General features: G+C 44.1%; 49 protein-coding genes and 1 riboswitch (2 of these 50 running past the window's edge). Of the genes, 20 read left to right on the forward strand and 29 right to left on the reverse strand.

Annotation, left to right across the window (positions count from 1 at the left end):
* On the forward strand, positions 1 to 451 hold the 3' portion of the coding sequence (locus CWC29_RS14080) for an amidohydrolase family protein (protein WP_138523683.1). Its footprint begins 383 nt before the window's first position; 451 of the gene's 834 nt are visible here — the last part of the coding sequence; its start codon lies beyond the left edge, outside the window; it ends in the stop codon at positions 449 to 451.
* Here the strand turns inward: CWC29_RS14080 and CWC29_RS14085 are convergent.
* The 5 genes from CWC29_RS14085 to CWC29_RS14105 all read right to left on the reverse strand — a co-directional run bounded on the left by CWC29_RS14085 (position 446) and on the right by CWC29_RS14105 (position 4,685).
* Entirely contained in the window at positions 446 to 1,216 is a 771-nt protein-coding gene (locus CWC29_RS14085) for a YggN family protein (protein WP_128727664.1), read from the reverse strand. The genes CWC29_RS14080 and CWC29_RS14085 overlap by 6 nt on opposite strands.
* Before the next feature lie 179 nt (positions 1,217 to 1,395).
* A complete protein-coding gene (locus tag CWC29_RS14090) occupies positions 1,396 to 1,899 on the reverse strand; it encodes an Lcl C-terminal domain-containing protein (RefSeq protein ID WP_128727663.1) in 504 nt (167 codons plus the stop codon).
* 10 nt (positions 1,900 to 1,909) lie between these two features.
* On the reverse strand, positions 1,910 to 3,595 hold the full coding sequence (locus CWC29_RS14095) for an Lcl C-terminal domain-containing protein (protein WP_128727662.1): 1,686 nt from the start codon (positions 3,593 to 3,595) through the stop codon (positions 1,910 to 1,912).
* Between the two features lie 15 nt (positions 3,596 to 3,610).
* Positions 3,611 to 3,943, reverse strand: a complete 333-nt coding sequence (locus CWC29_RS14100; RefSeq protein WP_102057579.1) for a hypothetical protein — start codon at positions 3,941 to 3,943, stop codon at positions 3,611 to 3,613.
* Between the two features lie 22 nt (positions 3,944 to 3,965).
* Positions 3,966 to 4,685: a DUF2982 domain-containing protein gene (locus CWC29_RS14105; RefSeq protein ID WP_408004175.1), complete on the reverse strand. Its 720-nt coding sequence runs from the start codon at positions 4,683 to 4,685 to the stop codon at positions 3,966 to 3,968.
* A 213-nt stretch (positions 4,686 to 4,898) separates the two neighbouring features.
* Here CWC29_RS14105 and CWC29_RS14110 point away from each other — a divergent pair, with 213 nt between their 5' ends.
* The 3 genes from CWC29_RS14110 to msrA are packed head-to-tail and all read left to right on the forward strand — an operon-like array spanning position 4,899 to position 9,589.
* Positions 4,899 to 5,951, forward strand: coding sequence for an efflux RND transporter periplasmic adaptor subunit (locus tag CWC29_RS14110; RefSeq protein ID WP_128727660.1), 1,053 nt, complete (start codon positions 4,899 to 4,901; stop codon positions 5,949 to 5,951).
* Between the two features lie 6 nt (positions 5,952 to 5,957).
* Complete coding sequence (locus CWC29_RS14115; protein ID WP_128727659.1) at positions 5,958 to 9,056, forward strand: efflux RND transporter permease subunit; 3,099 nt, start codon at positions 5,958 to 5,960, stop codon at positions 9,054 to 9,056.
* Positions 9,056 to 9,589 (forward strand): peptide-methionine (S)-S-oxide reductase MsrA, encoded by a 534-nt coding sequence (gene msrA, locus CWC29_RS14120; RefSeq protein ID WP_128727658.1) that lies wholly within the window; start codon positions 9,056 to 9,058, stop codon positions 9,587 to 9,589. Before CWC29_RS14115 ends, msrA begins: the two co-directional genes overlap by 1 nt.
* A 386-nt stretch (positions 9,590 to 9,975) precedes the next feature.
* On the opposite strand, the gene CWC29_RS14125 is transcribed toward msrA, so the two are convergent.
* Both CWC29_RS14125 and CWC29_RS14130 read right to left on the reverse strand, forming a co-directional pair.
* On the reverse strand, positions 9,976 to 11,838 hold the full coding sequence (locus CWC29_RS14125; RefSeq protein WP_128727657.1) for a TonB-dependent receptor domain-containing protein: 1,863 nt from the start codon (positions 11,836 to 11,838) through the stop codon (positions 9,976 to 9,978).
* A 35-nt stretch (positions 11,839 to 11,873) separates the two neighbouring features.
* Positions 11,874 to 12,122, reverse strand: a riboswitch (cobalamin riboswitch).
* A gap of 86 nt (positions 12,123 to 12,208) precedes the next feature.
* A complete protein-coding gene (locus CWC29_RS14130; protein ID WP_102057584.1) occupies positions 12,209 to 12,691 on the reverse strand; it encodes a YajQ family cyclic di-GMP-binding protein in 483 nt (160 codons plus the stop codon).
* Positions 12,692 to 12,921: 230 nt separating this feature from the next.
* Here CWC29_RS14130 and CWC29_RS14135 point away from each other — a divergent pair, with 230 nt between their 5' ends.
* Both CWC29_RS14135 and CWC29_RS14140 read left to right on the forward strand, forming a co-directional pair.
* A complete protein-coding gene (locus CWC29_RS14135) occupies positions 12,922 to 13,194 on the forward strand; it encodes a VanZ family protein (RefSeq protein ID WP_128727656.1) in 273 nt (90 codons plus the stop codon).
* Positions 13,187 to 14,089 carry a ketopantoate reductase family protein gene (locus CWC29_RS14140; protein WP_138523685.1) on the forward strand — a complete coding sequence of 301 codons (903 nt, stop codon included), beginning with the start codon at positions 13,187 to 13,189 and terminating at the stop codon, positions 14,087 to 14,089. The genes CWC29_RS14135 and CWC29_RS14140 overlap by 8 nt, the downstream gene beginning before the upstream one ends.
* Positions 14,090 to 14,750: 661 nt before the next feature.
* Here CWC29_RS14140 and thiI read toward each other — a convergent pair.
* Together thiI and CWC29_RS14150 are read right to left on the reverse strand one after the other, a co-directional pair.
* Positions 14,751 to 16,208 (reverse strand): tRNA uracil 4-sulfurtransferase ThiI, encoded by a 1,458-nt coding sequence (thiI, locus tag CWC29_RS14145; RefSeq protein ID WP_010374240.1) that lies wholly within the window; start codon positions 16,206 to 16,208, stop codon positions 14,751 to 14,753.
* Positions 16,209 to 16,426: 218 nt separating this feature from the next.
* A complete protein-coding gene (locus CWC29_RS14150; protein WP_128727654.1) occupies positions 16,427 to 17,083 on the reverse strand; it encodes a TetR/AcrR family transcriptional regulator in 657 nt (218 codons plus the stop codon).
* Between the two features lie 185 nt (positions 17,084 to 17,268).
* Here CWC29_RS14150 and coaD point away from each other — a divergent pair, with 185 nt between their 5' ends.
* Together coaD and CWC29_RS14160 are read left to right on the forward strand one after the other, a co-directional pair.
* Entirely contained in the window at positions 17,269 to 17,751 is a 483-nt protein-coding gene (gene coaD / locus CWC29_RS14155; RefSeq protein ID WP_128727653.1) for a pantetheine-phosphate adenylyltransferase, read from the forward strand.
* The gene (locus CWC29_RS14160; RefSeq protein WP_128727652.1) at positions 17,748 to 19,106 is read left to right on the forward strand and encodes a capsule assembly Wzi family protein; all 1,359 of its coding nucleotides are present in this window, start codon (positions 17,748 to 17,750) and stop codon (positions 19,104 to 19,106) included. The genes coaD and CWC29_RS14160 overlap by 4 nt, the downstream gene beginning before the upstream one ends.
* Positions 19,107 to 19,298: 192 nt before the next feature.
* On the opposite strand, the gene CWC29_RS14170 is transcribed toward CWC29_RS14160, so the two are convergent.
* From CWC29_RS14170 to argC, 6 genes are all read right to left on the reverse strand, one after another.
* Positions 19,299 to 19,754: a hypothetical protein gene (locus CWC29_RS14170; protein WP_235956580.1), complete on the reverse strand. Its 456-nt coding sequence runs from the start codon at positions 19,752 to 19,754 to the stop codon at positions 19,299 to 19,301.
* 400 nt (positions 19,755 to 20,154) lie between these two features.
* Positions 20,155 to 22,020, reverse strand: a complete 1,866-nt coding sequence (gene argH / locus CWC29_RS14175) for an argininosuccinate lyase (RefSeq protein WP_128727650.1) — start codon at positions 22,018 to 22,020, stop codon at positions 20,155 to 20,157.
* 14 nt (positions 22,021 to 22,034) lie between these two features.
* Positions 22,035 to 23,246, reverse strand: a complete 1,212-nt coding sequence (locus CWC29_RS14180) for an argininosuccinate synthase (RefSeq protein ID WP_128727649.1) — start codon at positions 23,244 to 23,246, stop codon at positions 22,035 to 22,037.
* An 11-nt stretch (positions 23,247 to 23,257) separates the two neighbouring features.
* Positions 23,258 to 24,178: an ornithine carbamoyltransferase gene (locus CWC29_RS14185; RefSeq protein ID WP_128727648.1), complete on the reverse strand. Its 921-nt coding sequence runs from the start codon at positions 24,176 to 24,178 to the stop codon at positions 23,258 to 23,260.
* A 9-nt stretch (positions 24,179 to 24,187) separates the two neighbouring features.
* Positions 24,188 to 24,967, reverse strand: coding sequence for an acetylglutamate kinase (argB, locus tag CWC29_RS14190; RefSeq protein WP_128727647.1), 780 nt, complete (start codon positions 24,965 to 24,967; stop codon positions 24,188 to 24,190).
* Positions 24,964 to 25,974, reverse strand: a complete 1,011-nt coding sequence (gene argC, locus CWC29_RS14195; protein WP_193554577.1) for an N-acetyl-gamma-glutamyl-phosphate reductase — start codon at positions 25,972 to 25,974, stop codon at positions 24,964 to 24,966. The genes argB and argC overlap by 4 nt, the downstream gene beginning before the upstream one ends.
* A 177-nt stretch (positions 25,975 to 26,151) precedes the next feature.
* On the opposite strand from argC, the gene argE reads away from it, so the two are divergent.
* Entirely contained in the window at positions 26,152 to 27,300 is a 1,149-nt protein-coding gene (argE, locus tag CWC29_RS14200) for an acetylornithine deacetylase (protein WP_128727645.1), read from the forward strand.
* Between the two features lie 56 nt (positions 27,301 to 27,356).
* Here argE and CWC29_RS14205 read toward each other — a convergent pair whose 3' ends face one another.
* Entirely contained in the window at positions 27,357 to 29,780 is a 2,424-nt protein-coding gene (locus CWC29_RS14205; RefSeq protein WP_128727644.1) for a zinc-dependent metalloprotease, read from the reverse strand.
* Positions 29,781 to 29,934: 154 nt separating this feature from the next.
* Here CWC29_RS14205 and CWC29_RS14210 point away from each other — a divergent pair, with 154 nt between their 5' ends.
* Positions 29,935 to 30,903: a class 1 fructose-bisphosphatase gene (locus CWC29_RS14210; RefSeq protein ID WP_095728022.1), complete on the forward strand. Its 969-nt coding sequence runs from the start codon at positions 29,935 to 29,937 to the stop codon at positions 30,901 to 30,903.
* 67 nt (positions 30,904 to 30,970) lie between these two features.
* On the opposite strand, the gene CWC29_RS14215 is transcribed toward CWC29_RS14210, so the two are convergent.
* The 7 genes from CWC29_RS14215 to CWC29_RS14245 all read right to left on the reverse strand — a co-directional run bounded on the left by CWC29_RS14215 (position 30,971) and on the right by CWC29_RS14245 (position 37,846).
* Positions 30,971 to 31,810, reverse strand: coding sequence for a sulfurtransferase (locus CWC29_RS14215; RefSeq protein ID WP_138524109.1), 840 nt, complete (start codon positions 31,808 to 31,810; stop codon positions 30,971 to 30,973).
* A gap of 4 nt (positions 31,811 to 31,814) precedes the next feature.
* Positions 31,815 to 32,216, reverse strand: coding sequence for an adenylyltransferase/cytidyltransferase family protein (locus CWC29_RS14220; RefSeq protein ID WP_138524111.1), 402 nt, complete (start codon positions 32,214 to 32,216; stop codon positions 31,815 to 31,817).
* A gap of 213 nt (positions 32,217 to 32,429) precedes the next feature.
* Positions 32,430 to 32,849, reverse strand: coding sequence for a group I truncated hemoglobin (locus CWC29_RS14225; RefSeq protein ID WP_128727641.1), 420 nt, complete (start codon positions 32,847 to 32,849; stop codon positions 32,430 to 32,432).
* Positions 32,850 to 33,677, reverse strand: a complete 828-nt coding sequence (locus tag CWC29_RS14230; RefSeq protein ID WP_138524113.1) for a DUF3034 family protein — start codon at positions 33,675 to 33,677, stop codon at positions 32,850 to 32,852.
* Positions 33,664 to 36,000: a putative bifunctional diguanylate cyclase/phosphodiesterase gene (locus tag CWC29_RS14235; RefSeq protein WP_138524115.1), complete on the reverse strand. Its 2,337-nt coding sequence runs from the start codon at positions 35,998 to 36,000 to the stop codon at positions 33,664 to 33,666. Before CWC29_RS14235 ends, CWC29_RS14230 begins: the two co-directional genes overlap by 14 nt.
* The gene (locus CWC29_RS14240; protein WP_138524117.1) at positions 35,997 to 36,629 is read right to left on the reverse strand and encodes a methylamine utilization protein; all 633 of its coding nucleotides are present in this window, start codon (positions 36,627 to 36,629) and stop codon (positions 35,997 to 35,999) included. The genes CWC29_RS14235 and CWC29_RS14240 overlap by 4 nt, the downstream gene beginning before the upstream one ends.
* Before the next feature lie 116 nt (positions 36,630 to 36,745).
* Positions 36,746 to 37,846: a phosphoribosylaminoimidazolesuccinocarboxamide synthase gene (locus CWC29_RS14245; protein ID WP_017218410.1), complete on the reverse strand. Its 1,101-nt coding sequence runs from the start codon at positions 37,844 to 37,846 to the stop codon at positions 36,746 to 36,748.
* 188 nt (positions 37,847 to 38,034) lie between these two features.
* On the opposite strand from CWC29_RS14245, the gene CWC29_RS14250 reads away from it, so the two are divergent.
* The 3 genes from CWC29_RS14250 to CWC29_RS14260 all read left to right on the forward strand — a co-directional run bounded on the left by CWC29_RS14250 (position 38,035) and on the right by CWC29_RS14260 (position 40,647).
* Positions 38,035 to 38,727, forward strand: a complete 693-nt coding sequence (locus CWC29_RS14250) for an ABC transporter ATP-binding protein (RefSeq protein ID WP_128727637.1) — start codon at positions 38,035 to 38,037, stop codon at positions 38,725 to 38,727.
* The gene (locus CWC29_RS14255; protein ID WP_167815433.1) at positions 38,721 to 40,130 is read left to right on the forward strand and encodes an ABC transporter permease; all 1,410 of its coding nucleotides are present in this window, start codon (positions 38,721 to 38,723) and stop codon (positions 40,128 to 40,130) included. The genes CWC29_RS14250 and CWC29_RS14255 overlap by 7 nt, the downstream gene beginning before the upstream one ends.
* 64 nt (positions 40,131 to 40,194) lie before the next feature.
* Positions 40,195 to 40,647 carry a DUF3299 domain-containing protein gene (locus CWC29_RS14260; protein ID WP_408004177.1) on the forward strand — a complete coding sequence of 151 codons (453 nt, stop codon included), beginning with the start codon at positions 40,195 to 40,197 and terminating at the stop codon, positions 40,645 to 40,647.
* A gap of 290 nt (positions 40,648 to 40,937) precedes the next feature.
* On the opposite strand, the gene CWC29_RS14265 is transcribed toward CWC29_RS14260, so the two are convergent.
* The 5 genes from CWC29_RS14265 to asnA all read right to left on the reverse strand — a co-directional run bounded on the left by CWC29_RS14265 (position 40,938) and on the right by asnA (position 46,600).
* Positions 40,938 to 41,330, reverse strand: a complete 393-nt coding sequence (locus tag CWC29_RS14265; protein WP_128727634.1) for a RidA family protein — start codon at positions 41,328 to 41,330, stop codon at positions 40,938 to 40,940.
* A 10-nt stretch (positions 41,331 to 41,340) separates the two neighbouring features.
* Positions 41,341 to 43,443 carry a bifunctional GTP diphosphokinase/guanosine-3',5'-bis pyrophosphate 3'-pyrophosphohydrolase gene (spoT, locus tag CWC29_RS14270; protein ID WP_128727633.1) on the reverse strand — a complete coding sequence of 701 codons (2,103 nt, stop codon included), beginning with the start codon at positions 43,441 to 43,443 and terminating at the stop codon, positions 41,341 to 41,343.
* A 248-nt stretch (positions 43,444 to 43,691) separates the two neighbouring features.
* On the reverse strand, positions 43,692 to 43,967 hold the full coding sequence (gene rpoZ / locus CWC29_RS14275; protein ID WP_010374289.1) for a DNA-directed RNA polymerase subunit omega: 276 nt from the start codon (positions 43,965 to 43,967) through the stop codon (positions 43,692 to 43,694).
* An 87-nt stretch (positions 43,968 to 44,054) separates the two neighbouring features.
* Positions 44,055 to 44,678 carry a guanylate kinase gene (gene gmk / locus CWC29_RS14280; protein ID WP_128727632.1) on the reverse strand — a complete coding sequence of 208 codons (624 nt, stop codon included), beginning with the start codon at positions 44,676 to 44,678 and terminating at the stop codon, positions 44,055 to 44,057.
* Positions 44,679 to 45,604: 926 nt separating this feature from the next.
* A complete protein-coding gene (gene asnA / locus CWC29_RS14285; protein WP_128727631.1) occupies positions 45,605 to 46,600 on the reverse strand; it encodes an aspartate--ammonia ligase in 996 nt (331 codons plus the stop codon).
* A gap of 161 nt (positions 46,601 to 46,761) precedes the next feature.
* On the opposite strand from asnA, the gene asnC reads away from it, so the two are divergent.
* From asnC to recG, 3 genes are read left to right on the forward strand one after another with little or no spacing between them, the layout of a single operon-like run.
* Positions 46,762 to 47,220 carry a transcriptional regulator AsnC gene (gene asnC, locus CWC29_RS14290; protein WP_010374296.1) on the forward strand — a complete coding sequence of 153 codons (459 nt, stop codon included), beginning with the start codon at positions 46,762 to 46,764 and terminating at the stop codon, positions 47,218 to 47,220.
* Between the two features lie 50 nt (positions 47,221 to 47,270).
* The gene (gene trmH / locus CWC29_RS14295) at positions 47,271 to 47,966 is read left to right on the forward strand and encodes a tRNA (guanosine(18)-2'-O)-methyltransferase TrmH (protein ID WP_128727630.1); all 696 of its coding nucleotides are present in this window, start codon (positions 47,271 to 47,273) and stop codon (positions 47,964 to 47,966) included.
* A gap of 31 nt (positions 47,967 to 47,997) precedes the next feature.
* Entirely contained in the window at positions 47,998 to 50,085 is a 2,088-nt protein-coding gene (recG, locus tag CWC29_RS14300) for an ATP-dependent DNA helicase RecG (protein ID WP_128727629.1), read from the forward strand.
* 358 nt (positions 50,086 to 50,443) lie between these two features.
* On the opposite strand, the gene CWC29_RS14305 is transcribed toward recG, so the two are convergent.
* Positions 50,444 to 52,588, reverse strand: a complete 2,145-nt coding sequence (locus CWC29_RS14305; protein ID WP_138524733.1) for a S8 family peptidase — start codon at positions 52,586 to 52,588, stop codon at positions 50,444 to 50,446.
* A 544-nt stretch (positions 52,589 to 53,132) separates the two neighbouring features.
* On the opposite strand from CWC29_RS14305, the gene CWC29_RS14310 reads away from it, so the two are divergent.
* The 4 genes from CWC29_RS14310 to CWC29_RS14325 form a co-directional block, all read left to right on the forward strand.
* Entirely contained in the window at positions 53,133 to 54,320 is a 1,188-nt protein-coding gene (locus tag CWC29_RS14310) for a BaiN/RdsA family NAD(P)/FAD-dependent oxidoreductase (protein WP_138524732.1), read from the forward strand.
* Between the two features lie 134 nt (positions 54,321 to 54,454).
* On the forward strand, positions 54,455 to 55,279 hold the full coding sequence (locus tag CWC29_RS14315) for a TnsA endonuclease N-terminal domain-containing protein (protein WP_138524730.1): 825 nt from the start codon (positions 54,455 to 54,457) through the stop codon (positions 55,277 to 55,279).
* Positions 55,269 to 57,383 carry a DDE-type integrase/transposase/recombinase gene (locus CWC29_RS14320; RefSeq protein ID WP_138524729.1) on the forward strand — a complete coding sequence of 705 codons (2,115 nt, stop codon included), beginning with the start codon at positions 55,269 to 55,271 and terminating at the stop codon, positions 57,381 to 57,383. Before CWC29_RS14315 ends, CWC29_RS14320 begins: the two co-directional genes overlap by 11 nt.
* On the forward strand, positions 57,384 to 57,671 hold the 5' end (the start) of the coding sequence (locus tag CWC29_RS14325; protein ID WP_138524728.1) for an ATP-binding protein. 1,146 nt of this gene lie beyond the right edge of the window; 288 of the gene's 1,434 nt are visible here — the first part of the coding sequence; it begins with the start codon at positions 57,384 to 57,386; its stop codon lies off the right edge, out of view. It begins immediately after the preceding gene.

Genomic DNA, 57,671 nt, shown 5'->3' on the forward strand with positions numbered 1-57,671 from the left:
ACCTTTCGTGCACGAAAATCTCACCTATCTTGCCGAGCATGGACTACATTTTGAGGCGCAATTAGAATTTAAGCAAAGCGAAAAAGTCGACCTTTTATTACGACTTGCCGAGCAAGAAGCTGACCTTAAAATCGTATTTAACCATGCGGGGTTTATTGACGCCACCAGCCCTTGTACAGATATATTAAGGCGCATTGGAGCGCTTAACAACGTCATGATCAAGTGCTCTGGCCTCGAAATGTTAGCAAGCCCACTAACGCTCTCTGAGTGGCTTACTCACTTAATAACACATGCTGGAGAAGAGAGCCTAATGCTGGGTTCAAATTATCCAGTTTCTCTTATGCAAAAAAGCTATTGGCAAATATGGCAGGGTTTTTTAGACGTGATAGGTATATCGTCAACTTGGCATAAGCTCAGCCGAGACAATGCAAAAAGTTGTTATGGATTATGAGCGGATCTGGACAAGATCGTAAGCAACTAGCTCAGGTACTATGCGCTGCAGTTTTTCTTCCGTTTGATCTAAGGTGTTTAAGCACTCGCAATATTCCGCCGCTTTCTCTTCTAATTGATGGGCTTTTTTCTGCAGGGATTTATCTATCTCTTTCGAAATAATCTCCATCCGTTGTCCCATATCGTTAATACGGTCTTCGATATTCCCTTCGCGAGATTTAAACGCATCCCCTAAAGAGACTAAAATGGAGCCCAACGAACCATGAACAGCAGAGTGAATTTTTTGGCTGATCTCTTTAGTAAAAAAATCATCAATTTTAGAAAGTGACTGTGGTGCGATAAAAAAGAAATCATCTCCACGCTTAAACTTATCCATCAACGCACGTTCAACGTATTGCAACTGCGTTTTGAGCACTTCAGGTTCTTTGTCAGACATCCCCTCAACCACTTGCTCAATCGCACTCAACCCAAGGTTTACGCCATCGGTCGCCAGATTAACCAGCTCAGGAACGGTATCCCGTATTCCTATAGAATACTCGCGCACAACTTCCTCCCCTTCCTGATCTAACTCAATCCAGCGGCCTAAAATAAAAAGCTGACTATCATTGTTGATTTGAATTCGGGTTTGACCATCATCAACGATACGAATTTCGTTATCCGTAATGATGAGGCCGTGACCAAGTTCAACATCGCACTTATTTTTAGCGTGTACAGGAGACGTCAATACAGCACAAAACAAGGCTATCGCGCTGAGTAATCGATTCATATGGCCTCCTATATGCAGAATGTAAGACGGGAAAAAGGGATGCTTCAGGAGAGTACCAAAAGATCAAACAATCCCAAAGCCATTTTAGACAGATGAAAGTAACAAGCTATGTCTGGCTGGTAATATTAGAGATCCATACGCATGAAGATCAAAAGCAGTAGCAATACTACTAATAAGGTCTATTGGTAGTACCTCACTAACCTGACAAAAGCATCCGCAGTTTTAATGGTTGGATTATTTTTACCATCAGCAAACTGATACACCCAAGCGAACTGAGGTTGCCCTGCTTGGGTTGTTGCAGACCAGTAATTATTACTTTTGGTCGTTGGAAATATCGTTATATTTATCGCTGGAGTGACGCATTCATGGTACACAATACTAGCAAGCTCTTTAACGTTAGGCACTTGCCAGTCGGTAAACCCTGCAAACTGGTCTTCGTTGGCAACCACTAATGCCTGCCGCCAAGTCAGTTGCTGAGCGTTGTCTTCACAGCTTTGAGAAGTAGCGTTATAACTTTGCCCAAAGTTGCAGCGCTGCCACATTAATCCAGTTTGGCTATCAAGCACTGTGCCATTGCTATTTACCGTATAGCGACTGGTATTGGAGCCTGTACCGACGCAAGTTTGCGCTTGGCAGACAGCAGCGAGTGACGAGGTAAATAATGTAATTGCAATGATCTTCATACGACGCTCCCTAGGGGTTTCTTACTAACCTAACAAATGCGCTGCTAGACTTTTCTACGGCAAAATCATTGCCAGTATCCATGTCAATAACATAAGCCCTTCTAAGCGTGCCGCCAGTCCCATCTAAGCTTGACTGCAAAGTCCAGAAATAACGATGGCCAAGTGTGGCTGCACTAGGTAAATTAGGGAAAAACGCTTCATCTATCACCGCAGTGCCTGTACTGCCGTAATCTAATAGCCCAAGTAGTTCCATATAAGTTGGTAAGCGCCAATTGTTACCGCCACAGTAACTTTGCTCTCCAACTGCGGGGTTGTTCACCTCATCAATCAAAGCTTGAATACCACAGTGATTATCCTGTGGGCAGATCGTATTTGCTGCGGCCTGAACACTCCCCTCAGCAACCGTTCCATCTACCTCAACATACCAGGTATAACTATTTTGTGCATTGCGAGAAGAAGTATTTGGTAATGTACCTGCACTTGCTTCTTTCACTTCCCAAATAAGCCCTGTGACGTTATCACGAACACAAGCAAAGTCAGTGGCGTCATCAGGCAACTCATCTGCAAAGCGATTTAGTTTGGTGAAGTCAAACCCAGCTCGACCACTGCCCTCTTTCGCCACCTGAGTGGCAAAATAATCACGTCCACGCTGCGCATCTTGAGCCGTAAACTGCGTCATGCTACAGGTGATCACATCCGTATTGTTATAACACGTGGTTTGGCCACTGTCGTTTAGTTTGCCTAATGGCTTTTTCTCGATATCAATGCGTACTGTATCGGTAGCCGAGCGATTTTGTGAGTCAGTAACAGTGAGCTCAAATTCCATTTGCGATAAAATATTTTGATCGGGAGCATTAAAGGTTGTTGAACACCCAGTAGTAGAACTTAATGCTACCTGAGTACCCGATGTCACTTGTCGCCATAAACATTGTTTCTGGCCAGATACAGTATCGCTGTTTGAGCCATCGAGCGTTACCTCGTCAAACTCTTGCACTTGCTGATCACTTCCTGCATCTGCCACTACCACATTCGAATTCTCAAGTAACCCAAGGGTAAATTGGGTACTAGCTTGTCCACCTTCATCATCGGTAACCGTCAACTGCCAGATTGACGGCTGAGAGACAGCCAACAAGGGATGTATAAAAGACACAGTAGCCGTATTTAACCCTGTAGGCTGTATTGTCGCAGGGCCACTTACTTGCTGCCATTGATATGCAACCACTTGGCCATTTTCGTCAGGATCGGAAGAGCCAGCGCCACTTAGGACAATAGTATCTTTATATTTGGCTGGCAGTGTTTCCGGCGCTGTTTGGCTAATGCTTGGTTTAGGTAATTGATTGTTAGACTTTACCGCAACCGTTACTTGATCGCTAGCAAGGCTGCCATCAGGCGCTACATAATCAACCTGAATAAGTAAATTGACATCAGCTTTGATATCCGGCGCAACAAAAGCGGCTTGTTGCTCCGTGATTGGGAATTCACTGACGTTTGCACCAGAGATAACTTGCCAGTTAAAGGTACCGCCTGCAGGTGATGCTTGTGCATTCAAGGTAACTTCCGTTTTTTCGGTCACTTGGATATCAGCACCCGCATTAACTGATGCGCTGACTTGGCTCGGTTCATCACTCCCAGAGCCTCCGCCACAACCTGTTAAAATTAGCGCAAGTACAACCAAACTTCCCTTGAATGCATTCATATTATTCCTTATAAACTATAGATAACTTTCTTGATGTATCCGCACAAACAACTTAGTGCCAACTTTGCTATAATCTACCTTGTATTCTCGACCGTCTAACGCCTGAATAAACAACAACCGTTTCACTTCACCAAACACATCAATACTCGAAACGTGAACAACCTCTAAATAACGCTCTTTGGCTTCTCTGCGATTTCTAGGCAGCTCTTCCTTAAAAGGCACCAAACCGTTTGCAGTCACCTTGATTTTCGGGTGTGCTTCACCATTAACAATCACAAGATCTAACTTTTTCTCTTTGTGAATAATGGTATTACGCCCGCTTTTAATATAGGCCGTTTCTAAGCTCATATTGGTGTATCCTGTTACATCTTCAATAGGTGGTTTGTTCTTCTAGCAATGCTTTTACCACCTCTCTAGGGTTAAGTTTCCAGCGGTTTAACATGACTGAAAATTGCCAAATATCCCTGTCTAAGGCAGTGGCGGGGATCAGCAAGTCGTATCCCGTCACTGTCTTTAAATTATCCATCCGGTTTGCAAACATTGCCATTAAACCAGTATATTCTTTTCCCGCCTTGGAGCGAAAAATGGTTTCTTCTATCAACCATTCAGATGGGCAGTTGCCATTTTCGCAATGCATTTTAACAGCTTGTAAAAAAATATGCCGCTGCTCGATCAATAATTTACCTGCAAGCCGAGGTGTTAAATTTAATAAAAATGCATCAATATCATTAAGTTTAATACCAACTGCATTTAACTCAAGTGTTTCAACACCTTGTTGAACTTTTGGAATGCCACTAGAGTGGAAGTTTACAACGGATAGCGGCCAAGCTCCATACTTATGCACATACCTAAACTCTTGTTCTGTAAAGTGTAAACTAAAATATGGTTGCTGACTTTTAAGGAAACCAACAAAAATAGCTACTAACATAGCGCTGGCAAGAAATATTTCAACAATGGTGATAGCTGTACCACGCAAGTTGACAAACAGCATGATCACAACCAAACCAATTGCACCAACCAGCATAAATTCAATGCCATTTCTATCGGCAGTTGCACGTAGTTTTGCTTCAAGCATAGGTATACCAGACATAAAAGATGTACATGATGATCGTCCATGCGACTAATTTACGTATTGTGATGCATCGTTTACATGGATGATTGCTTTTCATAATATTTAATTTAGGTACAAACGCTTAAATTGAATTACATTTTCGTTTAATGCACAAATTTACAGGATATGCCGTCGACTTTGTTAGCCTTTAATTTTGTAAACTAGAGACAAATTATAATCTGGGTCACTTTTATGCGTCATCAATCAGGGAAAGCACTGTTTCCTTTTATCATTGTAGTGCTAGTCGTTATCAGCGGCTATTTATATTTACCAGCCTCGGAAGGCAAAATGAGTGGCAACTCTGCACCCGTAACCTCCGTTCAGGCTCATACCGTAACCAAAGAAGAACGTATTATTGCTGTTCACTCTATTGGTTCCGCCAGAGCAAATCAAGCAATCAACGTGAGTAGCGCCCAAAGCGACTATGTGGCGGCCCTCTTTTTCGATGATGGGGATGTAGTAAAAAAAGGCGATAAGCTAGTGCAGTTGCGTGATGCCGAAGAGAAGCTCGATATCGAAGCGCTGAAAGTGACGCTAAAAGAAGAAATCAGACAACTAAACCGCCTTAAAGACCTTGCAAAAACTCAATCGGCGGCTCGCTCTCAACTAGAAGCGCAATCAGCAAAGGTAGACACCTTAACGGCACGATTAGAAGCCACCAAAACAAAACTCGCTGAGATGACCATCTATGCGCCATTCGATGGATTATTGGGTACTCGAAACGTTTCCATTGGTAGCTTCGTAAACAACAATACTGTGATCACCACACTCGATGACATTAGCATCATCAAAGTGGATTTTCAGGTACCAGAAAAATACCTAGCGCAACTACAACTTGGTATGCAAGTAAACGCTCAAAGTGAAGCTTACCCAGATCAACTATTTACCGGTAAGGTCTCTCATATTGACCCGAGAATTAATGAACAAACGCGTTCGGTACGAGTAACAGCAAGTTTCACCAATCTAGACCATAAACTCCGCCCAGGTATGCTGTTACACATGGGACTTGAATTGGCTCGATTACAAGCCCTTGTGGTGCCAGAAAAAAGCATTATTCCAAGACAAGATAAGCATTTTGTATTTGTAATTGATGACCAAGGTAAAGCACAACAACGTGAAGTCCACCTGCAAACTCGCTTTAGCGGCTGGGTAGCTATCGACGAAGGGCTTACAGAGGGACAACAAGTGATCACGGAAGGCACCCTGAAGATCCGCTCAGGCTCAAAAGTTGAAGTAAAGGGGTAAGGCGACGTGAGAATCACTGATACGGCGGTTAAACGCCCGATCTTCGCGATCGTTATTAATTTACTGTTGCTAACATTTGGCTTAGTGGCATTTTCTATGCTACCACTACGCGAATACCCAGATATTGAAACCCCAATAGTCAGTGTAAGCACTAACTATACGGGCGCTTCAGCTGAGGTTGTAGAAACGAAGATCACCCAAATACTGGAAAACCGAATTTCGGGGATCGAAGGTATTAAAAGTATAAACTCCAGTAGCCGTAATGGCAGCTCAAATATCACTATCGAATTTAATATAGATCGCGATATCGACGCGGCTGCAAATGATGTTCGTGAGCGCGTTTCGCGCGCGCTGGATAGATTGCCAGAACAAGTCAGGCCACCAGAGGTATCTAAGTCAAACAGCGACGAAAGCCCTATTGCTTGGTTTGTACTTAACAGTGAAACCATGGATACTTTGCAGCTTTCAGACTACGCCCAGCGCTTTATCGTTGACCGTCTGGCGGTTGTGGATGGCGTATCGAATGTACGAATTGGCGGTGAGCGTCAATACGCCATGAAGATTTGGCTAGACCGAAAAGCGATGGCCGCCCGTGGGATCACCAGTAGTGATATTGAGCAAGTGCTACGTAGAGAGAACGTAGAATTACCGGCTGGTGAAATTGAATCTATTGACCGTGACTTTTCTGTTCGTATTGCCAGAAGCTATAAAACTCAAGAAGACTTTGACAACCTAGTGATTAAGCGTGGCGAACAAGGCTATTTGGTGCGACTTGGTGAAGTTGCGCAGGTAATACTTGAAGCCGCTGATGACGAAAGTACCTTCCGTGGTAATGGTAAAAATATGATTGGCCTTGGCGTTGTAAAGCAAGCTAAAGCCAATACGCTAGAAGTGGTCGACAACGCCCGTAAAGAGCTTGAAAAAATCAAACGCAACCTACCCCAAGGTACCACTATACAAGACAGCTACGATTCTTCTATTTTTATCCGTGAGTCCATTGCTGAAGTATATAGCACACTTGCGATTGCCATGGCTTTGGTAGTACTCGTTATCTACATCTTCCTTGGCAATATCCGCGCTACGCTTATCCCCGCAGTTACGGTGCCGGTAGCCTTAATTGCAACCTTTATGTTCTTGCTGGCCATGGGGTATTCCATCAACTTGCTGACGCTGCTTGCACTTGTGCTTGCCATCGGCCTTGTAGTCGATGACGCCATTGTGATGCTAGAAAATATCTACCGCCGCATCGAGCTTGGTGAACCCAAGTTACTGGCGGCATACCGTGGCGCGCGTGAAGTAGGCTTTGCCATCATTGCGACAACGCTGGTTTTGGTTGCCGTGTTTATTCCCTTAGTCTTTATGGATGGTCGTATTGGTGCCCTATTTACCGAGTTTGCCTTTGCAGTAAGTGCTGCAGTGCTGTTTTCCAGTATTACCGCGTTGACTTTGTCTCCAGCCCTTTGCTCCAAAGTATTGAAACCTAGCAATAAAGAAAACCGCTTTAGTCAGTGGATGGATCGCCAATTTGGACGACTAGAGCAAGGTTATCGTCGTGTTTTACAAGACAACTTATCGCGTAAATACAGCCTGATTGTGATGTTGGCACTGGCGGGCTTTACCAGCTATAGCCTATTTAAACAGATCCCATCTGAACTGACACCAAAAGAAGACCGTGGTACTTTCTTCGTCATGATGAATGGTCCAGAAGGGGCAAGCTACGAAAACAACTCGCAAAATATGGCAAAAATTGAAGAGCGACTGCTTCCTTATGTAGACTCAGAGGAACTTAGCCGCGTGCTTATTCGTGTGCCAGGCTGGGGTGGTCAAGGTGGTGTTGCTATTATCGGCATGCCAGACTGGGATGAGCGTAAACGCTCTACTTGGGAAGTCATGGATGAGATAAGCGGCAAAATGCAAGATGTTACAGATATTCGCGCCTTTGCGATTATGCGCCGTGGTATTGGTGGTGGCGGTAACTCGCGCCCTATTGAGTTTGTCCTACAAGGCAACGACTACGATGAGCTGGCTGCATGGCGCGATCGCATTCTAGAACGTGCACGTGAAAATAAAGGACTGGTACGTCTTGATCACGATTACAAAGAAACCTTCCCACAGTTTTTGATAAGCATTGATAAAACCAAAGCCGCAGACTTAGGCGTGTCGGTAAGTGCCATCGGGCAAACGCTAGAAACCATGCTGGGACAACGTCGTGTTACCACCTTTATTGACCGCGGTGAAGAATACGATGTGATCTTAAAAGGCACCAAAGCCGACTTCTCTGCCCCAGATAATATTTCTGATATTTATGTGAAATCTCGTAGCGATGAGCTCGTGCCATTAGACAGTTTGATCACCATAAAAGAAGAAGCCACAGCTTCTCGATTAAACCGCTACAACCGTATGCGCGCGATAACTATCACGGCAAACCTCGCTGGCGACTATACACTGGAGCAAGCGCTCGACTTTTTAAATAAAGTTGCCGCCGAAGAGAATGATATCGACGGCGCCATCGACTATAAAGGCGAGTCACAGCTGTTTTATGAAGGCGCGTCAGCGATGACCTATGTGTTTATTCTGGCGCTCACCGTTACTTTCTTAGTACTAGCCGCACAATTTGAAAGCTTTGTTCATCCACTGGTTATCATGCTCACCGTACCGCTGGGTTTAGTTGGTGCGATGTATGGATTGTTTATTACCGACAGTACACTAAATATTTATAGCCAGATTGGTATTGTTATGTTAATTGGCCTTAGTGCCAAAAACGGTATCTTAATCGTGGAATTTGCTAACCAATTACGTGACAAAGGCATCGCCTTCGAACAAGCCATTGTTGATGCTGCAGCGCAGCGATTAAGACCTATTATTATGACCTCGCTAACGACCGTGATGAGCTCGATCCCACTTGTGTTTGCAACAGGTCCTGGGTTCGAAAGCCGCATGGTGATCGGTGTTGTGATTTTTGCCGGTGTCAGTGTTGCCACCATTTTAACCTTGTTTGTTATCCCAACCGCCTATACTTTATTAGCTAAGAAGACGCAATCTCCAGAAGAGACGACAAAACGTCTTGAGGAGCAGTCGAAACAACATCCTGAGCAGGAGGTATAATGGCAAATTTACAAACCGCAACTTTTGGTGGTGGCTGTTTTTGGTGTATTGATGCGGCATTTCGCCGCGTCAATGGTGTTGAGTCAGTGCAGTCAGGTTACGCAGGTGGCCACACAGATAATCCCACCTATCAAATGATATGTCGGGGAGACAGTGGCCATGCTGAGGTAGTCCAACTGCAATTTGATGCCGATATTGTCAGCTTTGATACTTTGCTTAATATGTTTTTTACCCTGCATGATCCAACGCAGTTGAATCGCCAAGGCAACGACATTGGTACTCAGTACCGCAGTGTGGTGTTTTATCATGACCAGCAGCAACAGCAACAAACTCAAGATTGTATTGCGCAGCTTCAAAGCCAGCTGAGTGAAAAAATAGTGACTGAGGTTAGCCCGGCGCCTGAATTTTATCCTGCCGAGCACTATCACCAAGATTATTACACTGAAAACCCAAATCAAGGCTATTGTAGTGTGATGATCGCCCCTAAAATTGCAAAGTTTGAAAGCCATTTTGCGGCAAATTTAAAGCACTAAACTTGTGTGCCGAACGCAATAGATTGCGTTCGGCTTATGACTTACGGCAACATAGGTATAGCAAAATTACTAGGTCTTAAGGTATCTATTAAATCGAAGATCCACGGCAACTCACTTTTGTCGTCACCACAGGCTTAAAGCTAGAAATTAAAGGATCTAACTCAAGCTGCTGGATACGCACATCATACTTACCTTTAATGGTGATATTTTCGTTGTTAATATAACTCGAGGTCGGTTTAAGGCAGTAATAATACAAATCAAATCTATTATCAACCGCACATAAGGCAGAACGCCAGTTAAAAATGTAATGCAACTAAATGATAAATAAGAAAAGTGATCCATTACTCATGATGGATCACTCTGGGTATTGAAAAGCAGTTAACGCATTAGAAGCTGTAGCTCACACCAACGTAGGCTTGTCTACCTAGTGGCTTGTAGCCCAGTAAAGAGCCATCTTTTGCTTCGCCCGCTGTGGCATTGAAATAACGCTTATCGGTTAAGTTTTCAATCCGGCCATTTAACTTGAATCCGTCGAAAAACGTATAGTTAGCAGCTAAGTTAAACAGCGTATATGACGGCAAAGTCACTGTATATGCACCTTCAGCTCCCCATACGTTATCATCGCGATTACCTCTATGGACTAAGGTCAGTGTTGCGTCGACATTTTCCCATTCTTTACTGACTGAATAAGTTAAGGTTCGTCTCGCTCTGCGCTGTAATTGCTTATCGGTATCAGCGTCTTTAGCACTCACATAGCTCGCATTTACCGTATGCTCGATACCAAAGTTGTCTTCAATTTCAACAGAAAGATCAGCACCTTCAAAGTCAGCGCGCTGAATATTGTAAGGGATGTATTTCCATTTATCATTTTGCTGATAAACGATTTTATCGGTTATACGGTTATCGTATACCGCAGCTTCCACACGGAAGTTCTCGCCGCTCCATGTGACAATAATTTCGTTATTAGTGGCTTCTTCCGGCTTAATATTGGGGTTAGGCAGATAGTAAGGACTATCAATCACAAACGCCTGTGACAAAGAAGGTGCTCTAAAGGCTGTACCATGATTCAACTTAACACTCAGGCCATCCATGATTTGCTTGCCTACAGCAACCGTGTAGGTGTTTGCACGACCATGAAAATCATAATCATCCGTTCTCAGTACAACCTCTGCCAGCCAATTTTCATCGTTGTAAAACCCACCGAGTGCTAAAGATAAGTTATCACGCTCAGGCTCTGAAAAAGAGGCGGTAGAATCACCAACATCTTCATTTAGAAAGGTAAAGTTACCTGTGAAGATCAAAGCTTCAGTTAAACTATATTGCGACTGATATTCAAATTGGCTGCGTTTGGTGACATAAGCATTATCGTCAGCACTATTACCGATTTGAACGTTTTGTTCCTTACCTAAGCTGTATGACGCACTTTGGCTAAACTTATCAGTACGTCTTTTCCACGCCAACTTATTGGTGTAGTTATGGAAACGGTAAGCATCACTACCAAAAGAGTCATACTCCCCCTCTCCTTCACTGTACTGTGAACGTAAGCTAAAAATGCCACTTTCTTCATCACCATACTGCACATTTAAACCGGCATTACCGTTATAATATCCATCACGGTCATGGTTTTTTGTGATTGCAGCTTCAGGGTCTTTCTCAATCACATCATAGCCATCGGTATGAGTGTAACCCGCATTAGCGGCAATACTAAACTTGTCTTTTTTGTAATTTACCGTCGCCTCGGTCTTGGAGTAATTGTTACTCCCAGTCGTAAGCGCGATAGTATTATTATTCCCTTCACGACTAATAATATTAATCACGCCAGCAATGGCATCTGAACCATAAATCGCAGCTTTGGCACCACGAATTATCTCAATCCTTTCGATGCTATTAAGTGGTAAGTTAGTAAGCGAATTGTCACCGGAGTTTGCATCCGTCACTCGAACCCCATCGATTAACACTAGCGTATGCTTAGCGTCATTACCACGTAGGAATAAACTCACGCTTTGGCCAAAGCCACCGTTTCTAACCGCTTGAATACCAGCGACATTATCGAGTAACGATACGACATCTTGAACATTGCTTTTTTCAATTTCAGCACGATCTATAACCGTAATCGCGGACAATGCGCTTTCTAGAGATTGTTCAAATTTATTGGCAGTAACAGTGATATGTTCAATATTTTGATCAGCAAATGCTGAAAAAGAGAGCGCCGTCGCTATCGCCGCGCTTAGAGCAGTTTTATTTAACATGGTTTCCCCTAACTTGTACCCACCGTACAAGAACACAAAGTGACTGTTCCAAGGCCGGTCTCCGGGCTCAGTAAATCTGCAGATTGGCAGTTCACTCTACCGTTGCGGGGGCAGCGCTGGCATAGAACCGATCCAAGCTAATCACGTGTAATAAGCGGTCTTACTCAATTTATCATTGATTAACGTAATTAGATGTTCCCTTGTGTTCGCACCAGTTTCCCGATTATCTATACACTTAGCAACCACACTAGGTTGTGTACAGCACCTTGAAAATGCGAGGCTATTGTCTTGGGTTTCGGAATGATTGTCAATGGACGTCTAGAAATCCAAAAGTGCAATCTATGCACTTTTGGAATGAAGTAAGGCGTAATTAGTCGCGGAAGTTTTTGAATTGAAATGGCTGACCAAGCTCACCGGTGCGAACAAGTTGCATCGTTTCTTGCAGATCGTCACGCTTTTTACCCGTTACACGCACCGTATCGCCTTGAATTGACGCTTGAACTTTAACTTTTGAGTCTTTAATAAGCTTAACCAGTTTTTTCGCCATCTCTTTGTCGATGCCTTGCTTTAACGCCACCTTACGCGATACGTATTTGCCAGAGCGCTCAATATCTTTTAACTCGAAGCTTGCCACATCAAGGCCGCGCTTCGCCGCTTTACCCACTAGCATATCGAACAATTGCATAACTTGTTGTTCTGCTTCCGCTTTAAGGTTGATCATTTCACCGTTTAGCTCGATTGACGCATCTACGCCACGAAAATCAAAACGCGTGTCAAGCTCGCGAACCGCGTTGTCTACGGTATTTTTTGCTTCTGTCATATCAATTTCAGATACAATATCAAATGAAGGCATGCTTCTCTCCTAAAGTCATTTTGGCTCGATTATAGCAGTTTATGCTTAATTTGAGTTACTTTAAGTTTTTAAACAGCGTATTAGGATGTTCACCCAATGGACAGTTTTCGATGTTATACTGCTCGCTTAGTCATACAGAAGTAGGATGTATTGTGACACGGCGCGTTTATAAAGCTCTTTTGATTATCTCTTTGATTATATGTACAGTGCTATTCGCAAAGGAAATTAGCTTGTCTCCAAAATTGTTGCCAAATATCGATAAAGTGGCACATTTTGGCGTGTTTTTTGTGCTAGCATTTATTTCTCATCATGCTTTTAGGTTCAAAGTATGGTTTCATTTAGTTCTGCTTTCTTTATATGGAGCAGGAATTGAGTGGATGCAGCATACACTGCCTTACCGTCAAGCATCTACCGCTGATTTTTTGGCTGATGTAGCCGGTGCAGTCAGTTATTTTGTTCTATTTTATATTTGGACAAGTTGGCGCAGCAGAAAACATGGCTAACATACATATTTTAGGTGAAGGGGCGATAGGCTTACTGCTCGCCCAGCACCTTAGTCAATCTCATCAAATTACGCTTATCACTCGAAGCAAACGCGCGGCGACTTATCGCTATCAAACAGCAAGTACTCAACATACCATCCCTTGCAGCACCAAAACACTTGCAGAACTCCCAGTCAGCAGTATAGATACGCTAATCATTCCCGTTAAAGCATATCAGGTCATCGAAGCACTCCGAGCGCTTCGCCCTGCACTTTCAAAAAATGCAACGCTAATACTTAGTCATAATGGTATGGTAGATTGGTCTTGTGAGTTAGCAGCGCTTGACGCGACACAATCCGCCTACTTCTTAAGCACATCCATTGCAGGCTATAAAGTCGCAGACACTGTACACCATACGGGGCAAGGCGCAACTTGGTTTGGGCCGTTAAATTTACCAGCCGAATGCCATTACCAGAGTGTATTCTCGCAACTGTTTAGCACATTTGAAAATGCCCAAACCACGTTTGACATCATGCCAACACTTTGGAAAAAACTGGCGGTTAATATTGCCATTAACCCGCTAAGTGCATTGGAACAAGTCACAAATGGTCAGCTAAAACAGCCCAAATACGCAACCCAAATCCTTAATTTAATGAATGAAGTACAGCTTGTGGCCGCAGGTACAGGCGTAACCTTAGCGCTTAGCGAGCTAGTCTCGCTTGCTTACACCGTGATGGCACAAACCGCTAACAATCGTTCTTCAATGAATCAAGATCTCGCGAATAATCGGCGCACAGAAATTGACGCCATGTGCGGGTATATTTGCGAGCTAGCAGCGAAGCAAAATATCAATGTGCCGTTTAATCAACAATTACTTGAGGAAGTGAATAAGCACTGGCAGCTAGCGCGACAATAGGCTTAACTTCTCGGCAGGTAAACCACCTTCCACAAAACTATTTACCCAGCGAATTAGGGATATAGCTCGTTGAGCGTTTTTGCAATACCTGCAAGCAGTTTAACTGCTAAAGCCGTAGAAAATCTCACAAGCAGCTAATACCAATTGAATTAATTCTCTAATCAATTTGAAGGGTGAAATAGCATATTAGCTTCGTTAAAAATTTCTCATTTAGAACAACTAAATAGCAAAATTTTTGCCTTGCCTATATGGATATAGGTACCTTAGCGGTAGCAGGACGCGAGAGCGGTGCTACTAAAGCTATTTCCCCGCTTCAAGATAGATCATTTACTTAATACAACTGGTATAATTCCCCTTTCATCACACCCAAGAAGCATAAGCCTATATGCAATGTGTTGGCGGGATGCCGGTTGCTTTCCTATCAGTTTTTTTGTTTTAGGATTCAGTATGATGTCGGGGCGACGTTTTCTTGGCTCGCTCGATCGCGTCGTTTCAAAAGAATGAATGAGGAACACATGGATGCACTTTGATACTAACTGTGGAGGGCAGCTACAAAATACCTAGTAAATAAACGGGGATAAACAAACAACCTCTTACCTCCCCACAAAATGTACGTTGGGTAAATCCTAAAGCCTCACCCAACGCTTGTTAGCACGCTTTTTTAAGGACGGTACACCTTGACGTTAGCATAGCCATTTTCATGCAGAATAAGCGCTTGTAACTGGCTCATTACGCCTTTCGAACAGTACAAGTAGTATTCTTTGTCCTGTGGTAAATCGCCAAACTTAGTAGCTAATCTAAAGAAAGGTAAGTGGATCACTTGTGCACCATCTAGTTCAAGAGGGTTGGCATCTTCCTCTTCTGGAGAACGAATATCTAGTACCACCGCGTTGTCTGGTAATTCACTTACCGATTCCGCTTCTTTCACTTCTTCTTTTGCTTCAGCTTCGATGTCACGAATATCTTTAACCGTCGCGTTAGCCACAACTGTATTCAACACATCAAAGTCAAACTTTTCTTCTTCAGCTAATATCTTGTGAAGCTGTGCTTTTACCGTTGGTTTTTGAGAGATCACACCACAATATTCAGGCATTGCTTCTGCCATTTCGTTGGTGCCAATCGCTCTGGCAATACGAATGATTTCTTCTTTATCGTGTTGAATAAGCGGTCGTAATATCAGCATCTCTGTAACACGGTCGATCACGTTAAGGTTAGCCAAGGTTTGGCTTGATACCTGACCAATACTTTCACCAGTTACCAGTGCAGGGATCCCTAAACGCTCGGCGACCACAGCACCTGCACGCATCATCATGCGCTTTAGTACCACGCCCATTTGTCCGCTTTCGATATTCTCAAGAATTTCTGCAACAACTGGCTCAAAGTCAATCGTGATAAATTTAACTTTGTGAGTAGAGCTAAATTGTTTCCACAAGTAGTGGCTCACTTGCTTAACGCCAATTTCGTGGGCTGCACCACCTAAGTTAAAGAACAAAAAGTGCGTACGCGCGCCTTTTCTCATCATTTGATAAGTTGCAACACCCGAGTCGAACCCGCCAGAAACCAAAGACAGCACATCTTCTTGAGTTGGTAATGGGAAGCCACCTAGACCAAAGTGCTGGTGACGAACGATATACGCTTTATTGTCTTTGACTTCGATTTTAACTGTCACATCAGGTTTTTTCAGTCTTACGCTGGCACCCTCTACATTTTGGTTTAAACCGCCACCAACATAACGCTCCACATCGCTTGAAGTAAACTCATGCTTACCTTGGCGCTTTACACGCACGCAAAACGTTTTGCCCTTGATCAATGGCTCAACCAAAGCAATCGTTTGTTGGTAGATATCATCAAGCGTATCGAACTGTGTTTCTTGCACCTCAATAAACTGCACAATACCTGGCGTGCGTTTAAGATGGTCGATCAGACCAAGACGGGTTTTCTCGTCACTTAACTCGCTCGTCACTGAGATATTGTCCCAGTTATTTTTAACTTTTACGTTTTCGTCAACGCGAACCAACAGCATTTTGATGTTTTTCTCTAATACTTTGGTAAAACGCTTACGGACAGATTTGCTCTTAATAGCAATTTCGGGATGTAATTTGACGATAAATTTAAGCATAAAAGTCACTCTACTACAGATCGATTATCGGTTGCGATGACGCACTGATTTGACCTAAGCGGACTTTATCGTGGCGCACACTGACCGAGGACAGTTCGGGCGCGCGAGTATATCAAACTCAGAGCCGATTAGGAAATAAACAAACCTTTTCCCTTTATGCTCTACAAAGCCTTTTGCCCGTGTTCGCCAAGGTAAAAGGCTCGCTTAATTATTTAAGGCTAAGCAATACTCGGTAAGCTCGCCTCTGCTAGTGCTTGATAATGCTGCTGAAGTTGTGCCATCTTTGGTGCGCTCATAGGCGTCGCGTAAGGTTTAAAAATCATCAGTACTTTAACAATGCCATTGTATATATCCTGCTGCTCAAGTACGCCCGTCATTCTTCTGGCTTTAACATAGGGAGTCCAAAAGCTAACGGTCATCTTCAACATATGGGCGAGCTCCTTTGCATCGTCATCATCTATGGTGATCACGCCCGTATCTCTTAGGCCAATTACTACAGCTTTTACTTGCTCGAGTAAGCGTGACTGAAAAGCAATGTAGTTTTTCTTCAATTCATCATCACGAGCCAAGATGTCTGTCAGGTTGTCGTAGAAAAAGTGATAACGCCACATCAGGTCGAACAAGGAGTCTAAATATTGAGTTAGCTGCTCAAGCGGTTCGTTATGCTGCTCCAGTGGCTTAAAGTGTGTATTTAAATGCTCACTATAAAGCGCGAATATTTGCCGAATGATGTCTTCTTTATTTTTAAAATGATAGTACAAATTGCCAGGGCTAATCCCCAAACTGGACGCTATATGGTTTGTCGTAATCGCGCGCTCTCCATGCAAATTAAATAACGCGATGCTGGTACGTATTATTTTTTCCTTGGTATTCATTACGATTCTCTATCTTTGTTGATAATGTGGTCGCGCTATTGCTAGGGTTGCTAGGTTATTTCGCGCTCCATATGAAAAAATAGCACTAATTTTAACTCTAGATAAGCTTAGATCCGACAAAGCTGACCAGTGTTTTTTCAAAAAAACCTTGTTACCATACAAAAAAATTCAACATAGTTACGCTTATGAAAGTCATCGCCCTCTACCCTGGCACATTTGATCCCCTTACTAATGGACATGAAGACTTAATCAAACGTGCAGCAAAAATGTTTGATACCGTGATCTTGGCAATTGCCCACAACCCAAATAAACAGCCTTGTTTCTCACTAGAGCAACGTGTTGCTTTGGCTGAAGAAATTTTAAAGTCACATAAAAATGTAAAGGTGATTGGGTTTTCAGGATTGTTAGTTGATTTAGCGAAAGAGCAAAAAGCCAACGTGCTGATCCGCGGCATTCGAGCTGTGTCTGATTTTGACTATGAGTTCCAGCTGGCCAATATGAATCGCCGTTTACATCCCGATTTGGAAAGCGTATTTTTAACGCCATCTGAAAAGAATTCATTTATCTCATCAACTTTAGTAAAAGAAGTTGCACTTCATAAAGGTAATGTCAGTGAATTTGTTCACCCACTGGTTGCCCAAGCTTTAGAGGAAAAACTACACGGATGAAAAAGTGCCTATTATCCCTAGCCGTATTGGTTGGTACTTATGCGCATGCATCACCTTGGATAGAGGTGTCGCAAAGTGAGCTTAAGCACAGCATAGATTTACTGGTTGCAGAAGGTGTGATAAATCGCCCAGTTAATCAGTATCCCCTGTTGTGGAGCGGTATTGTTAATGACCTTGCCGCTATTGATGACAGAAACCTCTCTGAAACCGCAAGTTTTGCATTGGCACATTTACGCCATGCGCTAAAACAAGCAAAAAGAGAAAGATATAGTAGCGTAAAAGCACATTTTAATGGTGCTGAAGAGCGCTCCACAGGCTTTGGTGATCGTCAAAATGAACGTTCAGGCCTGCGTACTTATGGCGTTATTACAGGTAGTGCTGTTAGCGCTAAAGTTGCAGTTAACTACGCAGATGAAAGCCAAGATGGAAAATACGTTAATCACCACGGCAGTCACCTTGCAGTGTTGTTTGGTAATTGGTCTCTCAGCGCTGAGCGACTGAGTTACTGGTGGGGACCGAGCAACGAAAATGCGCTGATGCTTTCAAACAACGCAGCCCCCATGAAGGCGATTCGTTTAAGTCGTGCCAATAACAACTATATTGGACCGAGCTTTTTCTCTTTCGTTGGTCCTTGGCAAGTAACAGCCATTATGGCAAAGCAACGCCCGAATATAGCCAATAAAAAGGATGGCGATTTTTGGGGGTTTAGAGCGGCCGCTTTTCCGATTCAAGGTTTAGAACTTGGCTTTAGTACAACATCCAGTGACTTTGTTTATCAACAACAAAATCTTGAAAGCGAAAAGCAAACGCAACGCCTCACCAGCGTTGACTTCAAATACTCCACTCGGATAGCTAATCAACCGCTCGCTTTATACGGTGAGTTTGCAGGTAATAATGACAGTGGTGCATTACCAAGCAATCCGATGTACACCCTAGGTATTGAAAGCTACTGGGGTGGTAAAGACTATCGTCTCAAGAGCTTTATTGAATATTCAGATACAAGCATTGATTGTAAAGACGAGCTAAAGCTCGCGCTTTGCCCAAGAGACAATACAGTGGATTCAGCGAACTACAGCGAGCGCGATCTCTGGCTTGGAGCAAGCTCGGGGTTGGACGCTAAAAACCTCACTTTCGCGTTAGATTACTTCAGCACAGGTGGCGTTGGTGCTTTTGCCAAACTGAAACGAGTTGAATTTGACACATTAGACGTTGAACGAAACCAGCTCGAGCTTGGTTACCAACAAGGTGTATTTGGCGCGCTTGCTAAAATTGGCGTAAAAGCATGGCAAGATAAGTCTCAGGAAGAAGACGAAAGCCACGCAGCACTCACGTTGAGCGTGGAATATCAATTTTAACGAGCGGCCATCGCCGCTCTATTATTATGGCGTATAATCCAAGGAAATCCTTAGGAATAAGCAAAACGACAATTAAAAACCAATCGGTTATATACATTCCGATAGTATATAACCTGCAAGCACAAAAAACAGAAAAACGAGCACAAAATACTGATAAGTAAGTAAAAATCACTGTTTAAACCGACTAAATTTTCAAGCTACCCTAGCTCTCACCTTACTTATAGCCCATTTAATACCTAACCAATCTTTATTGACTAATAGAGAAGTAACCATAATAAAGTCTATAGAAATCACTAAATATGAGTACAAATACCATAACAGCCAGCGCGTTACATTTTCATAAATATATGTATCAATATACATAAAGAAGAACATAACTGTATTAATAGCCAAACCTACCATAGTATATAAAACGCCGACCTCAAGCTTTTCATCTTTAAAAAAGACATAACTGACAAGAAAAAGAGCTAATAAAGTAAAGAGATCAAACAAAGCGAATATGCCGTGAATAGCTGTGTTATAGCTATCAGAAACAACGATAAAATCACTTACAAAGTAGGAGGTAAATAACAGAGTAGAAGCAGAGAGTAGCTGTAAATTTTTCTGGACTTTTAGTATATAAAAAAATAGATGTAACAGTGAAGCCATCAAGAAGCCCCATATTACAAGGGCTCCTATACTCATACCAAAAAAGTCATAAATTAACATTAATCATTAGTACGGCTCTTTAGACCCAGGCGGAGTAATTACACTTCCACGTGCGCCAGATACCATCTCAAGTTTACTTCCAGATTGAATTACCTTATCAGAAAGCGACTTTGTTTGACCAGCTGTTTTAGCTTGATTTTTTCTCGCTAGGATTGTTTTTATCATGAAATTTCCCTCAAAATTTACATACGAAATCAGGTTCCCAAAAATGAACCACATAAAATTATCGGAATTAATCAAGCACAGGATATGCCAATATTTATTTAAAAAATTCAATCGGTTGAATTACATACAAAAAGAGCGCTTGTTAGCGCTCTTTTTGTTTTAAGAAAGCTTGATGTTAAGCCACAAATTTACACGGAATACTTAAGCTAGACGTTTGTTTTATAATGAAATCCATCGCAATTTCATCACAGTTATCCTTGCGCAAGCACAACTCACAGTCTTTCATCACTTTTTCAGGCAAGCTATCCTTGGTACAGTTGTTAAAACCTTGTTTCGTAAAGAAGCCCGGCACTCTAGTTAGCACAATAATACGATTGAGTGCCAATTTTTTGGCTTTCACCAGCAAATGCTCGACTAAAAGTTGCCCTTGTCCCTTTATTTCGCTCTCGGGATTTACACCCAAAGAGCGAATTTCAGCAAGCCCAGTGTCGTAAATATACAAAGATGCACACCCGGTCACTTTGCCATCGACCTCAGTCACCGCAAACTCATTGATACTATGGATCATGTCACTCTTCGCTCGCGGTAGGTTCTCACCTACTTTGGCCCAATATTGGATCAGTCCAGCAATGGCTTCAACATCGTCTAAATTGGCATCACGTACTAGAATTTTTTGCTTTTTTTTTGCTGTTTTAATGGCATTGGTTACTTGTGGCAATGAGGTGCCGCCTAATGCTTTACGAGCGGCAATACAAGCATCAATTTCGAGTACAGGGTAAACATCTTCTGCAATTACAGCGCTGACTTGCTGGAATTCTTCTAAACTCAGATCCTCGAGGTTTTGCCCCTTACTAATAGCCAACTGCACTAATTCACCGACGATGTGGTGGCCTTCCCGAAACGGAATTCCCTTAGCAACGAGATAATCCGCAAGCTCTGTCGCATTGGCGTGACCACCTTTTGCAGCCGCTAACGTTTTATCACTATTAACCTTAATTCCTTTAACACATGCTTCAGCCATATGAATACATGCAAGCCAAGTTGGCATGGCATCAAATAGGCCTTCTTTGTCTTCCTGCATGTCTTTGTTATAGGCCAAAGGCAAAGCTTTAAGCGTCATCATCATGCCGCTAAAGGCGCCAAAAACTCGGCCTGTTTTGCCGCGGATAAGCTCTAAGGCATCAGGATTTTTTTTCTGTGGCATCAAGGATGAGCCGGACGTCACGCTATCAGCCAGATCAATAAAGCCAGACTCACCAGAATTGTAAAAGATCAAATCTTCAGCAAAGCGAGATAAATGCATCATAGAAATAGACGCACAACTGAGTAGCTCAACCACAAAGTCACGATCAGAGACCGCATCTAAACTATTACGAGAGGCTTCTCTAAAGCCAAGATTGACAGCCAACGCTTCACGGTCGATAGGATAAGCAGTCCCCGCCAGTGCACCAGAGCCAAGTGGACACACATTTAACCTTTCAAGCGCATCATTTAAACGCGATTCATCACGCTCAATCATCTCAACGTAAGCCATACACCAATGACTAAAGAGTACTGGCTGAGCACGCTGTAAATGGGTATAGCCTGGCAAAATAGTACCAAGCTCCTGCTCTGCAAGTGTAACCAAAGCTTGCTTTAGTGAACCCAGTGCCACAAGCAGTTGTTGCGCCGTTTTCCGGCTCCACAGTCTAAAGTCTGTGGCTACTTGGTCGTTACGACTTCGACCTGTGTGCAGCTTTTTACCTAAATCACCCACTTTGTCGATAAGTTTAGCTTCAACATAAGAATGAATATCCTCATGTCCCGCGGTTGCTACACTACGCGGATCTGCAATCACTTCTTCTAAAAGCTGTTTCAGCGCTGAAATGATCTGCTGATGTTCGCTTTCAGTTAATACATCTACTTGCTTTAGCGCACCCGCCCAAGCGATAGAGCCAACAATATCTTGCTCTGCCAATTGATAATCAAATGGCAGAGAATCATTAAATTGCTTAAATGCCTCATCAGGACCTGATGAAAAACGGCCGCCCCATAATGCCATCTCGCTCTCCTACCTTAAGATTGCTTTTGCTTGTTTAACGCCGCTATCCGGCTAGATAGTGAGAATAGACGAATGAATCCCTCCGCATGAGATTGGTCATATACGTCATCTTCACCAAATGTGGCAAAATCTTCGCTGTATAAGCTATTGATTGATTGCTTTTGCACTGCATGCACATGGCCCTTATAAAGCTTAAGTACCACCTCGCCAGTTGCCTGCTGTGCGAAAGACTCTGCGGCAGCTAGAATTGAATCCTTCAGCGGAGTAAACCAGCGACCGTCATAAACTAACTGTGCAAACTCTTCACTAAGCGCGGTTTTCCATTTACGACAAGATTTGTCTAAGATCAGCTCATCAATCGCTTGTAATGCAGCCATCATCACAGTGCCACCTGGCGTTTCATAACAGCCACGAGATTTCATGCCGACTAGGCGGTTTTCCACGATATCGACACGACCAACACCGTGCTGCGCTGCAATCTCGTTTAACTTAACTAGACACTGATAAGGACTGTAACGCTCACCGTTAACACCTGTGATTTCACCCTTTTCGATTAATACAGATACATATTCAGGCTGATCCGGTGCGGCTTCTGGAGAATTAGTCATGGTCCAAACCTGATCGCTTGGCTCATTCCATGGATCTTCTAATTCTCCACCTTCGTGAGAAATATGCCAAGCATTGGCATCACGGCTATAAATTTTGGTGGCAGAGGCTGCACAAGGGATATTACGCTCGGCCAAATAGTCAAGCAGCGATTCACGACTTGATAGTGACCATTCACGCCATGGTGCGATCACTTTAAGATCAGGCGCAAGCGCTGAGAAGCAAGATTCAAAACGCACCTGATCATTTCCCTTGCCTGTACAACCATGAGAAAGTGCATCCGCGCCAACTTTACGAGCGATTTCAACTTGTGCTTTGGCGATAATAGGACGCGCCATTGAAGTGCCCAGTAAATATGTTCCTTCATAGATAGCGCCTGTTTTAAGGGTTGGATAAATGTAGTCGCTAACCATTTCTTCTTTTAAGTCGACGATATGGCACTCAGAGGCACCTGATGCGATTGCCTTTTCTTCAACCCCAACCAGTTCTTCTTCACCTTGACCTACATCGGCAACAAAGGCGACAACTTCGCAGCCATAGTTCTCTTTTAACCATGGTACAATCGCTGATGTATCTAATCCACCAGAGTAAGCCAGTACCACTTTTTTAATCTTGCTCATGTTCTTTAACCTCAAACGTAATCTTTGTTTAACAGCGATACCAGCAATGCGTTTTGGGCATGCATGCGGTTTTCAGCTTGTTGAATAATTTTTGACTTTGGCCCATCCATCACTTCGGAAGTAATTTCAAACTCACGATGTGCTGGCTGGCAGTGCAAAATGGTTTGTGCGCCACACGCTTCAACCAATTGTTGGTTGATTTGATATGGCATAAAGGTGTCTTTCACCTGCTCAATTGGCGTTTTATTCCCCATCGAAACCCAAGTATCAGCGTAGAGCACATTAGCGCCAGCCGCCGCCTCTACCCGATCGCTGACCAGAACCGAGGCACCATTTACCGCAGCAATTTGCTCAGCTTGCTTAACAATTTGTGCATCTGGAGAGTGGCCTTTAGGGCAAACCGCCACAAAATCAGTGCCTAGTGTAGCCGCAAGCAACATTAATGAATGTGTTACGTTGTTGCCTTCACCGAGATAAGCGATTTTGATCTGACTGACATCGTCATAGGTTTCAAATAAAGTGAGAAAATCAGCCAACGCTTGGCAAGGGTGATATAAATCACATAGACTATTCACAACAGGCACCGACGAAAACTCAGCGAGCGTTTCAAGCGTACTATGGTGATTTACGCGAGCCACAAGGCCATCGGCCCAAGTAGAAATATTAAGCGCAAAATCTTTGACAGATTCACGCGCCCCCATTGCGCCATTTTGCTGATCTAAATACACAGCATGGCCGCCTAATCTATGGATACCGATATCAAACGACAGCCTTGTTCTTAAGCTCGGCTTTTCAAATAGCGTGACTATCGACTTGCCAGCTAAGGCTTGGTTATATTCTTGCGGTTGATTTTTAATATTTTTTGCAAGCTTTAATAAGTTCAAAACTTTAGTTTGGTCTAATTCCAAACCAGTTAAAAAATGCTTAGTCATGGTGTTTTCCTACGGCAGAATTTGTGTACCTACGTGCTCACCATTGAGCAACGCAATTAAATTTTCTGGCTTTTGCCAGCTAGAGATGTACACCCCTCGTCGTAAGTGTTGGGCAGCGTGAAGACTGGTCTTAACTTTGACCTCCATCCCGCCCACAATGACCTTTTGCGCGATTAACGTTGAGATCTGTTCCGCGTTAAGTTGATTTAATGGCTGTTTATCGCCATCAAGTACCGCCTCAACATCAGTCATAAAAATAAGTTCTGCACCAAGTTTACTGGCGATAGCAGCCGCTGCTTCATCCGCATTCACGTTGTATAAATGGCCGTCAGCGCCAATACCAACTGAACTGACAACAGGCAATCTGTCAAACTCCAACACCGCTTCAAGCATACCGCCTTCGCTTGCTTCACAGCTACCTACGCGACCAAGCGCTTTAAGCTTTTGAGTTGTGCTAAACCCTGCATCATACAAACACAGTCCAACGGGCTTGAGCATGGCGGTAATGGCGTCCGCCATCAGTTGCTTGTTGGCACAGCCTGCAAGTGCACCAACAATATACGGCATTTGCTCTTGCGGACTGATCCGCAGTCCTTGATGTTTTGCAGTAGCAAAACCGGCATCACTCAACCACTTATCAACTAGCGCCCCACCACCATGAACAATCACAAACTGCTTGTGTGGTGCATCCTGTTGAATTTGCTTGATAGCTGAAAACAATGCTTGTGCTGCCCCCTCTTGATTCAACACCGCACCACCTAGTTTAATCACCCAAGTTTGCTTACTCATGCTACTACTCCTAAACCTTGATAATGCTCAAGTCCCGCCGCCAAGTTCATACACTGTAATGCTTGGCCTGCTGCCCCTTTAAGCAAGTTATCAATCGCGACAACCACGATCAGTTGATTGCCCTTTTGCTGCCAGCCAATATCAACAAAAGGCTGATTTTCAACGGCTTTAATTGATGGGAGTTGACTCCCCTTTAATCTGATCAACGGCTCATCGGCAAGCACCTGATAAGCAGCATCGACTTGATTTGGCGTGACATTTTCTTTCAGGGTGACGTAGATTGTTTCTAAGATACCACGTTTAAAGTTCCCTAAATGCGGTGTAAACAACACCGGGTGTTCAAGATATTTTTCTATTTCTGGACTATGTCTGTGCGTAAACAAACCGTATGGTGCAAGAGATACTTCGCAAAAGAGTGTGGCGACATTCGCTTTTCTACCCGCGCCAGTCACGCCAGAAACAGCATTGATGATAACTGGTTGCTCTGTTATCAAATCAGCTTGTTGTAATGGCTTGAGTGCATTGAGTGCCGCAGTCGGATAGCAGCCCGCGACCGCCACTAACTTTGCCGTTTTAATAGCATCGCCATACCATTCAGCTAACCCGTATTGCGCTTGCGCTAACCAGTCTTGATGTGGGTGAGAAAAACCGTAGTAAGTTTCGTAGTCTTCATTGCTAGATAAACGGTAACCTCCAGATAGGTCAAAAACCCGTTTGCCCATCTGTAAAAATACCGGTGCAAGTTCTACGCTAACTTTGTGATCCGTGCATAAACACACATAGTCCGATGATTGCTCTATCAACGAAAAAGCTTGCTCATTTAAGGGTTGCAGCTCAATATCTAGCAAGCCCGAATATTCTGGATATAAATCGCTGATGAATTTGTGTTTGTCTAAGCTTTGCTCAGATACAAAGCAATGCGCAAGTGTGAAGGCAGGATGCTTGGCAACCAGCTTAGCAAGCTCAGCGCCACTGTAGCCGCTCGCTCCGATTATAGATACTTTCAACATAGTGTTCTCAAGATTAAAAAAAGTTTGATTAGGATTGGTTCTGCTAATTGTTGAAGTCAAATCGTCGCATTGCTGCTCCAAAATATATTTATGCTAAAAAAGTGAATTGATATTCACTCTAAACATCTTTATATTTTTATGCAAGAACTTTGAATAAGTATTTTAGGAATTTTTATGAAATTGCCCGCTTTTATGGAAATGTATCAGCAACTGATCGCCGCGCCATCTATCAGTGCATTAGAAGAAAGTCTCAACATGAGTAATCAGAATGTGATCCAGCTACTCGCACAGTGGTGCGAAACGTTAGGGTTTACCGTCGAAGTAACAGAGCTTGAACATGCAAAAGGAAAATATAATCTAATTGCAAGACGAGGCAGTGGCGATGGTGGGTTAATGCTGGCTGGCCACACGGATACCGTTCCCTTCGACGATAGCCGCTGGCAATTCGATCCTTTTAAATTAAGCGCGCAAGATAATAAATTATATGGTCTTGGAAGCATTGATATGAAAGGTTTTTTTGCTTTCGTATTGAATGCAATCTCAGAGCTTGATGAATTACAGCAAAATGCTCCTATCATGATTTTAGCCACCGCCGATGAAGAAACCACCATGGCTGGTGCTCAGGAAATTGCGAAACATCCAAGCTTGAAACCGGCGCGCTGTATTATTGGTGAACCCACTGATATGGTGCCGGTATTTACCCACAAAGGGCATATGACGACCGCCATCCGTATCGTTGGTCGTTCAGGCCATAGCTCAGATCCAGAGCGCGGCTTAAATGCCATTGAAATCATGCACCAGGTGATTGCAAATTTATTAAAGTTAAGAGAAGAATTAAAGAATAAATATTCAACTCCACATTTTGCTATTCCTTACCCAACTTTAAACCTCGGACACATTCATGGCGGCGACAATGCCAACCGTATTTGTGGCTGTTGTGAACTACATATTGATATGCGTCCTTTGCCTGGCCTGAGTATCAAGGAACTACAAGCCATGCTTACGGCAGCGGTGGCCCCCATCAATACACATTATCCAAATAGTGTCTCGGTTATAGATATGCACGAGCCCATTCCGGCTTTTACCGGCTCAACGGATTCTGCTTTAGTGAAAATGGCTGAGCGCCTGTCAGGACAACAAGCAATTGCGGTAAACTATTGCACCGAAGCTCCATTTCTACAGCAGCTAGGCTGCGAAACTATCGTTATGGGACCAGGTTCAATTAATCAAGCACACCAACCCAACGAGTTTTTAGCAATGGAAAAAATCCAGCCAAGTCAGGATATAATTAAGCAGCTAATAAGAGAAAGTTGCTTTAGTTAATTATAACTAAAAAGGGCGCTCACTCGAGCGCCCTTTTTTCAGCTTTGCTTTAAAGGCTAGATTGGTGAGCCTGGCGGCATTTCAAGCGCCTTAAAGCTTTCAGGCCACTCTCCCGAATCTAAGTAGTGATTGATTTGCTGTGCGAGCATATGTTTAAACGCTTGATCAAAAGCAACATCGCTAAATACCGAGGACTGATTAAAGTCTTTCGCAACTTTTGCTAAATAAAACTTTAACTGCGCTTGCACTTCAGGTGCGACTTTATCGTTGTTACTCAGTTTTACAAGCTTGGTTGCACTTAGGTATTGCACTCGTTGCTGTAGCTTTTGAGCCATACCTTTGCTGCCTGATTGAGCAAATACCTGCTGATATAAAGCCTCTAAAAGTGCTTGAGTACCAAAATATTGAGTATCACGTGCATGCTGCTGTGCGAGACGATTTAATCGCTGTGGATTAAGCAGCAAGTCAAGGCTATGGAGTGCGGCAACTTCTGGTAATGCCATCGCATCTAGAGTTAGCCCTGTTCTCCCCTTGATACTTTCGCGAGTTTTATACTCACCGTAAGCCTTAGGAGGTATTAACGCCAAAATAGAGTCAGGAATAGTCAACGCCGCAGGTGAGAGCGTACTCAAAAGCGCATTGGCTGCATTTTGCTGTACCTCTTTAGCCACGACTTTCGCGCCTTTTATCACCTCGTCACCACGGACTTCATAGTCATAGTCCACGCCACCAATCAGTTTTACTGCGGCTTCAACTTGGTAACGGTGGAAAAGATACAGTGGGACCAGCTTCTCCTCTAGCTGCGACAGAGCAACTCCTTTTTGAATACTGTGAATACCAAAGCTATTCAACGCCTGCTTGCGGACATCCAGCACACGCAGTAATTCGGCTGCGGGATCTGCCCCATTATCCCAAAGGTGCGCCGTTGGATGCGCTCCGCCCTGTGCTCTGGCGTCTGAATCAGAGATAAACTCAAGCCCTTGCGCCTTATTTTCAGCGAGAATAGCTGCAAGCTCAGTGGCTTCATCAACGTCACCGAAATCACTATAACCATATTTAATCACTTGCGTATCCCACGCGCCCATGCCTTTTGCGTAGCCCTTGGTAATATCAAGTTGGCCATTTTCAAATCCTACTAGTGGATGTGGATAGTCCATGACTGACGCGCGATCCTTTACCGACGCTGAGAAGTTGTGTGCAATGCCCAACGTGTGGCCAATTTCATGTGCACTCAACTGACGAATACGGTCTAGCGCCATAGCATGAAGTCGCTCAGTCACTTCATTACCCTCAACAAATGGCGCAGAAAGTGCTTCGGCAATAAGAATATCTTGACGGACACGCAGCGAGCCTAGCGTCACGTGACCTTTTAAAATTTCACCGGTACGCGGGTCTATCACCGACGCGCCGTATGACCACCCTCGAGTCGCGCGATGCACCCATTGGATCACGTTGTAGCGAATATCCATAGGATCGGCATTTTCAGGGAGTACTTTGACTTGAAACGCATTTTTATAGCCTGCTGCCTCAAATGCTTGGTCCCACCATTTGGCACCATCAAGTAATGCAGTTTTGACAGGCTCAGGTACACCAGGATCAAGATAGTAAATAATTGGCTCTACGGCCTCCGAGACTTGTGCAGTTGGGTCTTTTTTCTTTAAGCGGTGGCGAGGAATGTAACGCACAAACATTGACTGTCCAAGCGCTGCAGAGTAATCCTTATGCTCGATACTCCAATAACCCGATTGCGGATGAAACGCACGTGGCTGGTAGTTATCGTCAGGCAGCTCAATTAAAGAATGGTGCTGATGTACTGTTAGCGTATAAGGTTCCGCACTCACCTGGCGTACATATTCACCAGGCTTTGTGCCTTTGAATGTCAACACGGCTTCCAGTTCTGTGTTTTTAACAAATGCCTTTGAACGCGACATAAACACAGCGCTGCGGCTTGAGTCTAAGCTAAAACTACCTTGATTACGATTTGCCAACGTGCGAGACACGCCATGCACGTCGCTGAGTAGATAAGGCGTGTAGTCAATTAGCACACTGTCTTTATCTTCTGCAACCACACTGAACCCGTGTAGAATGCTTGAAGCAAAAGCCTCTTTAACGCTTTGCTTTTCTGCCATATTATTCGCACTTGCGCGATAATAAGTGTTTATAGCGCGCAGCATTACCTTATTACCAAAACGCTCAAATTGAACTAAGTGCGTACCGCCTAACTGGCCACGGTCTAAGCCGATATCATTCGAACCCACACCATAAGGTAAACTATGCTGTAACAAGAAAGGAGCGTCTAGTTTGTCGATATCTAAGTAAAGTTTGCCGCTCGAATCATCGCTATAGAAGGCATAAAAACCGGGATGATGATTAAAACTGGCAGTAAATTCATCAATAGACTTAATTGCTGCGTGTGCTTGGGTTATCATACACAGTAGCAAAGTGGTTACAGTTTGAGTAAAGCACGTTATTTTTCTCATGGCTGCTCTTTGTTATTTATGGTTTTGAGGCTTAACCCCAGTTGTATATGAAATCGTATACAATTTACAGCCTTTCAAGACGAATTACAGCGCAGTTTATGGCACCTCTCACACTATTTATTGCCATAAACACAAGGTGATCAGGATTTAAAAAATGCGTAGACTCCCTCCGGTGTTAATTGAAGATGGTTGTTCTCGTGAGTTGGTTTCTCTAATCCGAACCATTCTCGCGGCATGTAAAGAAATATCGTTCCGTGTTGGCCAAGGTGCACTTTCAGGTGTATTAGGTTCAACCTTAGATGAGAACATTCAAGGTGAAACGCAAAAGAAGCTCGATGTACTTTCAAACCAGCTATTGAAAGATATTTTGCTTGAATCTGGCTATGTCAAAGCTATCGCTTCTGAAGAAGAAGATTACACCGTCGCCGGCAATCCAAAAGCGAACTATATTGTCGCTTTCGATCCGTTAGATGGTTCATCCAATACCGACATTAATTCACTAGTTGGTACTATTTTCTCTATAATGGAAGCCCCTGAAGGTTCAGATCCTAGCGATCCTGCGATCTTTATGCAGCCGGGTCATAAACAAGTAGCAGCGGGCTATGTGTTATATGGCCCATCAACCATGTTAGCGCTATCAACAGGCAAGGGAACTCGCTTGTTTACGCTGGACAAAACACACGGTAGCTTCCTACTCACGCAAGACTTTGCTGCCATTCCTGAAGACACGAAAGAGTTTGCCATTAACGCTTCAAACCAACGCCATTGGACCCCAGCAATGCAAAACTACATTGCCGATCTACTTGAAGGTGAAACCGGGCCGCGTGGTAAAAACTTCAATATGCGCTGGATAGCAGCAATGGTTGGCGATGTTCACCGCGTATTATGTCGTGGCGGACTATTCACTTACCCAGAAGATCGTAAAGATCCAAACAAACCGTTTAAACTTCGCCTACTTTACGAAGCCAATCCAATGGCGATGCTTGTCGAGCAAGCAGGCGGTATTGCCCACACTGGTCGTGAACGCATTTTGGATATTCAACCTGAGGAAATACACCAACGCGTTGGTGTTATCTTAGGTTCAAAGCATGAAGTTGAAGCTTGCCTTGCTTATCATAAGTGAGCTATTTTGAAGCGGGGAGATAGCTCGCTTCGCAAATGAAAAAGGTGCCAATGGCACCTTTTTCACATTAAATAGTGGTATAACTCGTCTCAACGGGCACATCGGGATCAGCGCCCCATTCACTCCACGAGCCGTCATATACCGTCAACTGTTTATAACCTAGCTCGTCAGCCACCAGCGCTAAAATACAAGCTGTAACACCTGAGCCACAAGAGAATATCAGAGGCTTAGTTTTATCCTTTGATAAGTCGTTGTATAGCACTTCAAGCTCAGTGAGTGGTTTAAAACGGCCATCGGCATTTAACAAACTCGTGTATGGCAGGTTTTTACTTTTTGGCACATGACCGCTGCGCATATCTGCACGAGGTTCTTGCTCTTCACCAGTAAAGCGCTTTGCACCTCTAGCATCAAATAGATAACTCAGTTCAGCGTCAATATTACTAAGCACAGCGGCTTTATCAACAAATGCTGTTTCATCATATGCAGCGACAAAGTTTCCTGCTTGTTGGGCTTGTGCGTATGCTTGACTCAAAGGATATTGTTTTTCACACCAAGCAGGTAATCCGCCATCCAGTACATAGACTTGTTTATGACCCATCATTTTGAGCATATACCAAGCTCTGGCAGCGCTAAACATGCCCTTATCATCGTAAGCGACTAACACATCATGTTGGTTGATACCAAGCTGCCGCATTTCTGCTTGAAATTGAGCAGGACTACAGCACATATTGGGTGTTTTAGCATGGGGATTAGCTAGCGTACCACTAATATCAAAACGCAGCGCGCCTTGAATGATTGCTGGGGCATTATAAGGGCCTGACTGACCCGGTTTCACAATACCAGCATCCAATACTTTCACTTTGCCAAGGTTTGCAAAGAGCCATTCCCTATCGACCACGTGCTTCATGCTATTACTTTCCTTCGGGTCTGCGTACGACCTCTATTATTTCCGTTGTTGAAATTGATGGAGTGCGCTCTAAATAAACCACATCACAGATATCTTTATATATATCGAACTTGTCTTTCCAATCATCACCCATCACCAGAACATCCGCATCAAAGTCTTTGATATATTGCGCTTTTAGCTCCAGAGATTCCTCCACAAACACCTCATCGACAAATTGCAATGAGCTAATGATCTTTAGACGATCTGCAATTGAGTATATTGGATTTCTACCTTTTTTCGCAAAGTTAAGCTCATCTGATGAAATCCCCACAATGAGATAATCACCCAGTGCTTTCGCTCGTTCTAAAATATTAACATGACCAACGTGGAATACATCAAAGGTTCCAAATGTGATAACTTTTTTCAACTTGGCTCTCTTTTTAAGCAGCACGGTTTGAGTTGTAACTCATTTTGGTATTTATTTGTCTCTAAAACCGTGACGAAATTTAAGATAATTTGGCTATTAGATTACAGGACTAAGCAATAAAATTCAGCTTTTTCTTTACTCAATCAGGTTGAAACCTTTAATACAAAATAACAACATAGAAACAGATTTTCCTACACGCTTTTGCTATCGAGACTACAATTTGATGACCTCACTTCGCATCGGTGCTAAGCGTGCCAAAACTTGATTTTGTACAGAGTGAGCAATCCCAACCTCATTCATTGCGTTGATCAAGAGATCAACCACCCGATTAAAGTCAGACTCACTAATAGCCATGCCAGTGTGGATCTGCACCATGCTATCACCTTCATAATCACAAGGGCCATCTAAGGTATCGCATAGGTGAGTGATAAACCCTTCACGAAAGTGCCTAACATTGGACTCTCTAAAATACGGTAAAATAACGTCGTCATTGCCAATCTGTTTAATAAACGCATCTACTAGCTTTTCTGCGCCAACGCTTCCACCTATTTGCTCATACAGGGAGGTTTGTGGGGTTGAAGCACTACACGCCACGAGGAAAAGCAAGATTGCCGTTAGTGGAAGCCATTTCATTTAAAAGTACCCCGTAACAGATAGATACCAACCCGTTTGAGAAGGTTGCCCTGCGATTTTTCCAAGGTCTAGCCATGCCGCCGTAACACTCACTGACTTATTCGGGATCCAAGCGACAAATACATCTTTCCAATCTGATTCACCAAGCCCAAGGTTGTTGGATTTTTGGCGGTACTCTGCACCGACAGCCCAATGCCTAGATAAAAACACTGCACTGCTGGCTTCTAGTTGCCAAGGCGCACTATCGTTAGCACCACCATAACCTAGTATGCCAAGTTGATTAGCTCTAGAGTGTCTCATCGTAATATTCCAGAACCAGTTATAACCGCCTACAGCACTCAAATGCAGTTTGCTTGCAGCTAAGTAATAATCCGTTCCTGAGTCATCTTCAGCGCCGAGCAAATTGGCAACCGTAGCATCATCCAAGGACTTATGCTGAATACCAAAGCTCAATTGTGGATATTTACTGTAGACAATATCGCCATATAGCCGCACCTTGGCACCGACAATATCTTGCTCAATATCAAGATTAAGCGCATCCACATCGAAGTTTTGCCGAGCGAAACTTAACTCTACGCGATCGAATAAGTTGGCTTGAACGCCACACACATCGAGCTGGTAGTCTTTCAGACTAGCTCGGCTGCAAAACCCGCTGGCCGACCATTCATCTTCCGAAGCATATCCAGCAAGCTGCGCCCACGGCACAATGCCACCACCGGCACTACCTTCGACCTGTGATACCCCAGGAGTCGCTAGTAACTTTCCTGTTGCGGCGTAAGTTGGCCCGCATAGTAATAAGCACAGGGCAAAAACATTAGCCCACTTCATTATATCTCCCCAGCCACAGGTCAAAGTCAGCGGCTTTCAGCGGCTTACTTAGATAGTAACCTTGTGCATAATCACACTGCATTGACTCAAGTAGCTCAAGCGATGCCTTGTCTTCAACGCCTTCCGCAACCACGCTAAAACCAAGTTGGTGACCAAGCGTGATGGTGGAGCGCACAATAAATTGGTCTTTTTCCGATTGGGCGAGCTTTAAAATAAATACCTTGTCGAGTTTCAGCTCATCAATAGGTAACATTTTTAATCGACCAAGGGAGGTTTGACCCACGCCATAATCATCAAGTGAGACCTGTACGCCAAGCTGTTTGAGCGCTTGGAGAACCGCAATGCCTTTTTCCTCATTCTCAATCATGTCTCGCTCAGTAAGCTCTATGGTGATCAACTCAGGTTTGACGTTATATGTGTCTAGTAGCGTCTTAAGATGAGACAAGAAGTTTTTATCTGCAATGTCTTGTGCCGATACATTAATAGCCGCCTTGATACGTTCACCTTGACGTACCCAGTTAGCAACTTGAGACACCACGGTTTTTACTACCCACTGAGTTAACTCAACAATCAAACCTGATTGCTCGGCAAGATCGATAAATAGTTCGGGCGACACCCATTCACCATTTTTACGTTGCCAACGAATAAGAGACTCAACCTTGTCAATACGATTGGTTTTCATATTTAGCTTTGGTTGATAGGTCATAAAAAGCTGACCATCGTCGTTGGCGATAGCGTGTTTTAGTTCATCAATAATTTGCAGGCGCTCTAGATGGGCTTCATCTTCACCTGATTGATAGTAGTAAACATCATGGCCATCGTGCGCCGCAGTATCAACTGCGATCAAAGCCCGGCGAACGACATCCTCAGGAGTATGCGCTTGTTTGGGGTAATGCACCACGCCGATACTAAAGCGGAGCGAAATATCTAACCCCTGCACAGTATAAGGTTTACTCAAGCCTTGATTTAGCATTTCAGCACATTCAACAATACCGAGCACAGCACTTTGCGGATCGGCGCACGCACTCGCGGGGTGTGCAACTAAAAACTCATCGCCGCCAAGCCTAACATTCAATCCGCCTTCAGCAGTATTAATCTCCGCTATCCGGTTCGCTACGGCTTTAATACAATCATCTCCTACCCGAGGGCCGAGTTTGTCGTTGATATGGCGTAACCCCTTTATGTCTATGGCAATAAAATAATATTCAGCGCCGCCACTGAGCATGTAATGCAACTTATCCAAAGCCGCATTACGATTAAAAAACCCTGTTAAATGGTCATGACTAGCTTGAAAGCGGATCTGCTCCTCACGCTCTTGAATGTCTTCACCCATATCATTAAAAGCATCAACAAGCTGGCAAATTTCTTGGGTCGGTCGAGCCTCTTCGAGTTTGGCGGAGTAATCTCCTCTTGCAAAGCATTTTGCCAACTCAGTAAGCTTACTAAGCGGTGCAGTAAGGTTTTTGGCAACAATACCACTGGTAATAAAACCAATAAGAATAGTACCGAGAGAGAGTAAAATAATGGTCAACACCATTTTATCGAATTCTTGATATTGAGTAGTTAAATCCGCGCTAAGTACCAAACTTACCGGGTTACTATCAAGAGAAGGTAAGTTCACCTCTGCACTTTCGTATACCGCATACTGACTAAACCAACGCGTTGTTTTTTGCGCCGCTAGGAAAGTAAATAAATCGCTACCAAGCGCAAGTGCAGGCAACGAGCTTGCTTTCAGGTTGTCAGCAACCCCAACAAAGCTTGTTTCCATTCCTGTAAGGTCTTTAAGCTCCGCAGCGACAGCTGTGCCTACTTCAAAGCCAATAATTGAGTATGCAATAGTTCTGGGCGCCCGAACAGGCAAAATAATCACTTGATACAACTGCTCACTAAGCACCACAAAAGCTGAGTGCTCAGTATGGCTTTGCAAAGCTTGCATCCAAGTTCTGGTGTCGCTAGGAAAGTCTAACCCTTCCCTATTAGCGGAGATCAGGTCACCTTTCACATCTAACAGCAGCATTAAGTCGGCATCAATACGGCGAGAGTGATTAAGCAAAACACTGCTGATAGTCTGTGCATCCCTCGTCGCCACCGCTTGTTTAAAGCCAAAATCAGAGGTGAGTACGGTGGCTGCAGTGACTAATAACTGCTCTCGCGATTTTAAATATTGCTGATAAACATTTTGCGCCACTTGAATTTTTCTTTGTACTTGCGCTTCATTGAATTTACTTGTGGACCACCAAAAACTTGCCAAGCTCATCCCTGCTGTTACTAAGATAAGCAAGATACAAAGACTGATTATTTTATTTTTAAAGCTGTTATTCATTCATGTTGTCCAAAGCGCTCGCCAAAGGTATTACGCGGCGCTGGATAAGTTGTTTTTATTGTTACGGACATTGGCGCCATTGTGTTCACTATTTGAACGGTTTGCCGACTGTCTATGTCATTATCTTGATAAGGATGCCACACCGTTACTTGCTTTGTAGAATTCGGCAAAGTCACCAATCCATTCGCATCAGATATCAATACTTGCTTGTCATCTGCAATATAAATATAGCCCACCATAGAGTCGTGAATGTTACAACCTAATACCACTACACCAGCGTTTTCAAACTTAAGCGGTTGATTTGGCGTGCCAGCGTATAGCTTTAGCTCAAAAGGTTTTACCGCAGAAAACGAATAAACGTGATGACGGATATCATCGCTATTGGGAAAATTAACCAATTGTCCTTTTTGGATGGTGAGGATGAAAGGAACAAATTGTTTATTGATTTGATCCATAACAGCCACATCGTTTGCTATAGCCTCGACAGGCTCGTTTATCAACTCAACAACTGCGTGCTGCAAGGGCTTGCCTTTGCCATCAAGCACAGTTAATTGCCCTGCATTTGCAAAGTTTAAATCTAAAAGAAATAAAAAACAAAAACTTAGTGGGAGCAGAACAGACGTTCGCATATCTGGCTCTATTTTTTGCAACAATTAGGTTAAGTAAAAGAGACCTTGCAATGAAAAGCAAGTGAATTGAGGAAATTGCCCTAATAAACGTGTTTATCAGAGCAATTGAAAAGGAATTAATCTATTAAACCGTACTGCTTATCAAGAATATCAATAACTTCTTGGCGAGGATCTGCAGGGATCGTTAGCTCACGACCAACGATTTTACTTGCGATCCCAACGTAAGTTTCGCTCACTGACATCATTACAGCTTCTGGCAATAGATAGTCGCGAGCAAGTGCTTCACGCTCAGGCATACGATCTTTATTCAGCAGTACATCGCTATCTGGTACGTTATTTATCAATAGCTGGCGGAAACCTTCTTTTGAGTTTTCAACGATCTTACCATCGCGATAAGCTGGGCCATCCCAAATACGTGACGAGTCAGGCGTACCCACTTCATCAATGTAAATTAGGCGCTCTTGGCCGTCTTTATCTTCAACGTAACCAAACTCAAATTTAGTATCTACAAAGATCTGATCAAGCTTCTCAAGCTCTTTACTGATCAGGGCAAAGCCCTCGGTTAGCAACTGCTCGTATTTATCCACATCTGCCGCAGATTTAAAGTTGAACGCCGCAAGATTATCTTCGATGTTTTTACGAGAGATGTTTACGTCATCCACTTCTGGTACGTCTGCTAAACCTTTGATGATCCCTTTGGTTGATGGTGTGATTAAGACATTATCTAGTTTTTGATTGGCCTCTAAACCTTCTGGTAATTGCAAGCCACAGAACTCCCTTACGCCCTTTGCGTAATCGCGCCACATACTGCCGGTAATATATTGACGCGCAATCGCTTCAACTCTTACCGTACTGGCTTTACGCACAATCCAAACATAAGGATGTGGAATATCAACAATGTGATTACCTGCAAGGCCAGCTTTATCAAAAAGTGAAAACCAATGTGAAGCAACGCTGTTAAGCGCAATGCCCTTACCCGGTACACCGTTAAGACCATTTTCACCTTGCCAGATACAATCAAATGCTGAAATACGGTCAGAAATGACCATAATTGCCAGCTCTGTACCAACCGGGACTTGATAGCCTTTTTCTTCAATTAAACGTGCACTGTCGGCGTCGGTTAACCAATAAACTGAACGTACTTTACCACTGTGAACCGCACCTTTAGTGCGAATTGGAAGATCGTCATTAACGTCTAAAACTTTGTAGCTACTCATTGTTACTCCAATGACAGGATTCGCCTTGCTAAAGGGCACAAAATAATGAGGGGGTTAGGGTCGCTATAATAGTCGAGCTGAACAAAAATCACAATTTAACTTACACGCTTGTTGTTGAGCTTAACTTGGTTTTGCTTTAGTCATTCTTGTTATACCATCACAATATTATTTACCAGCGTTGAGGCGTTATGCTTACGATATCTCAATTACAGTTTACATGGCCTAAGTCGAGCACTGCGGTGCTAACCATACCTAAGCTACATATCGCCCGTGGTGAACACGTGTTTTTACATGGTCCAAGCGGCAGCGGTAAATCGACTTTGCTTGGATTGATTGCCGGCACCTTGGATTGCCAGCAGGGAGTAATTGAAATTGCAGGTACAAACGCGAGCGCACTGAGCCGTGGCCAACGAGATAAGTTTAGAGCCGACCATATAGGTACTATTTTTCAGAACTTTAATTTGTTGCCCTATTTGTCGCCTATTGAAAACGTTACCCTTGGCTGCGAATTTTCCAAAAAGCGCAGGCAAAACATCTCCTCGCAGAATAAGTCGCTTGAGCAGGAAGCTAAACTTCTGCTTTCTGATCTTGGTATAGACGAGCACACTCAGCAGCGCAGTGTCGCGGAGTTAAGTATTGGCCAACAGCAGCGCGTAGCCGCCGCTCGCGCATTTATTGGCAGGCCCGAAATCATTATTGCCGATGAGCCAACCTCAGCCCTCGATGCCGACAGTCGTGATGGATTTATTAAATTACTCTTTAGCCAAGCCGCAGTTTACAGTGCATCTATTCTCTTTGTCAGTCACGACAAAAGCTTAGCGCCGTTATTTGATAGGCAAATAAGCTTACCTGATTTACAACAAGGAGCACCGCTATGCTAATCAAACTTGCGTGGAAAAGTACGCTAAACCGAAAAGCCAGCGTCGCCCTAACTCTAGTGACCATTGCAATTAGTGTCATGTTACTGCTGTCGGTTGAGCGTGTACGCCAAGACGCAAAATCTAGCTTTGCGAACACTATTTCTGGCACTGACTTAATTGTCGGTGCACGTACTGGTGATATTCAGCTTTTGCTTTCAAGCGTATTTAGAATTGGTCACGCCAATAATGCCGTACAATGGCAAAGTTACGAGTATATCAAGGCGCAGCGCGGTGTTGCTTGGAGCATTCCCATTAGTTTAGGCGATAGTCACAAAGGCTTTGCTGTGCTGGGCACTGATACAAGTTACTTCAGTCATTATCAATACGCTAAAAAACAACACCTCACCTTTGCCGCTGGTCGACCATTTCACAATAGCCAAGAAGTGGTGCTTGGGGCTATGGTCGCAAAAAAGCTGGGTTATCAACTGGGACAAAAAATCGTCATTTCTCATGGCATGGGCAATACCAGTTTCCATCATCATGATGACAATCCGCTGGTTATTTCTGGCATTTTGGCAGCTACAGGAACGCCTGTAGATAAAACGCTACATGTGCCGTTAAGTGCCATTGAGAGCATGCATAGCTCAGGCCACAGCAAGCCATCTCGAATAGTTGCACGAAAACAAGATGCAACGCACCATGAGCATGAGCATGAGCATGAGCATGAGCATGAGCATGAGCATGAGCATGAGCATGAGCATGAGCATGAGCATGAGCATGAGCATGAGCATGAGCATGAGCATGACAGTAAAAACAATAATGCTCTAGTTCACAACCTCGACTCCAAACCCGGTGATTTAATTGGCTCGACAAAGCAAATCACTGCATTTTTACTTGGCTTTGATTCACCGCTCTATACCCTCCAAGTGCGCAGAAATATTAATCAGTATAAAGGCGAGCCTTTGCTGGCAATTATGCCAGGGGTGACATTAAGAGAATTATGGGAAATGCTAGATATTGTCGAAAAAATCTTGCTTCTCATTACCCTTGCAGTGGTGTTGATAAGCTTGCTCGGCATGTTAACCTCATTGCTCGCCACGTTGAACCAAAGGCGTCGAGAACTTGCTATCCTGCGCTCCGTTGGTGCGCGGCCTTGGCATATCTTTACGCTCCTCATCAGCGAAGCAATTTTTATCACCGTGTTAGGATGTATTTTCGGTGTTGCGCTTTTTTATGCCTTGCTCATTGCTGCCCAATCCGGCCTACAAAGTCAATTTGGCGTAGTCCTAAATATCTCGGCGCTCTCAACCTATGAACTCATGCTACTAAGCGTTATTATAGGTGCAGGTACTTTGATAGGCGCAATTCCTGCCGCCCGTGCTTATTTTTACTCGCTTGCCGACGGCATGCAAATTAAAACCTAAGAGGATCAAGATGCAGTTAACCGCACGAACTCACGTTTTTTACTTCATTGCATTCATCGCTGCGATGATATTCAGTGGTATCGCAAGCGCGGCACCTCCTAAGGAGATATTTTGGGAAGATCTAATTCCAAAAGGGCATGTCCAGATTAGCAATCAAGATGCGGCAAGCCATGATGGCGCCGAACAAAATTGGGTGCAGCCTGACTTAGATGCCCCAGTCGTCAAAGAACTAGACGGTCAACTGGTGAGTTTACCCGGCTTTGTCGTGCCACTTGAAGGTGACAGCGAAGTCATCACCGAATTCCTGTTGGTTCCCTACTTTGGTGCTTGTATTCACGTGCCGCCGCCACCACCGAACCAAATTGTTCATGTCAAAATCAAAGGCGGTGTTCCGATTGAGAGCCTGTATGATGCAATCACTGTCAGTGGTACGATTAAGGTTTCTACTTGGAAAGGCGACATCGCGCAAACAGGTTATATGATGGAAGCCAAAGGCGTCGCGCCATTTGAGTTGTAGTACTATTTTGTCTTGCTTATATCTATTGTCTTAATTAAGTGCTCTATTTTGAGGCGAGAAAATCTTGCCAATAACACTGCTATCGCCAAGGTACCCACATCGATGTAGGCGAGGCAAAAATTTCTTATTTAGTTGCTCTAAATAAGAAATTTTAACGCTGTCAGCGTCAGGTTTATTCTTTCAAATTGAGCAAGAATTTAGGCTAATTAGAATTATTTTTGCTGCACAAATAATTTGCCCCCGCACAAGTGCGGGGGCAAATGAGTATACAGCTTACTGAAGCATAGCGCTTAGTTCGTTGAAGGCAGCTCCATAATACCGTCAATCTCAATTTGTGCACCTTTTGGTAGTTCTTTTACACCAATAGCAGCACGAGCTGGGTATGGCTTTCTAAAATACTGAGCCATTATCTCATTTACCGTTGCGAAGTTGCCCAAATCAGTTAGGAAGATATTAACCTTAACCATATCTTGTAACTCGCCACCAGCCTCTTCACATACTGCGATAAGGTTTTTGAATACTTGGTGCGTTTGCTCTGCAAAATCTTCAGAAATAAATTCCATCGTCTCTGGTACCAATGGAATTTGGCCAGATAAGTAAACCGCAGTACCAACTTTTACCGCTTGGTTGTAAGTGCCAATTGCCGCTGGCGCTTTATCTGTTGAAATAATTGCTTTGTTCATTAATGTTCCTTTATTTTTTACGATACACGCGTTGCACGTCTGGCATTACTCGAATTCGGCGCATAATATCAGCGACATGAATTCGGTTTTTCACGGTAACACCTAAATCAATCACGTATAAATTACTTTCTTTTTCGTCCGTTGCTATTTCGACAATGTTAGCTTGAGTTGTCGCAACAACATTGGTTAATTTAGCCAGCGCACCCTGGTGGTTAATAATTTCCACACGCAGCGCTGCTATGTATTCTTTCTCTGGGTTGTCTTCCCACTTCACGACGAAATACTTCGAACGCTCGTTGCGCCAACCTTTAATATTTTTACATTCTTGGCGGTGAACCATTAGGCCTTTACCTTGGCTCATATATGCTGTGATAGCGTCACCCGGCACAGGACGACAGCATTTAGCATAGGTTACCAACATGCCCTCTGTTCCGATTATCGCGGCTTTAGCACGTTTAGCAATATCTTCTACCGCATTATCATCTTGCAGTAAACGTTTCGCTATCAACACACTCATGATATTGCCACAGCCAATCTCAACCAACAGCTCCAACAAGGTATTGAGGTTATGTTCTTCAAGTACATTGTCGATTTGCTCTTGGGCAATATCATCTAGCTTATACTCACCCAGTGCCGAATCGAGCAAACGACGGCCCAGTTGGATCGCTTCTTCTTCTTGTTGGCTCTTGAGGTAATTGCGGATCCCAAGACGTGCCTTACCCGTTACCACAAAGTTCAGCCAAGTCGCGTTAGGGTGTGCACCTGAGCTGGTAATAACCTCGATAGTTTGGCCGGTATCCAGCGCTTTACTCAATGGATAAGGCTTGCGGTTTACACGAGCACCTACGCAGGTATTACCCACATCGGTATGCACGGCATAGGCAAAATCTACCGCCGTTGCGCCCATCGGTAACTCGACAATGCGGCCATCTGGCGTAAAGACGTAAATTTCTTCTGGGAATAATTCGGTTTTAACGTTTTCCACAAATTCAAAAGACGAGCCTGCGCTTTGCTGCAGTTCAAGCAAGCTTTGCATCCACTGACGCGCACGCTGCTGCGCGGTATGGCCAGCATTATCTCCAGACTTTTTATACATCCAGTGCGCTGCTACCCCTTTATCCGCCATATGATCCATATCATGAGTGCGAATCTGGATTTCTACCGGAATACCGTGCGGACCTACCAACGACGTATGAAGGGACTGGTAACCATTGGTTTTCGGTACGGCAATATAGTCTTTAAAGCGAGTTTCAATTGGCTTATATAAATTATGCGCAACGCCTAGCACACGGTAACAAGTATCCAGGTTGTCGACATTGATCCTAAAAGCATAAATGTCCATTACCTCGTTAAACATCAACTCTTTATTCAGCATCTTGCGGTAAATGCTATATAAGTGCTTTTCACGGCCTTTTACAGAGCCTTGAATACCCGCTTCTTCCAGTCTAGATTCAATTTCAGACTGAATATTACTGATCACTTCTTTACGATTACCACGAGCTTTGGCGACTTCTGAACGTAATGCACGATAGCGCATCGGGTATAACGCCTGAAATCCGAGATCCTCTAACTCATTTTTAATATCATGAATACCAAGGCGGTTTGCAATTGGCGCATAGATCTCTAGTGTTTCGCGGGCAATTCGACGACGCTTGTCAGGACGCAAAGCGCCTAGCGTTCGCATATTGTGCGTTCTGTCTGCAAGTTTAATAAGAATGACACGAATATCCTGCGTCATCGCCATGATCATCTTACGATAGTTTTCGGCTTGGAACTCTTTTTTATCTTTGAAGCTCAGTTTATCGAGCTTTGACACCCCTTCCACCAGCTCAGCGACCGTATCGCCAAAGATCTCCGCTAAGTCGTTTTGGCTAAAGTCTGTGTCTTCAATAACATCGTGCATAAGCGCAGCCATGAGTGTTTCATGGTCAAGCTTCATGCTCGCAAGGATCTGGGTTACTTCTACTGGGTGAGTAATATAGGGCTCACCGCTAGAGCGCGTCTGTCCCTCGTGTGCCTCACGGGCCACGACATAGGCTTTTTGCACCAAATCGACGTCTTCTGGTGACAAATATTCTGAGATTTTCTTTTTGAGGCCTTCAAACAGATACATTCACACTCCAATGTTTCAGAGAAGCTATACTCGATGAGTATAAAACGGGTTACAAGCTAGTTACTTAAGAATATACGATGAAACACCAGCAATGCCAATGAACAATTTATGCTACTTGTTAGGAAGTTAAAGGCGTTACGCGTTGTGTAATTTGCTGGTGATTTATATCAATTTGCTTAATTTCGATTGCTATAAAACAATAATGCCAGCAAAAAAGCTGGCATTATTGAATCTAGACAGTAGTTGGATTAGCGATTGCCACCAACGATTGCAGCTACTGCAGCAAGCTCTGCTGCTTCTTGGTGTTGCTGCTCTTCACGGTCGATAATATCAAGCGAGTCAGTGGTTACAAAACCTTGCTCAATTTCACGTAGCGCGATTACGGTTGGCTTGTCGTTTTCAGCATCAACCATAGGATCTTTACCGCCTACAGAAATTTGGCGAGCGCGACGCGCTGCTACTAAAATCAAGTCAAAGCGGTTACCAATTTTATCTACTGCATCTTCTACAGTTACGCGAGCCATCGAAGCACTCCAAATTCAGTTCATTATGCAAAAGGCTAGTTTACTGTATGTCTAGCCTTTCGCCAAGTATTGATGGTTAAAAAGTAATTATTTTAGCAAGTCGGCGATAAGTGCTTGATGACGGATAGACTGTGCTTGTTGCTCAAGTCTTGCGGCAATCACAATATGCTCAAGTTCACCACGTGTTTGCTCAAAGTCATCATTGACTAGAATATAGTCAAACTCGTTATAGTGTGAGCTTTCTGATTTCGCTTCAGCCATGCGACCTGCAATTACTTCTTGAGAGTCTTGACCACGACCATTTAGGCGTTTTTCTAGCTCCGCAGTTGAAGGAGGTAAGATAAAGATGGTCTTTACTTCAGGCATCAACTCACGCACCTGACGCGCGCCCTGCCAATCGATATCTAAAAACACATCAATACCAGCGGCAAGTTGATCTTCTATCGCTTGTTTTGAAGTGCCGTAATAATTTTCGAATACTTGCGCCCACTCGAAAAAGTCACCTTTGTCGATCAATTGCTTAAACTCATCGACAGAAACAAAGTGATAATGCACACCATTTTCTTCACCTGGACGAGGGGCTCGTGTGGTATGAGACACCGACACTTTAATGTCGTCGTGCTTTTCCAGTAGCGCTTTAATTAAACTTGATTTACCCGCACCAGAAGGTGCAGAAAGGATAAACAGATTACCGCGTGTAGCTGATGTCATAGTCGTTCTCAACAATAAATACCGGCCGAGTAATATTGGTTTACTCAAGTCTGCCGCAGTGCTAAAAGCGGGCATTATACCGAGTAAAGTAATAAGAATACACTAGGGATCAAAACAAGGAAAAGTCGAGGAATAAATTCAGCGTTGTGAGTAACCCAGAAACCTATCACTGTGCTAAATTTATTCCTCTAAAACGGAGTGTTATTTCGCCGCGTGAAGCGGCTCCTACCAGAATATTAACCCAGTTGGAGCGAGCTCACCTGGCGATCTTTTAACTGCTCGCCGCATAAAGCATCTCCTACCAGAGTATTCACCCGTAGGAGCGAGTTCATCTCGCGATCTTTTAACAGCTCGCCGCGTGAAGCGGCTCCTACCAAAATATTAACCCAGTTGGAGCGAGTTCACCTGGCGAACTCTTAACCGCTCGCCGCATAAAGCATCTCCTGCCAAAATATTAACCCAGTTGGAGCAAGCTCATCTCGCGATCTCTTAACAGCTCGCCGCGTGAAGCGGCTCCTACCAAAATATTAACCCAATTGGAGCGAGCTCATCTCACGATCTCTTAACAGCTCGCCGCGTGAAGCGGCTCCTACCAGAATATTCACCCCGTAGGAGCGAGTTCATCTCGCGATCTTTTCACTGCTCGCCGTGTGAAGCGGCTCCTACCAAAATATCAACCCAGTTCGAGCGAGCTCATCTCGCGATCTTTTAACCGCTCGCCGCATAAAGCATCTCCTACCAGAGTATTCACCCGTAGGAGCGAGTTCATCTCGCGATCTTTTCACTGTTCGCCGCGTGAATCGGCTCCTACCAGAATATTCCCCCCGTAGGAGCGAGTTCACCTGGCGATCTTTTAACTGCTCGCCGCATAAAGCATCTCCTACCAGAGCATTCACCCGTAGGAGCGAGCTCACCTCGCGATCTGTTTAAAGCAAATCAGCTACGCTGCTGCGCACTTCTTCAGGCCATACCCCAACTTGTACCTGACCAATGTGCTGCTTTTGCAACAGCAACATCACTAAACGTGATTGGCCAATACCACCTCCTATGGTTTGTGGTAATTCGCCCGCTACTAATTGTTGGTGCCAATCTAAACTCAAGCGTGCTTCGTCATCGGTTAATTTAAGCTGTCTTGCAAGTGAGTCTGGGCAAACACGAATACCCATTGATGAGATTTCAAAAGCGTCTTCTAGCACAGGGTTCCAAACTAAAATATCACCGTTAAGCCCTTGATATTTATCGCACGTTGGCGTTGACCAGTCGTCATAATCCGGCGCGCGAACGTCATGGATCTTACCGTCACCAAGCTCCCCACCAATACCAATTAAAAATACCGCGCCATATTCTTGAGCAATCGCTTTTTCACGTTGCTTGGCTGTGAAATCTGGATACATAGTGCGTAATTCTTCGCTGTGCACAAACGTAATTTTCTCAGGGAGGAATGCCGCAATGCCAAACTCATCCTCAACCACTTTTTCCGTTGCTTTAATTGAGTGATAAAGGGTTTCAACTGTTTCTTTTAATTTTGCCAGCGAACGCTCAGTGTTTTCGCAAATCACCTTTTCCCAGTCCCACTGATCCACATAGACAGAATGGATTGGCGATAGCTTATCTTCGTCAGGGCGTAGCGCTTTCATGTGCGTATAGAGGCCTTCTCCTTTAGCAAAGCCATAATCGCCTAGTGTTTTACGCTTCCACTTAGCAAGTGAATGCACTACCTCAAACTGCGCATCCGGTAGCGTTTTCACTTTTACTTGTACCGCCTGCTCGTGGCCACTTAGGTTGTCTTGAATACCGTCGCCCAAACGCGCCAAAATAGGTGCTTGTACTTCAACTAAACCCAATTGCTCGGTTAGCTGTGCTGAAAATACTTGTTTTACTCGTGCTATCTGTTTTTGTGTCTCTTGATACTTGCTCAACATGGTTAGGTCCTCATTCCCGAATTTGTCGTTTTGTTGAGTTTATATTTAAAGAAATAGACACAAACATCAATAACCCTCAACAAAAACACCTTTACATAATTATTTTCATCAAAAATATGCTATAAATTTTATATAAACGATAATTGTTAATGGATATTTACATGGAAAATTATGAGATCGACAATCTGGATAGATCCATCCTTCACGCTTTAAAAGAAAATGCACGAACGCCCTACGCGGAATTAGCAAAAAGATTTGCTGTTAGCGCCGGTACCATCCATGTTCGGGTCGAAAAAATGAAGCAAGCGGGGATCATTGAGGGAACTCAAGTGAGCATTAATGCCAAACGACTTGGTTATGATGTCTGCTGCTTTATCGGAATAAACCTAAAACACGCCGGCGACTACCCAGGAGCCATTGCACGTTTAAAAGAATTTGAAGAAGTTGTCGAGGCCTACTACACCACGGGCAATTACAGCATTTTTATCAAAGTGATGGCGCGCTCCATCGACCACCTTCAAGATGTGCTTATTAATAAAGTGCAAACCATTGAGTCTATCCAGTCAACCGAAACACTAATCTCACTGCAAAACCCAATTCAGCGCACCGTTATGCCCTAGCTTCTTTTTTGTTATAATCGCGGGAATTTTTTGATTAGAGTAGTAAGTAGATGGCTGAGAATAGATTCCATCGTGTAAAAAGCGTATTAGATAGACGCCAAACCGACCTCACTGTGTGCCTAGATGAAGTACATAAGCACCATAATCTGTCAGCGATAGTACGTACCGCAGACGCGGTTGGCTGTCACCACGTACACGCAGTATGGCCACAAGATCAAAGACGGTTAACAAACAATACCTCAGGCGGAAGCAAAAATTGGGTTGAAACCCATATGCATGAGGATATCGACCAAGCTGTTGCGACAATTCGTGAACAAAACCCAGGTGTACAATTATTAGCAACCAACCTTAGCGATAGCGCCGTTGATTTTCGTGAAATTGATTACACCAAACCTACCGCAATTATTGTCGGGCAAGAGCGTTTAGGGATCTCAGAGCGCGCACTTGAGCATGCGGATCAGCACATCGTGATCCCAATGCAAGGTATGGTGCAATCACTCAATGTGTCTGTTGCTGCAGCGCTTATTTTATACGAAGCGCAGCGCCAAAGAGATGCAGCCGGACTGTACAAACGTACAGATATGATGGATCCTGTGGTAAAACATAAGTTACTATTTGAAGGATGTCATCCAATCATTGCAACCCGCTGTCGCGAAAAAGGGCTACCTTACCCGGCACTTGATGAGCATGGTGAAATTGTTGCAGACGACGCTTTTTGGGACATTCTTAAGTTTACGCAGAAGTAATAAATAACGCGGATCGCGCTAGAGGATTAGCATGTCGACACCAAATTTGGCCACTTATCCAATCACCGAATTAAAAGGCGTAGGCCCAAAAGCAGCCGAGCGTTTGGCCAAACTTGGCATTCAATCAGTGCAAGACATGTTATTTCACCTTCCGCTGCGCTATGAAGATCGTGCGCGCACCTATCCTATCTGTGAGCTGCAAGCGCATAGCCATGTCAGCATTGAAGCCGAAATTGAACGCAGCGAAATCACGCAAGGCAAACGCCGCATGTTGGTGTGTTATGTTAATGATGGGACGGGGCGGATCGCGCTGCGCTTTTTCAACTTTAATGCGGCACAAAAAAATGCCATGCAAGCGGGCAAAGTGATCCGCTGTTTTGGTGAGGTTCGCCGTGGTCACTATGGCTTTGAAATGGCACACCCAGAATACAGCATCAAAGAGACGCGCTCTGCACCGACCGATCCGAGTCTTGCGACGCTTACCCCAGTTTATCCTACCACCGAAGGATTAAAGCAACTGAGCATTCGGGCAATTGCCGATCAAGCCGTTGAGTTACTGCGAAAATATGATGTACCAGACTATTTACCAGCTCAGTATCGGCCATCACAGCAAAGCTTAAAAGAAGCGCTGTTGTTACTGCACCGTCCACCACAGGAAGTGGATTTAGCGCAATTAGAGCTCGGGCAACACCCCGCGCAAGCACGCTTAGCGTTTGAAGAGTTATTGGCGCAAAACCTCAGCTTGCTTAAGCTCAGGCAAAAAGGCCAAGCGGTAAAAGCGGTTGCACTAGCGCCCACCAATCCACTTGAAGCCCAGTTTTTGTCGGCCTTGCCATTTGCCCCCACCAATGCCCAAAGCCGAGTAGTGGCAGAGATCAAAGGCGATTTACAACACCCCTACCCTATGATGCGGTTGGTGCAAGGGGATGTCGGCTCAGGAAAAACCCTTGTGGCAGCACTCAGCGCGTTAACGGCTATCGCACAGGGTTACCAAGTAGCACTGATGGCACCCACAGAGATCCTTTCCGAGCAACACGGCATCAACTTCCTTAATTGGTTTGAACCTATGGGTATAGAAACCGTATGGCTGGGTGGTAAAACCAAAGGCAAGGAACGCACTCATGCGCTGGAGCGAATTGCTTCAGGGCAAGCACAGATGGTGGTCGGCACCCATGCGTTATTCCAAGAGCAAGTACAGTTTTCTAATCTTGCGCTTATCATCATTGACGAGCAACATCGTTTTGGTGTGCATCAGCGCTTAGCGCTGAGAGAAAAGGGAAAGTTTGGCGATTGCTATCCACATCAGCTGGTGATGACTGCCACCCCAATCCCAAGAACTTTGGCGATGACCGCCTACGCCGACCTTGAAACCTCAATTATTGATGAGCTACCACCGGGCAGAACACCAATCACAACCGTCGCCGTGCCAGACACCAGACGCAATGAAGTGATCAAAAAAGTACAAAAGGCCTGTGTTGACGACAAACGTCAAGTGTACTGGGTATGCACCCTGATAGATGAATCGGAGGCGTTACAATGCCAAGCCGCAGAAGACACCGCCAAAGCACTTGCCGAAGCCTTGCCAGAGCTTAATATCGCGCTGGTGCATGGCCGTATGAAAGCCCAAGAAAAGCAGGCCATTATGGACGAATTTAAACAGGGTCATACTCATGTGCTGGTTGCCACTACCGTAATTGAAGTAGGTGTGGATGTACCCAACGCTAGCCTTATTATCATTGAAAACCCTGAACGCTTGGGTCTGGCACAACTGCATCAGTTGCGCGGCCGTGTTGGTCGCGGACAAATCGCATCACATTGTTTACTGCTTTACCATGCGCCACTTTCGGTCACTGCGCAAAAGCGTTTAGGGGTGCTTAGAGAAAGTAACGACGGATTTGTCATCGCTGAGCGCGACCTTGAGATCCGCGGTCCGGGTGAAGTGCTAGGCACAAAACAAACTGGATTGGCAGAGCTAAAAATTGCCGATCTTAGCCGTGATAAACATTTATTACCGCAAGTGAGAAGCCTGGCTTTTACCGTGCTTAAAAACCACAGCGATATTATTGACCCTATCATCTGGCGCTGGATGGGCGATAAGAGTGAGCTGGCCATGGCGTAAGCTTTAAGCTTTAGATGGTATAAAGATCGCGAGGTAAACTCGCTCCTACACGGGTAATTTGCTCCCATAGGCGAACACTATGGTAGGAGCCACTTTATGTGGCGAGCAGTCAAGAGATCGCGAGGTAAACTCGCTCCTACACGGGTAACTTGCTCCCATAGGCGAACACTATGGTAGGAGCCGCTTCACTCGGCGAGCAGTTAAAAGATCGCAAAGTAAACTCGCTCACACAAGCTGTTTTGTAGGTCGAGATTTATCTCGACTACTGCAAGTTGAACCCAGGAATAATTAAAAGAGGCCGCAAACGCGGCCTCTCATTGGGGAAGGAAGACTCAATTAAGGGCCTACTTAATTTTGCTTATGGCTTATACTGTGCGTCTAGCGTTAGACCTGAGAATGCACGGTAAGCATTAACGCTCAGGTGCCATGTACCAGCTTGTGGGTTGGTAATTACACATGTTTCAGTATTACCGCCTTCATATGGACGACAGTCATAGCTGCTTGCTGTAGGTTGTGAGCCAAACTTAACGAATAAGTCAGCGTCACCTGAGCCACCAAATGTTTTCACGGTGAAGTCGCTCATGCCTTCAGGCACTTCGATAGTGTAGTGAACCCACTGACCTCTTGAAGCTGAAATATCTTCAATTGTACCGCCACCAGCTTGTGGAGCACTTGTGCTCGATCCTGAAGTTGCAGCAACTAAGCTCACTCCAGAATAAGCTTGGTAACCGTTTATCATTATGTGATATGTACCAGCTTGAGGCGCGTCAAAGCTACAAACTTCGGCATTACCATCTTCATATGGGCGACAATCATAGCTACTTGAAGTTGGTTGGCTTCCACGCTTTACATGCATGTCAGCGTCACCGGTACCACCACTCATTGTGAAAGTCACATTGGTTTTTCCAGCTGGTACGTCAAAAGTGAAAAACTGATTGCTGCCAGCGGCACCGCTTAGGCCTGTTTTTGCTACACCATCTTCAAGCGCATTGCCTGTAGGTGGAGTTACCACGCCGCCTAAAGCTTCATTTACCGCAGCGGCTGCATCAACAACACCTGTACCACAGTTAGAGCAGCTACCCGCAAAGCTGCGTGTAGTATTTTTCAAGATAGTTTCTACTTCGTCAGGCGTAGCTGATGGTTTTGCTTGTTTGATTAGCGCAGCAACACCTGCAACATGAGGTGCCGCCATAGACGTACCTTGTGAGTAGTGGTAACTATCATTTGAAGGTGCACCAGAGCCTGAGTTATGCGTAGACAAGATACCTTCAGGGTCATTTGCAAAACTTTGTGCGCCACCAGGAGCGGCAACATCGATGTTTGCACCATAGTTTGAGTAGTAAGCACGGCTACCATCACGACCCACAGATGCTACGTTTACAACGCCATTACAGTTACCAGGATTGTAGTTTGCTGAGTTGTCGTTGTCGTTACCTGCCGCAATAACAATTACCGTACCGTTGTTACGTGCTTGGTTGATTGCATTTTGTGTGGTTGCACTACATGCACCACCACCACCTAAACTCATGTTGATAACATCAGCGGGGTTAGCATTCGCTGGCACACCAGATACAGAACCACCAGATGCCCAAATGATACCGTCAGCGATGTCAGACGTTAAACCACCACACTTACCAAGAACACGCACAGGCACTACTTTAGCATCGTAAGCAACACCAGCTACCCCTTCACCGTTATTTGTGACAGCAGCAACAGTTCCTGCTACGTGCGTACCATGCCAGCTTGAATCTTGATCAGCGCGTGGTGAAGGTTGACCTGAAGAGTCTGTTCCACATTCACCGCGAGTGACCGCATCACCAGGATCGCGAGCATCGTTGTCACGTGCGCCGCCATCGTTAGCAACAAAGGTATTAGAGATCATGTCGTAGCCAGGCAAAATGTTGGCATCTAAATCCACATGTGGGCGATAACCTGTGTCTAATACCGCAACCACTACACCTTGCCCTGTTGCCTTATCCCACGCAGCAGGGGCATTAATACCAGCCGCGGCTTCAAAGTAGTGCCACTGATCGCTATAACGAGGATCATTAGGTGTTGCAAATGGCTTTAACATTTGGTCGATTTCGATGTATTCAACATTACCAGAAGCCATTACGTCGTTCATGAATGCTTGTGCTTCTTTTGCTGAAAGTTTTTTGTCAGCACGCATAACGTGGTGGTTACTTAACGCCATTGGACGTACGTATTGTGCTTTTGCTTTGCTGCTCTTGAAGCCTTGTACAAAACTTTCTGCACGTTGTTGCATTTTTGCTGGTTGTAGATCTTCTGCAGCTAGGCTCATCATCTGAGAACCCGCATCTTTGTATTTAATAATGAATTGCGTACCAAGTGTGCTTTGCGATGATAGCTTTTGTGCTGTTGCTGCAAGTGCAGTATCTTGACCAATTGATTGTGATGGTGCGGCTGTAACTGCAGTCGCTGTGAATAATGCACTCACTGCGACGCTTAGTGCAGCGCGCTTAAAGTTTTTGTTGTTTGTCATAATGTTTCCCTAGTTTCTAACTTGTTGTTCAGCTGTTAATAAAAAGCTGATGGCTAGTGAAAGTAAACTCATGGTTAAAAAAAAGAAAGCGCTGTTTTGTTATTTGCACTAATTTTTTAGTTATATACAGACGGATATACGGCTATAGAAAATTCATACTATATTGTTTTTAATCCTTATTTTTCACTTTTATGAGAGTGTGAATAAATTTCAGTTACATTGTAAATGACTGTAAACAAAATAGTGTTTTTAACTTTGTGAAGCATTTGTAGCCAATAGAGTGGGGACTTGGTTAGTTCTAAAGGTTGGCTTTTTGATGTTCTACTAGTTGTATTTTCTTGCTTTTTGAAGGTTTGGGAAGTGATAGACTGACATAATTTTTACAAGTGTTTAAAAGGTATGCGATTGGCTATCGATATTCGTAGCTGTGATTAGATAAAGAATCTAGGTATAATTTTCGCTTGGTCGCGATTTTGCCGCTTAAAGTTAAACTGTTGGCAAAACGGAAAGTGTAGAAATCTTATATAAAAGGTTGAGTGAGTTTATGCAACAAATAGAGGTAGTCGTTATCGGCGCAGGTGCTGCAGGGTTGATGTGTGCTGCACAGGCAGGATACCGAGGGCGACAAGTTGCAGTGGTTGATATGGGGAAAAAGCCAGGTCGTAAAATTTTGATCAGTGGCGGTGGCCGCTGTAACTTTACCAACGAAAATGCTTCACCTGCTAATTATCTATGCAAAAATCCACACTTTGTAAAGTCGTGCTTGAGCCGCTATACCCAACATGACTTTATTGAATTGGTAGACCGCCATGGCCTTGCTTATCACCATAAAACGCTTGGACAATTGTTTTGCGACAATAGCGCGCAAGACATTGTCGACATTCTTCTTACCGAATGTGACTGGGCGGGCGTGTCACTTCATTTACGTCAAGAAGTCCTTGCGATTGAACATCAAGCTGATGGTCGCTACTTAGTTAAAACCACAACTCAAACCTTTAACTGCGAGTCTGTGGTGATCGCCGCTGGTGGCTTAACCATGCCAAAACTTGGCGCCACGCCAATCGGCTACAAAATAGCGGAGCAATTCGGTTTAACTGTGTTACCAACCACGGCAGCGCTTGTGCCATTTACACTTCATGATCACGACAAAGCACGCTTTGATGGTTTGTCTGGCATTAGCGTAGATAGCCTAGTGACTAGTGAAAGCGGTATCCAATTTAGAGAAAATATTCTCTTTACCCACAGAGGCTTATCTGGCCCTGCAATTTTGCAGATCAGCTCATTTTGGAAAGCAGGAGAGTTTGTTAGCATCAATTTACTACCTGACTTAGATGTGCAAGCACAACTTCATGACTGGCGCAGTGAGCAAGGGCAAAAGAGCCTGAAGAACTTGCTTTCGAGCATCTTACCAAAGCGCTTTATTGAAGCCCTAATCAGCGACGGCAGCATCCCAGATAAAAACGCCAACCAACTCAGCCACACAGAGATTGAAAAGCTAACCGAAACCCTTACTAGCTGGAAAATAAAACCAAATGGCACAGAGGGTTATCGCACCGCAGAGGTTACGTTAGGTGGTGTAGATACCGACGAATTAAGCTCAAAAACCTTCGAAGCAAAAAAACAAAAAGGCCTGTATTTTATCGGTGAAGTAACCGATGTCACCGGATGGCTTGGGGGCTATAACTTCCAATATGCATGGAGCTCCGGCTGGGCATGCGGACAGGCTTGTTAGCCTATGTGTAATGACAATAAAGTTTGCCCGTAGACAATAAAGTTTGTCCGTAAGGTATTTTTTAAACAATATTCTGCCCGTAATAGATTTTTACTGACTATACTCAGTGAATGTTGTCAATATTGGCGAAGGCTATGGCACGTGGCAGAAAGCTTGAAAAGCTTAGCGACTTCAATCGGTCACTCAAAAACAAATACGGAATTGGCGAAGGGGTCGATTACAAACCTTGGCTTAGAGTTCAGGATGTAAAATCTAAAAAAGGACAAAGAACCCAGGTTTGGGGTAGAAAAACGGGGCGAGAGCATCATCTGTTATCATCGATAGAAAGCCAGTTCTTTTATTTAGCCGAATTCAGCGATTCGGTGGTCGATATCCGCGAGCAATTCCCTCTTTTACCTCTTAACTTATCCCAAAAGATTGCTGCGACGTTAGGTGTCGAACATCCAACGGTTCCCTATAGCGCTGAGCCCAACATCATGACGACGGACTTCCTTCTGACTTGTCGACAAGGAGGGCGAGAGTTTTATAGGGCGATTTCCGTTAAGCCCGAGGACGGAATCGATCAGAGAACAGCTGAAAAAATGGATATTGAACGCATCTGGTGGGAACTCTTGGGTGTTGAATTTCTATTTTTCACTGGAAATGAAACAACGAAAGCACAAAGCACTAACATACAGTGGGCAACGTCGCCATTTCGCGCAGGCATTCAAACATACTCACCTTCCCAAGTTGAAGCCGCATTAGCAATTTTGGAACCAGGTAAACATCTGCTATTCGATTTATGTGAAAAGCTAGTATCCATGCTCCAATGCAGAAGCGAGGATGGGCTCAATATAGTGCGTTACATGATTGCTGAAAAGTGGATTGATGTCGATTTAAATTATTCTATCGAATCCTTTGGAGGCGTAGATATTCTGTCCGTGAACCTCGAAAAAAGGCAGGTGTCTAATGGCGATTAATAAAAACAGTGTATGGCGTTTGAATGGGGCTGAAGGTCTATCAGACGACATCTACCGAGTCATCGAAATTATACCTCATCTGGATTGCATCATTTTATTTCAGCTGACCGACAAAGATCACTTGCAAAGACCCATTGCTAAAATGTTGTCGACGTTTACGAGGTGGAGCCGTTCAGGAATTGCAGTATTCATTGAGTGGGAAGCGCCTTATTTCCTATTAGTGGCAGAAGAGGATATCTCTCCTAAATCTAAGGCCAAGCGAGATAAAAATTTCAGTTTGATAAACGAGTTGACCTCGGATAGCGAATTTGTATTTGCCTACGCAACGTCGAAGAGAATGAAGTCGCTAGCCGAGTATGCAAAGCGAAAGGGAGTTGATCGAAAGAAAGTTTCACGACTTTTAAATACTTATTGGCGCCTTGGTCTGACTAAAAATGCTTTTCTACCTGCTTACGCGAACAGCGGTGGCTCAGGGGGAGAGCGGTTTGCCATGAATGGAGCGTTGGGAGCTCCGAGAACATCAAGAACACTCGGCGTCGAGCGTGCTCCAAAGTATGTGCTAAATACCAAGGATAAACAGAATATTCGTAAGGCTCTGAATAAGCATTATTTAAAGGTCAACGGGAAGTCTCTTAAAGAGTCCTACAAGCAATACCTTAGGCAGTATCATGCTGAAGAGATAAAATTGGCTGATGCTTGTAAAAGGGCGCCAATAGTGCCTTCATTACGCCAGTTTTCATATTGGCGAAACCGTTTGATTTCGGAAGATACTATAATACGCAAGCGTTCGACGGAACGAGACTATCTTCTTAAAAAACGCAGCGTAATTGGCAGTGCTGTGCAGGATGATTTAGTACCTGGTAGTTGTTTTGAAATAGATGCAACTGTGGCCGATGTGCATATTGTTTCCAGTTTCGGCAAGCAGTATGCTCTCGGAAGGCCCTCAATTTACTCTATTGTTGACAGAGCAACCCGTATGATAGTTGGGTTTCATGTATCCTTGTACCATGCATCATGGAGGGCAGCCCGCCAAGCGCTGGTTAACTGTTTCCTACCTAAGGCTGAATATTGTGCTCGGTATGGTGTGAATATCGATGAGTCAGAATGGCCTTGTGCGCACGTTCCCAAACGTTTTATATGCGACAACGGGGAGATGATTGGATTGCAGGCAAAAGAAAAAGTCGTCCCTTTCACCGAGCTTAGCTTTACGCCTGTTTACAGACCAGATTACAAACCTTTCGTAGAGCGCCGATTCAAAACTTTAAATGATGACGCTATTCATCACTTGATTGGCTCGACAAGAGGGGGAAAGATGGTGCGAGGTGACAGAGATCCGCGCAAGGATTCTATTCATACCCTGTATGAAGTAACGTCTATGCTGATCGATGCTGCTTTGGAGCATAATCGGGATATTCTTAAATCGCTTGCCTTTTCCCATGCCCTTTTAATCGAAAACGACTTAAACCCTACGCCACTAGATACCTGGAAAATATATGTTTCTAAGCATATGCATGCCTTAAGCAGGGTTGAACCTAGCGAGGTAATTGCACGCTTGCTGCCTTCCGAACAAGTGAGCATGACAGCAAGTGGTATCAAATACAAAGAAATGTATTACTCCTGCCAGCAGGTTGAAGATCAGAACCTTGCCGCGATTGCGAGAGTGAAAGGGCGATGGCAGATGGATGCACGTATTGATGACAACACGGTAAACCATATCTACGTGAGGCTGAATGAAAAACAAGGGTTCACTCAATGCTATTTATTGTCTCGTAATGCCATGCTCAGAGATATGCCATTAAGTGAAGCCGAGTTTATTCAGGACTGGATGGATGTTCATGAAGAGCGCTCTCCCGTGACAGTCGAGTCGATAGAAATGAAAAAACGGCATGAGCAGATAGTCAAAGAGGCTAAGGACAGGGCAAAAAATAACTCTGTTTCATTCAGTGATAAGGTAAGAAATACCCGAGAAAACCGACGTGAAGAGATCAAGAGAACAACGCATAGCTTTTCAGATGAAGGAAAAGATAATAAGAACGATATTCAGTCGAAAGCAAATGTAGTTGTCATGTTGCCAAGGCGGAACCGGAAGTTGAAGGATAAATAGATGCGTAGAGAGCCAGCCGAATATCATGAGGCAATCTTACCAGAGCATAAAGGTAACCCACTGATAGAAGCGCTTAAGCCCAAATTAGGAATGAATGAGTTACTTCAGAAGTTTTCCAATTACCCGAACTTGGATCAACACATCAGGCAACACCCTGACCCTCTGGTTAGGGAAGAATACACTATTCGCTTGAAACAGTTACGTCAGCCATTTTTCATTTATTACCAATGTTTCCGTGCAATAGAGACTGCGATTAAAGATGGTTACGGCCAAAAGAACCCTTTTAGT

It is taken from the genome of Pseudoalteromonas galatheae (assembly GCF_005886105.2).
Classification (GTDB): domain Bacteria; phylum Pseudomonadota; class Gammaproteobacteria; order Enterobacterales; family Alteromonadaceae; genus Pseudoalteromonas; species Pseudoalteromonas galatheae.

Excerpts from the sequence above, each read along its gene's own strand:
- CWC29_RS14085 (WP_128727664.1), bottom strand. The coding sequence starts at position 1,216 with ATGAATCGATTACTCAGCGCGATAGCCTTGTTTTGTGCTGTATTGACG.
- CWC29_RS14090 (WP_128727663.1), bottom strand. The coding sequence starts at position 1,899 with ATGAAGATCATTGCAATTACATTATTTACCTCGTCACTCGCTGCTGTC.
- CWC29_RS14095 (WP_128727662.1), bottom strand. The coding sequence starts at position 3,595 with ATGAATGCATTCAAGGGAAGTTTGGTTGTACTTGCGCTAATTTTAACA.
- CWC29_RS14100 (WP_102057579.1), bottom strand. The coding sequence starts at position 3,943 with ATGAGCTTAGAAACGGCCTATATTAAAAGCGGGCGTAATACCATTATT.
- CWC29_RS14105 (WP_408004175.1), bottom strand. The coding sequence starts at position 4,685 with ATGTCTGGTATACCTATGCTTGAAGCAAAACTACGTGCAACTGCCGAT.
- CWC29_RS14110 (WP_128727660.1), top strand. The coding sequence starts at position 4,899 with ATGCGTCATCAATCAGGGAAAGCACTGTTTCCTTTTATCATTGTAGTG.
- msrA (WP_128727658.1), top strand. The coding sequence starts at position 9,056 with ATGGCAAATTTACAAACCGCAACTTTTGGTGGTGGCTGTTTTTGGTGT.
- CWC29_RS14125 (WP_128727657.1), bottom strand. The coding sequence starts at position 11,838 with ATGTTAAATAAAACTGCTCTAAGCGCGGCGATAGCGACGGCGCTCTCT.
- CWC29_RS14130 (WP_102057584.1), bottom strand. The coding sequence starts at position 12,691 with ATGCCTTCATTTGATATTGTATCTGAAATTGATATGACAGAAGCAAAA.
- CWC29_RS14140 (WP_138523685.1), top strand. The coding sequence starts at position 13,187 with ATGGCTAACATACATATTTTAGGTGAAGGGGCGATAGGCTTACTGCTC.
- thiI (WP_010374240.1), bottom strand. The coding sequence starts at position 16,208 with ATGCTTAAATTTATCGTCAAATTACATCCCGAAATTGCTATTAAGAGC.
- CWC29_RS14150 (WP_128727654.1), bottom strand. The coding sequence starts at position 17,083 with ATGAATACCAAGGAAAAAATAATACGTACCAGCATCGCGTTATTTAAT.
- coaD (WP_128727653.1), top strand. The coding sequence starts at position 17,269 with ATGAAAGTCATCGCCCTCTACCCTGGCACATTTGATCCCCTTACTAAT.
- CWC29_RS14160 (WP_128727652.1), top strand. The coding sequence starts at position 17,748 with ATGAAAAAGTGCCTATTATCCCTAGCCGTATTGGTTGGTACTTATGCG.
- CWC29_RS14170 (WP_235956580.1), bottom strand. The coding sequence starts at position 19,754 with ATGGCTTCACTGTTACATCTATTTTTTTATATACTAAAAGTCCAGAAA.
- argH (WP_128727650.1), bottom strand. The coding sequence starts at position 22,020 with ATGGCATTATGGGGCGGCCGTTTTTCATCAGGTCCTGATGAGGCATTT.
- CWC29_RS14180 (WP_128727649.1), bottom strand. The coding sequence starts at position 23,246 with ATGAGCAAGATTAAAAAAGTGGTACTGGCTTACTCTGGTGGATTAGAT.
- CWC29_RS14185 (WP_128727648.1), bottom strand. The coding sequence starts at position 24,178 with ATGACTAAGCATTTTTTAACTGGTTTGGAATTAGACCAAACTAAAGTT.
- argB (WP_128727647.1), bottom strand. The coding sequence starts at position 24,967 with ATGAGTAAGCAAACTTGGGTGATTAAACTAGGTGGTGCGGTGTTGAAT.
- argE (WP_128727645.1), top strand. The coding sequence starts at position 26,152 with ATGAAATTGCCCGCTTTTATGGAAATGTATCAGCAACTGATCGCCGCG.
- CWC29_RS14205 (WP_128727644.1), bottom strand. The coding sequence starts at position 29,780 with ATGAGAAAAATAACGTGCTTTACTCAAACTGTAACCACTTTGCTACTG.
- CWC29_RS14210 (WP_095728022.1), top strand. The coding sequence starts at position 29,935 with ATGCGTAGACTCCCTCCGGTGTTAATTGAAGATGGTTGTTCTCGTGAG.
- CWC29_RS14215 (WP_138524109.1), bottom strand. The coding sequence starts at position 31,810 with ATGAAGCACGTGGTCGATAGGGAATGGCTCTTTGCAAACCTTGGCAAA.
- CWC29_RS14225 (WP_128727641.1), bottom strand. The coding sequence starts at position 32,849 with ATGAAATGGCTTCCACTAACGGCAATCTTGCTTTTCCTCGTGGCGTGT.
- CWC29_RS14230 (WP_138524113.1), bottom strand. The coding sequence starts at position 33,677 with ATGAAGTGGGCTAATGTTTTTGCCCTGTGCTTATTACTATGCGGGCCA.
- CWC29_RS14235 (WP_138524115.1), bottom strand. The coding sequence starts at position 36,000 with ATGAATAACAGCTTTAAAAATAAAATAATCAGTCTTTGTATCTTGCTT.
- CWC29_RS14240 (WP_138524117.1), bottom strand. The coding sequence starts at position 36,629 with ATGCGAACGTCTGTTCTGCTCCCACTAAGTTTTTGTTTTTTATTTCTT.
- CWC29_RS14245 (WP_017218410.1), bottom strand. The coding sequence starts at position 37,846 with ATGAGTAGCTACAAAGTTTTAGACGTTAATGACGATCTTCCAATTCGC.
- CWC29_RS14250 (WP_128727637.1), top strand. The coding sequence starts at position 38,035 with ATGCTTACGATATCTCAATTACAGTTTACATGGCCTAAGTCGAGCACT.
- CWC29_RS14255 (WP_167815433.1), top strand. The coding sequence starts at position 38,721 with ATGCTAATCAAACTTGCGTGGAAAAGTACGCTAAACCGAAAAGCCAGC.
- CWC29_RS14260 (WP_408004177.1), top strand. The coding sequence starts at position 40,195 with ATGATATTCAGTGGTATCGCAAGCGCGGCACCTCCTAAGGAGATATTT.
- CWC29_RS14265 (WP_128727634.1), bottom strand. The coding sequence starts at position 41,330 with ATGAACAAAGCAATTATTTCAACAGATAAAGCGCCAGCGGCAATTGGC.
- spoT (WP_128727633.1), bottom strand. The coding sequence starts at position 43,443 with ATGTATCTGTTTGAAGGCCTCAAAAAGAAAATCTCAGAATATTTGTCA.
- rpoZ (WP_010374289.1), bottom strand. The coding sequence starts at position 43,967 with ATGGCTCGCGTAACTGTAGAAGATGCAGTAGATAAAATTGGTAACCGC.
- gmk (WP_128727632.1), bottom strand. The coding sequence starts at position 44,678 with ATGACATCAGCTACACGCGGTAATCTGTTTATCCTTTCTGCACCTTCT.
- asnA (WP_128727631.1), bottom strand. The coding sequence starts at position 46,600 with ATGTTGAGCAAGTATCAAGAGACACAAAAACAGATAGCACGAGTAAAA.
- asnC (WP_010374296.1), top strand. The coding sequence starts at position 46,762 with ATGGAAAATTATGAGATCGACAATCTGGATAGATCCATCCTTCACGCT.
- trmH (WP_128727630.1), top strand. The coding sequence starts at position 47,271 with ATGGCTGAGAATAGATTCCATCGTGTAAAAAGCGTATTAGATAGACGC.
- recG (WP_128727629.1), top strand. The coding sequence starts at position 47,998 with ATGTCGACACCAAATTTGGCCACTTATCCAATCACCGAATTAAAAGGC.
- CWC29_RS14305 (WP_138524733.1), bottom strand. The coding sequence starts at position 52,588 with ATGACAAACAACAAAAACTTTAAGCGCGCTGCACTAAGCGTCGCAGTG.
- CWC29_RS14310 (WP_138524732.1), top strand. The coding sequence starts at position 53,133 with ATGCAACAAATAGAGGTAGTCGTTATCGGCGCAGGTGCTGCAGGGTTG.
- CWC29_RS14315 (WP_138524730.1), top strand. The coding sequence starts at position 54,455 with ATGGCACGTGGCAGAAAGCTTGAAAAGCTTAGCGACTTCAATCGGTCA.
- CWC29_RS14320 (WP_138524729.1), top strand. The coding sequence starts at position 55,269 with ATGGCGATTAATAAAAACAGTGTATGGCGTTTGAATGGGGCTGAAGGT.